The organism is Polaromonas sp. (genome assembly GCF_039930745.1).
In the GTDB taxonomy this organism is placed as follows: Bacteria; Pseudomonadota; Gammaproteobacteria; order Burkholderiales; family Burkholderiaceae_C; genus Polaromonas.
Genome location: NZ_JBDTTH010000017.1, coordinates 1 through 56,507 on the forward strand (window position 1 = coordinate 1; position 56,507 = coordinate 56,507).

Annotated in this window: 56 protein-coding genes (1 of these 56 running past the window's edge); 19 read left to right on the top strand and 37 right to left on the bottom strand. The window is 62.6% G+C overall.

The features are described 5' to 3' along the window. The 5 genes from ABI660_RS08035 to xylB form a co-directional block, all read left to right on the top strand. On the top strand, positions 1–466 hold a 466-nt coding region (locus ABI660_RS08035), incomplete at its 5' end, for a substrate-binding domain-containing protein (protein ID WP_348066681.1). Positions 467–722: 256 nt separating this feature from the next. Next, positions 723–1,910 (top strand): ABC transporter permease, encoded by a 1,188-nt coding sequence (locus ABI660_RS08040; RefSeq protein ID WP_348066790.1) that lies wholly within the window; start codon positions 723–725, stop codon positions 1,908–1,910. Position 1,911: 1 nt separating this feature from the next. After that, positions 1,912–2,691 carry an ATP-binding cassette domain-containing protein gene (locus tag ABI660_RS08045; protein WP_348066683.1) on the top strand — a complete coding sequence of 260 codons (780 nt, stop codon included), beginning with the start codon at positions 1,912–1,914 and terminating at the stop codon, positions 2,689–2,691. Between the two features lie 15 nt (positions 2,692–2,706). After that, entirely contained in the window at positions 2,707–3,864 is a 1,158-nt protein-coding gene (locus ABI660_RS08050) for an ROK family protein (protein ID WP_348066685.1), read from the top strand. A 22-nt stretch (positions 3,865–3,886) separates the two neighbouring features. Then, positions 3,887–5,359 carry a xylulokinase gene (xylB, locus tag ABI660_RS08055; RefSeq protein ID WP_348066687.1) on the top strand — a complete coding sequence of 491 codons (1,473 nt, stop codon included), beginning with the start codon at positions 3,887–3,889 and terminating at the stop codon, positions 5,357–5,359. A 27-nt stretch (positions 5,360–5,386) separates the two neighbouring features. Here the strand turns inward: xylB and ABI660_RS08060 are convergent, their stop codons facing one another. Next, a complete protein-coding gene (locus tag ABI660_RS08060) occupies positions 5,387–6,550 on the bottom strand; it encodes an acyl-CoA dehydrogenase family protein (RefSeq protein WP_348066689.1) in 1,164 nt (387 codons plus the stop codon). Between the two features lie 244 nt (positions 6,551–6,794). Between ABI660_RS08060 and ABI660_RS08065 the strand changes: the two genes are divergently transcribed. Then, positions 6,795–8,000: an acetyl-CoA C-acetyltransferase gene (locus ABI660_RS08065; protein ID WP_348066691.1), complete on the top strand. Its 1,206-nt coding sequence runs from the start codon at positions 6,795–6,797 to the stop codon at positions 7,998–8,000. After that, positions 8,000–10,159: a 3-hydroxyacyl-CoA dehydrogenase NAD-binding domain-containing protein gene (locus ABI660_RS08070; RefSeq protein ID WP_348066693.1), complete on the top strand. Its 2,160-nt coding sequence runs from the start codon at positions 8,000–8,002 to the stop codon at positions 10,157–10,159. Before ABI660_RS08065 ends, ABI660_RS08070 begins: the two co-directional genes overlap by 1 nt. On the opposite strand, the gene ABI660_RS08075 is transcribed toward ABI660_RS08070, so the two are convergent. From ABI660_RS08075 to ABI660_RS08095, 5 genes are read right to left on the bottom strand one after another with little or no spacing between them, the layout of a single operon-like run. Then, complete coding sequence (locus tag ABI660_RS08075) at positions 10,156–11,628, bottom strand: AMP-binding protein (protein ID WP_348066695.1); 1,473 nt, start codon at positions 11,626–11,628, stop codon at positions 10,156–10,158. The two genes, ABI660_RS08070 and ABI660_RS08075, sit on opposite strands and share 4 nt — an antisense overlap. Before the next feature lie 12 nt (positions 11,629–11,640). Continuing rightward, the gene (locus ABI660_RS08080) at positions 11,641–12,927 is read right to left on the bottom strand and encodes an acyl-CoA dehydrogenase family protein (protein ID WP_348066697.1); all 1,287 of its coding nucleotides are present in this window, start codon (positions 12,925–12,927) and stop codon (positions 11,641–11,643) included. A 15-nt stretch (positions 12,928–12,942) separates the two neighbouring features. Further along, the gene (locus tag ABI660_RS08085) at positions 12,943–13,725 is read right to left on the bottom strand and encodes an alpha/beta fold hydrolase (RefSeq protein ID WP_348066699.1); all 783 of its coding nucleotides are present in this window, start codon (positions 13,723–13,725) and stop codon (positions 12,943–12,945) included. 3 nt (positions 13,726–13,728) lie between these two features. Next, entirely contained in the window at positions 13,729–14,775 is a 1,047-nt protein-coding gene (locus ABI660_RS08090; RefSeq protein WP_348066701.1) for a peptidase M29, read from the bottom strand. Positions 14,776–14,792: 17 nt separating this feature from the next. Then, positions 14,793–15,326: a flavin reductase family protein gene (locus ABI660_RS08095; RefSeq protein ID WP_348066703.1), complete on the bottom strand. Its 534-nt coding sequence runs from the start codon at positions 15,324–15,326 to the stop codon at positions 14,793–14,795. A gap of 64 nt (positions 15,327–15,390) precedes the next feature. Between ABI660_RS08095 and ABI660_RS08100 the strand changes: the two genes are divergently transcribed. Genes ABI660_RS08100 through ABI660_RS08125 form a run of 6 tightly spaced genes read left to right on the top strand, consistent with a single transcriptional unit; the run spans position 15,391 to position 19,502 of the window. Next, a complete protein-coding gene (locus ABI660_RS08100; protein WP_348066705.1) occupies positions 15,391–15,858 on the top strand; it encodes a MarR family winged helix-turn-helix transcriptional regulator in 468 nt (155 codons plus the stop codon). Between the two features lie 52 nt (positions 15,859–15,910). Next, positions 15,911–16,858 carry a bifunctional helix-turn-helix transcriptional regulator/GNAT family N-acetyltransferase gene (locus ABI660_RS08105; protein ID WP_348066707.1) on the top strand — a complete coding sequence of 316 codons (948 nt, stop codon included), beginning with the start codon at positions 15,911–15,913 and terminating at the stop codon, positions 16,856–16,858. Beyond that, the gene (locus tag ABI660_RS08110) at positions 16,752–17,804 is read left to right on the top strand and encodes a DMT family transporter (protein ID WP_348066709.1); all 1,053 of its coding nucleotides are present in this window, start codon (positions 16,752–16,754) and stop codon (positions 17,802–17,804) included. Before ABI660_RS08105 ends, ABI660_RS08110 begins: the two co-directional genes overlap by 107 nt. Positions 17,805–17,842: 38 nt before the next feature. Then, positions 17,843–18,436 carry a chromate transporter gene (locus tag ABI660_RS08115; RefSeq protein ID WP_348066711.1) on the top strand — a complete coding sequence of 198 codons (594 nt, stop codon included), beginning with the start codon at positions 17,843–17,845 and terminating at the stop codon, positions 18,434–18,436. Beyond that, on the top strand, positions 18,433–19,005 hold the full coding sequence (locus ABI660_RS08120; protein ID WP_348066713.1) for a chromate transporter: 573 nt from the start codon (positions 18,433–18,435) through the stop codon (positions 19,003–19,005). Before ABI660_RS08115 ends, ABI660_RS08120 begins: the two co-directional genes overlap by 4 nt. A 29-nt stretch (positions 19,006–19,034) precedes the next feature. Continuing rightward, positions 19,035–19,502, top strand: coding sequence for a DUF3237 domain-containing protein (locus ABI660_RS08125; RefSeq protein ID WP_348066715.1), 468 nt, complete (start codon positions 19,035–19,037; stop codon positions 19,500–19,502). Positions 19,503–19,523: 21 nt separating this feature from the next. Here the strand turns inward: ABI660_RS08125 and rlmB are convergent, their stop codons facing one another. Next, positions 19,524–20,276, bottom strand: a complete 753-nt coding sequence (rlmB, locus tag ABI660_RS08130; RefSeq protein WP_348066717.1) for a 23S rRNA (guanosine(2251)-2'-O)-methyltransferase RlmB — start codon at positions 20,274–20,276, stop codon at positions 19,524–19,526. A 111-nt stretch (positions 20,277–20,387) separates the two neighbouring features. Between rlmB and ABI660_RS08135 the strand changes: the two genes are divergently transcribed. Together ABI660_RS08135 and ABI660_RS08140 are read left to right on the top strand one after the other, a co-directional pair. Further along, on the top strand, positions 20,388–21,266 hold the full coding sequence (locus tag ABI660_RS08135; RefSeq protein WP_348066719.1) for a DUF3365 domain-containing protein: 879 nt from the start codon (positions 20,388–20,390) through the stop codon (positions 21,264–21,266). A gap of 33 nt (positions 21,267–21,299) precedes the next feature. Continuing rightward, a complete protein-coding gene (locus ABI660_RS08140) occupies positions 21,300–23,435 on the top strand; it encodes a protein kinase (RefSeq protein WP_348066721.1) in 2,136 nt (711 codons plus the stop codon). Between the two features lie 77 nt (positions 23,436–23,512). Here ABI660_RS08140 and ABI660_RS08145 read toward each other — a convergent pair whose 3' ends face one another. Continuing rightward, positions 23,513–24,250: an ABC transporter ATP-binding protein gene (locus tag ABI660_RS08145; protein ID WP_348066723.1), complete on the bottom strand. Its 738-nt coding sequence runs from the start codon at positions 24,248–24,250 to the stop codon at positions 23,513–23,515. Positions 24,251–24,353: 103 nt separating this feature from the next. Here ABI660_RS08145 and ABI660_RS08150 point away from each other — a divergent pair, with 103 nt between their 5' ends. Continuing rightward, a complete protein-coding gene (locus tag ABI660_RS08150) occupies positions 24,354–24,962 on the top strand; it encodes an arylesterase (protein ID WP_348066792.1) in 609 nt (202 codons plus the stop codon). Then, entirely contained in the window at positions 24,959–26,014 is a 1,056-nt protein-coding gene (gene mnmH, locus ABI660_RS08155) for a tRNA 2-selenouridine(34) synthase MnmH (protein WP_348066725.1), read from the top strand. Before ABI660_RS08150 ends, mnmH begins: the two co-directional genes overlap by 4 nt. A gap of 152 nt (positions 26,015–26,166) precedes the next feature. Here mnmH and ABI660_RS08160 read toward each other — a convergent pair whose 3' ends face one another. From ABI660_RS08160 to ABI660_RS08270, 23 genes are all read right to left on the bottom strand, one after another. Continuing rightward, positions 26,167–26,337 (bottom strand): hypothetical protein, encoded by a 171-nt coding sequence (locus ABI660_RS08160; RefSeq protein WP_348066727.1) that lies wholly within the window; start codon positions 26,335–26,337, stop codon positions 26,167–26,169. Positions 26,338–26,365: 28 nt separating this feature from the next. After that, entirely contained in the window at positions 26,366–27,553 is a 1,188-nt protein-coding gene (locus tag ABI660_RS08165; protein WP_348066729.1) for a PLP-dependent transferase, read from the bottom strand. A gap of 44 nt (positions 27,554–27,597) precedes the next feature. Continuing rightward, the gene (locus tag ABI660_RS08170; RefSeq protein ID WP_348066731.1) at positions 27,598–28,608 is read right to left on the bottom strand and encodes a hypothetical protein; all 1,011 of its coding nucleotides are present in this window, start codon (positions 28,606–28,608) and stop codon (positions 27,598–27,600) included. 18 nt (positions 28,609–28,626) lie between these two features. Next, positions 28,627–29,151 carry a phosphoribosyltransferase gene (locus ABI660_RS08175; protein ID WP_348066733.1) on the bottom strand — a complete coding sequence of 175 codons (525 nt, stop codon included), beginning with the start codon at positions 29,149–29,151 and terminating at the stop codon, positions 28,627–28,629. 84 nt (positions 29,152–29,235) lie between these two features. After that, the gene (locus ABI660_RS08180) at positions 29,236–30,576 is read right to left on the bottom strand and encodes an adenylosuccinate synthase (RefSeq protein ID WP_348066735.1); all 1,341 of its coding nucleotides are present in this window, start codon (positions 30,574–30,576) and stop codon (positions 29,236–29,238) included. Positions 30,577–30,629: 53 nt separating this feature from the next. Beyond that, positions 30,630–31,844, bottom strand: coding sequence for an ATP phosphoribosyltransferase regulatory subunit (locus tag ABI660_RS08185; protein ID WP_348066737.1), 1,215 nt, complete (start codon positions 31,842–31,844; stop codon positions 30,630–30,632). A gap of 129 nt (positions 31,845–31,973) precedes the next feature. Beyond that, complete coding sequence (locus tag ABI660_RS08190) at positions 31,974–32,162, bottom strand: DUF2065 domain-containing protein (protein WP_348066739.1); 189 nt, start codon at positions 32,160–32,162, stop codon at positions 31,974–31,976. Positions 32,163–32,171: 9 nt separating this feature from the next. Then, on the bottom strand, positions 32,172–33,074 hold the full coding sequence (gene hflC / locus ABI660_RS08195; protein WP_348066741.1) for a protease modulator HflC: 903 nt from the start codon (positions 33,072–33,074) through the stop codon (positions 32,172–32,174). 9 nt (positions 33,075–33,083) lie between these two features. Continuing rightward, a complete protein-coding gene (gene hflK / locus ABI660_RS08200) occupies positions 33,084–34,505 on the bottom strand; it encodes an FtsH protease activity modulator HflK (RefSeq protein WP_348066743.1) in 1,422 nt (473 codons plus the stop codon). 42 nt (positions 34,506–34,547) lie between these two features. Beyond that, positions 34,548–35,729 carry a GTPase HflX gene (gene hflX, locus ABI660_RS08205; RefSeq protein ID WP_348066794.1) on the bottom strand — a complete coding sequence of 394 codons (1,182 nt, stop codon included), beginning with the start codon at positions 35,727–35,729 and terminating at the stop codon, positions 34,548–34,550. Then, positions 35,726–35,995, bottom strand: a complete 270-nt coding sequence (hfq, locus tag ABI660_RS08210) for an RNA chaperone Hfq (protein WP_348066745.1) — start codon at positions 35,993–35,995, stop codon at positions 35,726–35,728. Before hfq ends, hflX begins: the two co-directional genes overlap by 4 nt. A 50-nt stretch (positions 35,996–36,045) precedes the next feature. Beyond that, entirely contained in the window at positions 36,046–37,389 is a 1,344-nt protein-coding gene (gene der / locus ABI660_RS08215) for a ribosome biogenesis GTPase Der (protein WP_348066747.1), read from the bottom strand. A gap of 150 nt (positions 37,390–37,539) precedes the next feature. After that, positions 37,540–38,694: an outer membrane protein assembly factor BamB gene (gene bamB / locus ABI660_RS08220; RefSeq protein WP_348066749.1), complete on the bottom strand. Its 1,155-nt coding sequence runs from the start codon at positions 38,692–38,694 to the stop codon at positions 37,540–37,542. Further along, a complete protein-coding gene (locus tag ABI660_RS08225; RefSeq protein ID WP_348066751.1) occupies positions 38,691–39,401 on the bottom strand; it encodes a tetratricopeptide repeat protein in 711 nt (236 codons plus the stop codon). Before ABI660_RS08225 ends, bamB begins: the two co-directional genes overlap by 4 nt. 52 nt (positions 39,402–39,453) lie before the next feature. After that, positions 39,454–40,761: a histidine--tRNA ligase gene (gene hisS, locus ABI660_RS08230; RefSeq protein ID WP_348066752.1), complete on the bottom strand. Its 1,308-nt coding sequence runs from the start codon at positions 40,759–40,761 to the stop codon at positions 39,454–39,456. Between the two features lie 8 nt (positions 40,762–40,769). Then, the gene (gene ispG / locus ABI660_RS08235; protein WP_348066754.1) at positions 40,770–42,044 is read right to left on the bottom strand and encodes a flavodoxin-dependent (E)-4-hydroxy-3-methylbut-2-enyl-diphosphate synthase; all 1,275 of its coding nucleotides are present in this window, start codon (positions 42,042–42,044) and stop codon (positions 40,770–40,772) included. Then, the gene (locus ABI660_RS08240; protein WP_348066756.1) at positions 42,044–43,009 is read right to left on the bottom strand and encodes a RodZ domain-containing protein; all 966 of its coding nucleotides are present in this window, start codon (positions 43,007–43,009) and stop codon (positions 42,044–42,046) included. Before ABI660_RS08240 ends, ispG begins: the two co-directional genes overlap by 1 nt. Further along, complete coding sequence (gene pilW, locus ABI660_RS08245) at positions 43,002–43,814, bottom strand: type IV pilus biogenesis/stability protein PilW (RefSeq protein ID WP_348066758.1); 813 nt, start codon at positions 43,812–43,814, stop codon at positions 43,002–43,004. Before pilW ends, ABI660_RS08240 begins: the two co-directional genes overlap by 8 nt. Continuing rightward, positions 43,811–44,956, bottom strand: a complete 1,146-nt coding sequence (gene rlmN / locus ABI660_RS08250; protein ID WP_348066760.1) for a 23S rRNA (adenine(2503)-C(2))-methyltransferase RlmN — start codon at positions 44,954–44,956, stop codon at positions 43,811–43,813. Before rlmN ends, pilW begins: the two co-directional genes overlap by 4 nt. A gap of 90 nt (positions 44,957–45,046) precedes the next feature. Then, complete coding sequence (gene ndk, locus ABI660_RS08255) at positions 45,047–45,472, bottom strand: nucleoside-diphosphate kinase (protein WP_348066762.1); 426 nt, start codon at positions 45,470–45,472, stop codon at positions 45,047–45,049. Between the two features lie 111 nt (positions 45,473–45,583). Continuing rightward, the gene (locus tag ABI660_RS08260; protein WP_348066764.1) at positions 45,584–47,191 is read right to left on the bottom strand and encodes a pseudouridine synthase; all 1,608 of its coding nucleotides are present in this window, start codon (positions 47,189–47,191) and stop codon (positions 45,584–45,586) included. Between the two features lie 72 nt (positions 47,192–47,263). Then, positions 47,264–47,986: an SMC-Scp complex subunit ScpB gene (gene scpB, locus ABI660_RS08265; protein WP_348066766.1), complete on the bottom strand. Its 723-nt coding sequence runs from the start codon at positions 47,984–47,986 to the stop codon at positions 47,264–47,266. A gap of 105 nt (positions 47,987–48,091) precedes the next feature. Beyond that, on the bottom strand, positions 48,092–49,126 hold the full coding sequence (locus ABI660_RS08270; RefSeq protein ID WP_348066768.1) for an RluA family pseudouridine synthase: 1,035 nt from the start codon (positions 49,124–49,126) through the stop codon (positions 48,092–48,094). Between the two features lie 17 nt (positions 49,127–49,143). Between ABI660_RS08270 and ABI660_RS08275 the strand changes: the two genes are divergently transcribed. Continuing rightward, the gene (locus ABI660_RS08275; protein ID WP_348066770.1) at positions 49,144–49,965 is read left to right on the top strand and encodes an outer membrane protein assembly factor BamD; all 822 of its coding nucleotides are present in this window, start codon (positions 49,144–49,146) and stop codon (positions 49,963–49,965) included. Here the strand turns inward: ABI660_RS08275 and ABI660_RS08280 are convergent. Both ABI660_RS08280 and ABI660_RS08285 read right to left on the bottom strand, forming a co-directional pair. Next, positions 49,928–51,934: an ATP-dependent DNA helicase gene (locus ABI660_RS08280; RefSeq protein ID WP_348066772.1), complete on the bottom strand. Its 2,007-nt coding sequence runs from the start codon at positions 51,932–51,934 to the stop codon at positions 49,928–49,930. The genes ABI660_RS08275 and ABI660_RS08280 overlap by 38 nt on opposite strands. Further along, on the bottom strand, positions 51,934–52,137 hold the full coding sequence (locus ABI660_RS08285; protein WP_348066774.1) for a DUF465 domain-containing protein: 204 nt from the start codon (positions 52,135–52,137) through the stop codon (positions 51,934–51,936). Before ABI660_RS08285 ends, ABI660_RS08280 begins: the two co-directional genes overlap by 1 nt. An 83-nt stretch (positions 52,138–52,220) precedes the next feature. Here ABI660_RS08285 and ABI660_RS08290 point away from each other — a divergent pair, with 83 nt between their 5' ends. Beyond that, positions 52,221–52,979 carry a protein phosphatase 2C domain-containing protein gene (locus ABI660_RS08290; protein ID WP_348066796.1) on the top strand — a complete coding sequence of 253 codons (759 nt, stop codon included), beginning with the start codon at positions 52,221–52,223 and terminating at the stop codon, positions 52,977–52,979. A gap of 17 nt (positions 52,980–52,996) precedes the next feature. Here ABI660_RS08290 and ABI660_RS08295 read toward each other — a convergent pair whose 3' ends face one another. The 4 genes from ABI660_RS08295 to ABI660_RS08310 all read right to left on the bottom strand — a co-directional run. Further along, positions 52,997–53,536: a hypothetical protein gene (locus tag ABI660_RS08295; RefSeq protein WP_348066776.1), complete on the bottom strand. Its 540-nt coding sequence runs from the start codon at positions 53,534–53,536 to the stop codon at positions 52,997–52,999. Positions 53,537–53,637: 101 nt separating this feature from the next. After that, positions 53,638–54,750 (bottom strand): cell division protein ZapE, encoded by a 1,113-nt coding sequence (zapE, locus tag ABI660_RS08300; protein ID WP_348066778.1) that lies wholly within the window; start codon positions 54,748–54,750, stop codon positions 53,638–53,640. A gap of 85 nt (positions 54,751–54,835) precedes the next feature. Continuing rightward, complete coding sequence (gene lpdA / locus ABI660_RS08305) at positions 54,836–56,266, bottom strand: dihydrolipoyl dehydrogenase (protein WP_348066780.1); 1,431 nt, start codon at positions 56,264–56,266, stop codon at positions 54,836–54,838. A gap of 8 nt (positions 56,267–56,274) precedes the next feature. After that, positions 56,275–56,507, bottom strand: partial view of a hypothetical protein gene (locus ABI660_RS08310; protein WP_348066782.1) — the end only. Its footprint extends 268 nt past the window's final position; 233 of the gene's 501 nt are visible here — the last part of the coding sequence; the start codon falls outside the window, past its right edge; the stop codon is at positions 56,275–56,277.

Here is a 56,507-nt window from a genome sequence, read left to right on the forward strand (position 1 = left end):
TACAGATGGCTGGAAGCCTGAAGTCGCGCAGAAAAACATGGAACAGATCCTGACCCGGAATGGCGGCAAAGTCGATGCCGTGGTCGCTTCCAATGACGGGACTGCTGGTGGCGTTGTGGCCGCGCTGAGCTCCAAGGGCCTCAAAGGTGTGCCTGTGTCCGGCCAGGACGGCGACTTTGCTGCCCTGAACCGCGTAGCCCTGGGCACACAGACCGTGTCGGTATGGAAAGATGCCCGCGACCTCGGCAAACAGGCTGCCAGTGCCGCCGTCAGTCTGGGAGCAGGCAAAAAAGTCGATGGTGCGACGTCCTGGAATGGAGGCGAGAAAAAGATCGCTTTGCAGGCCCAGTTCCTCAAGCCCGTACCCATCACCAGCGACAACCTCGACGTGGTGGTGAAAGCCGGCTGGATCAAGAAAGAGGAACTCTGCAGGGGTGTCACCGGCAACGTCGCAGCCTGCAAGTAACACAGGCTTTTAACCACCCTGCTCCCGTTCTGCGCAAGCGGGCTAGTGTTCTGTCCCGTAAATAAGATGATGAAATGAAATTGTCCAGTCAGCCGTCAGGCAAGGCGCGAGGATGCGACATAGCCGTAGCTATGGCAACGACGAGCAACGCCGCATGCCGGTTGACTGGGCGATTTCATATCGCCTTTATTTGCGGAACAGGACACTAGGCAACCAGCCTGCCGGTTGCCTGCGGGAGCACTGCACCCTCATGACCATGCATTTTCCTGCCCGATTCTTGCGCAACGCTGCTGTTGACTGGCGGCTGGTATTCATGGGATGCGTCCTTGCCGTCCTGGCAGGCGTCTTCCATGTCCTTTCGGGTGGCATTTTCCTGTCGCCGGAAAACCTCTACAACATTGCCCAGCAAACCGCCGTGGTGGGTATCGTGTCCACCGTCATGGTGCTGATCATCGTGGCCCGGCACATCGATCTGTCGGTCGGCTCGGTGATCGGGTTTGTAGGCGTGCTCATTGCCTATCTGCAGTACACCCTGGGCTGGTCCTGGCCGGCGGCGTCTCTCGCCGGGCTGGCTGCGGCGGTGCTGGTGTCGATGTACCAGGGATGGCTCACCGCCATGCTTGGTGTGCCGTCTTTCGTGGTCACGCTGGGTGGCCTGATGTCCTTTCGCGGCGCGGCCTTCCTGGTAGCCGACGGCAAGACCCAGCCCGTCAGCGATGAGACCTTTTTGCAGCTGGGCGGTGGCTATGACGGCGGCATCGGGGTGACCGCCACCTGGGTCCTGACCGCCTGCGTGAGCCTGGTGCTGGTGGTCCGCATGGTGCTGCGCCGCCGCGCCTCCACGCACCATGAGATGTCCAACCATCCGCTGTGGGCAGACGTAGTGCTGGTGGCGGCACCTGTGGTCCTGCTGGCTGCATTTGCCGCAGTCATGAACAGCTACCAGGTTCCTAACAAGGATGCTCCTCAGGGCATCCCGGTGCCAGTGCTTATCTGGGCGGCCGTGGCGGTGACCATGTCATTCATCTCCCAACGCACCCGTTTTGGCCGCTACATCTATGCCATGGGCGGCAACCCTGACGCCGCGATACTCGTTGGCATACCGGTCAAACGGGTGACACTCATGCTGTTTGCCCTGCTCGGCGTGCTCGTCACCATCGCGGCCATCGTGTCGGTGGCCCGCCTGAACGCGGGAACCAACTCTTTGGGCACTGGCATGGAACTGTTTGTGATTGCCGCCGCCGTGATTGGCGGTACCGCACTGGCCGGAGGCAGCGGTACCATCATCGGTTCGGTGCTGGGTGCACTCATCATGCAGTCGCTCGACAGCGGCATGCTGCTGCTGGATGTGTCCATCGGAAAACGCATGATCATCATCGGGCAGGTGCTGATTGTCGCGGTGGTGTTTGACGTGCTTTATCGCAAGTGGGTGCAGGAAAGCTGATATGCAGGCGACAAGCGAACCCCTGGTCGAATTCAAGGACATCCGCAAGGCCTTCGGCGGTGTTCACGCAGTGGATGGCGTGAACCTGAACCTGTACGCGGGCGAAGTGGTGGCTGTGCTGGGCCACAACGGTGCGGGCAAATCAACCCTCATGAAAATGCTGGCCGGTGCTTTCCCCATCGATTCGGGCGAGATCCACGTGATGGGACAGAAAGTGAATCTGCGAACCCCGGCCGACGCGCAGCACCAGGGTATCGAGACCATCTACCAGACGCTGGCCCTGGCCGACAACCTGGACGCGGTGGCCAACCTGTTCCTGGGTCGGGAAAAAATGACGGCCTGGAACACGCTGGACGACTATTTCATGGAGGCGCAGGCACGCAAGGTGTTTGGCCGCCTGAATAAAAACTTCACTAACATCCACACGCCCGTGCGGCGGCTGTCGGGCGGGCAGCGGCAGGTGGTGGCCATCTCGCGCGCCATCTACTTCAACGCCCGCATCCTGATCATGGACGAACCCTGCGCCGCTCTGGGTCCAGAGGAGTCCGCCATGGTGGCCAATCTGGTGCTCCAGCTCAAGGCCGAAGGCGTTGGAATTTTTCTGATCACGCACGACATGCACGACGTTTTTTCACTCAGCGACCGTCTTTCCGTAATGAAGAACGGCCGCCTGGTGGGCACGTACCGCACGACCGACCTGGACGAAGACCAGATTCTCGGCATGATCATCGCCGGCAAGCAGCCGGAAGGGCGAACGCAAGCACCCCACCGTAACGCTTGAACCATGCCATCGGCCATGAAAACCACAGGCGACCAGCAGCTCGTCAAGCGCATCAATCGCAGCGTGCTGCTGCGCTTGCTGCGCAACCAGCCAGGTCGCTCGCGTGCCCAGCTGGCCAGCCACAGCGGACTGACCAAGTCGACGGTCAGCCTGCTGGTGCGTGAACTCATTGACGAAGGCTGGCTCAGCGAAACCAGCCTTGCCGCCGCCAGCGGTGTGGGGCGGCCCTCCACTCCCCTGCAAATCGACACCCGGTCCCGCGGCCTGATTGGTGTGGAAGTGGCAGTGGACACCTTGCGTGTCGTGAGCGTCTCCCTGCTGGGGCAGGTGCTGTGGTCAATGGAAGAACCCTTGCGTGGCACCCGGCCGCAAGACGTTTGCAGCCAGATCGCCGAGCTGACGGTGCAAGCCCACGCGCAGCTGGTGTCGCGCGGCATGCAGCTCTCGGGTGTGGGCGTGGGCGTGCCTGGCGCTTTTGACGAAGCCACCGGTGTGCTTCGTTTTGCCCCCAACCTGGGTTGGCGCAACGTGGATTTTGTGCCGCAGATCACCCGGGCGCTGGCTCATGCAGGGTTGCCCCCGGTACCCGTGCATGTACAAAACGAAGCTGACACCGCCGCACTGAGCGAATACGAATTTTCGGAAGGCGAAAACAGGGATTCACTGATTTTTGTTACCTGCGACGTGGGCGTGGGTGCGGGCATTGTGCTCAACGACCGGCTGTTCACAGGCATGCAGGGCATGGCCGGGGAAATCGGCCATAGCACTCTGCAAATCGATGGCCCCCAATGTTCCTGCGGACGGCGGGGCTGTGCAGAAACCTTCATCGGATCGGGTGCGTTAGGCCAGCTGGCGGATGCCCGCCGGGCGGGGCGCTACCTGGGCGTGCTGCTGCAAAACCTGTGGACCACCTTCGACCCCAGCGTGCTGGTGGTCGGCGGCGCGTCGTGCCACCGTTTTCCCGACATGGTGCAGGTTGCGCAGGAGACGCTGCAAACCTACGCCACCTATGCTGGCATGGCAACTCCCGTGGTACGCGTCGCCCGCTACGGCCTGCTGGCCTCCGCGGTCGGTGCTGCCGCCCTGGTGTTGCACCAATACTTGCGCCCCATGCACCCGCGCAGCCACCTCGCAGCCAATGGCGTCCCGGCGCGAGCCGAGGCCTTTTTGTAAGTTTTTTCCTTCAAGACCCACCATGTTTCTCGGCATCGACATTGGCACCTCGGAAGTCAAAGCCCTTTTGCTTGACACCAACCACAAGGTGGTGGGTTCGGCCGGTGCCGCGCTCACCGTGTCCCGCCCGCACTCCGGTCACAGCGAGCAGCAGCCCCAGGACTGGTGGACGGCGACACAGGCGGCACTGGCTCAATTGCGCCAAGCCCATCCTGAGGCCTACGCAGAAACCGGGGCGATTGGCCTGTCCGGGCAAATGCATGGCGCCGTGCTGCTGGACGCCCAGGACGAGGTGCTCCGGCCCGCCATCTTGTGGAACGACACCCGCTCGGCCGCCGAATGCCGCGAGATGATGGCCGAGCTGCCTGGCCTGCCTGCACTGGCGGGCAGCCTGGCGATGCCCGGATTTACCGCACCCAAGCTGCGCTGGGTGGCCCGCCACGAACCCGAGCTCTTCCGGAAAATTGCAAAAGTCCTGTTGCCCAAGGACTATGTACGCCTGATGCTGACCGGCGACTTCGTGACGGACATGTCAGATGCCAGCGGCACCTTGTGGCTGGACGTGCAGCGCCGCGCCTGGTCGGATGAGCTGCTGGCCCTCACCGGCCTGAGCCGTGCGCACATGCCGCGCCTGGTGGAAGGCAGTGAAGCGGGCGGCCAGCTCAGCGCCGGGGCGGCCCAGGCGCTGGGGCTGCGGGCCGGCACGCTGGTGGCGGGCGGTGCGGGCGACAACGCGGCTAGCGCGGTCGGCATGGGCGCAACCGAGGCGGGCCAAGGATTTTTGTCGCTGGGCACCAGCGGCGTGCTCTTCGTGGTGACCCCCAGCTATCAACCCAATGCGGCCAGTGCCACCCACGCCTTCTGCCATGCCCTTCCGAACCGCTGGCACCAGATGAGCGTAATGTTGTCGGCAGCCAGTTCCCTGCAGTGGGCCACCCGCCTGCTGGGCGCGCCATCCGAAGGCGCTTTGGCCACGCGAGCCAGTGCGCTAACCTTGGCCGAGCGTGCGGCAGCGCCCATTTTCCTGCCCTACCTGGATGGTGAAAGAACACCCCATAACGACGCCGACATTCGCGGCAGCTTTCACGGCCTGAGCTTTACGACCGACGCGGCGCGGCTGGCCTATGCGGTGATGGAAGGTGTGACCTTCGGCCTGCGCGACGGCCTGGCCGCCCTGACTGCAGCAGGTAGTTCGGTTCAACGACTCTCGTTGGTAGGCGGCGGCGCCCGCAGTGCCATGTGGGCCCAGCAACTGGCTTCAGGTTTGGATATCGAGATCCTGACCCACAGCGATTCGGTGGTCGGCGGGGCTCTGGGTGCTGCACGGTTGGCGTGGCTGTCCACCGGGGCCGCGCCGCAATCGGTGTGCAAACCACCTGCGGTGGAAGTGACTTATGCCCCCGACCCGGACGAGCAGGGAATGCTCTCCTCGCGTTATGCCCGCTTTCGGGCGCTCTACGCCCCGTCGCACGCCGCCAGCTCGAAAACCTCTTGAACGCCTCTATCCAGTCAGGCAGCGGAGTTATTTGCTCCCGAGGCCCATGGACCGCGAAATCACTTCCTTCATGATTTCGTTGGTGCCGCCATAGATGCGCTGCACCCGGGCATCGGCATAGGCGCGGGTGATGGGGTACTCCCACATATAGCCGTAGCCGCCAAAGAGCTGCACGCATTCGTCCATCACCTTGCCCTGCAGGTCCGAGCACCAGTACTTGGCCATACTGGCTGTGGCGGTGTCCAGCTTGTCACCAGCCAGCAGCTCGGTGCATTTGTCGACAAACACGCGTGCCACCTGCACCTCGGTCTGCAGCTCGGCCAGGGCGTAACGCGTGTTCTGGTAGCTGGCCACCGGCTGGCCGAAAACCTTGCGTTCCTTCACGTAGTCCAGCGTCCAGCCGATGGCGGCCTGGGCTGCCGCCACGGCACCGATGGCAATCTGCAGGCGCTCCCACGGCAACTGCTCCATCAGGCAAATGAAGCCGCGGTTTTCCTGCACTTCTCCGCCGAGCAGATTTTCAGCCGGCACATGCACGCCGTCAAAGAAAAGCTCAGAGGTGTCCTGTGCCTTCAGGCCCAGTTTTTTCAGGCGTTTGCCCACGGCGAAACCCGGCATGCCGCGTTCAACCAACAGCAGGCTGGTGCCCTTGGCGCCGGCTGCCGGGTTGGTCTTGGCGACAACGACGACCAAATCGGCGTGCCAGCCGTTGGTGATGAAAGTCTTGCTGCCGTTGAGAAGGTAGCTGCCGTCGGCCTGTTTGATCGCGGTGGATTTGACGCCTTGCAGGTCCGAGCCGGCCGCCGGCTCGCTCATGGCGATCGCGCCCACCATCTCGCCACTGGCAAGCTTCGACAAGTACTTCTTTTTTTGTTCTTCGGTACCGTAATGCAGAATGTAAGGCGCCACGATTTCGCTGTGCAGGCTGTAGCCGATGCCGCTAAAGCCTGCGGTGCTGAGCTCTTCCATCTGCACCACCGAGTACAGCTTGTCCGCGCCAGAGCCGCCATATTCCTCGGGCATGGTCATGCACAAAAAGCCGTTTTCTCCCGCCTTGTTCCAGACCGCACGGTCCACATAACCCTGCTCTTCCCATTGCGCGTGGAAAGGCGCAATTTCCTTGTCCATAAAACGGCGGAAACTGTCCCGAAAGGCTTCGTGGTCGGGGCTGAAAAGAGTTCGTTCGATCATGGTGTTACCTGCCAAGTTAAAAAGTGTGATGACAGAGGCCGCCGCGCAGGGCCGCCCCAAGCAAGGCCAGCCCCCTCGGGGGGCAGGGAAGTACACGAAGTGCTGAGCGTGGGGGTCATATTTATGCAAAGCGTTTGCTTGGTGAAATGAATATACTCTACCCAGTGTTTTCCTTCCTCCCGGGCCGGATCCGGGATTCATGTTTCGCGGAGCAAGCCCGCCGCGGCCACCACCGGAGTACCTCATGACAGAAGCATTCATTTACGACGCCATCCGCACCCCGCGCGGCAAAGGCAAGAAAGACGGCAGCCTGTACGAAGTCAAGCCAGTCAACCTGCTGGCCGGTGTACTGAGCGAGCTGCAACGGCGCAATGGCTTTGACACCGCCCAGGTGGACGACGTGGTGATGGGCGTGGTCTCACCGATTGGCGAGCAGGGCTCCGTTATCGCCAAGGTCGCCGCGCTGAAAGCCGGCTGGGACTTTCGCGCCTCTGGCGTGCAGGTCAATCGCTTTTGCGCCTCCGGCCTGGAAGCCGTCAATATGGCCGCGCAGAAAGTGCGCTCGGGATGGGAAGACCTGGTGGTGGCGGGTGGTGTCGAAAGCATGAGCCGCGTGCCGATCGGCTCTGACGGCGGCGCTTGGGCGCAGGACCCGGAGACCAACAGCGCCACTGGTTTTGTGCCACAAGGCGTTGGCGCCGACCTGATTGCCACGCTGGAAGGATTCACGCGCACCGATGTGGATGCCTTCGCCATGGAAAGCCAGAAGCGCGCAGCCAAAGCGCGTGAAGCCGGCTACTTCGACCGCTCGGTCGTTCCGGTCAAAGACTTTCTCGACCAGACCATCCTCGCGCAGGACGAGTTCATCAAGCCGCACACCACCCTGGAAGGCCTGGCCTCGCTCAAGCCTGCTTTTGAACAGATGAGCAGCATGGGTTTTGACCAGGTGGCGCTCACGCGTTATCCACAGGTTGAACGCATCCACCATGTGCACCACGCCGGCAACTCGTCAGGCATCGTGGACGGCGCAGCAGCTGTGCTGGTCGGTTCGGAAGCCGCGGGCAAGGCTCACAACCTTACGCCGCGCGCGCGCATCGTTGCGGCTGCACTCAGCGGCGCCGACCCGACCATCATGCTGACCGGCCCCATGCCGGCGGCCCGCAAGGCACTTGTCAAGGCTGGCCTGACGATCGATCAGATCGACCTGTTTGAGGTCAACGAGGCCTTTGCCGCAGTGGTGATGCGCTTCATGAAAGAGATGAATGTGCCGCACGACAAGGTCAACGTCAACGGCGGTGCGATTGCCATGGGGCACCCACTGGGCGCAACCGGCGCAATGATTTTGAGCACCCTGATTGACGAGCTGCACAGGCGCAAGCTGCGTTATGGCCTGGCTACTTTGTGCGTGGGCGGCGGCATGGGTATTGCAACGATTGTGGAAAGAATCTGATGAAGACAATCAAGTACGAGTTGACTGACGGCATTGCGACCCTCACCTTCAACGAGGAAGGTTCACCGGTCAACACCATGTGCGCCCAGTGGCAGAAAGACCTGACAGCGGCCACTGCGGAAGTCGTGAAAGACAGAGACGGGATCCGGGGCATCGTATTGGCATCGGCCAAGAGCACATTTTTTGCAGGCGCAGACCTCAAGGCCACGATGCGTCTAAAGGCATCAGACGCTGCCGAGGTGTTCCAGGAGATCGAGCAGACCAAGAAGAACTTTCGCACGCTGGAAACCCTGGGCAAACCGGTGGTGAGTTGCCTTAACGGCACGGCACTGGGTGGTGGTTGGGAGGTGGCCCTGGTCGGACACTACCGCATTGCGGTGGATGACAAAAAAATCCAGTTCGGTCTGCCCGAGATCACGTTGGGCCTGATTCCCGGTGCCAGCGGCATCACCAAGATGACACGCATGCTGGGCCTGATGGGGGCGCAGCCCTACATTCTTGAAAGCAAGCTGTTCAATCCGCATGAAGCGCTGGAATTGGGTTTGGTGCATGAGCTGGTACCTGATGCGGCAGCACTGCGACCTGCGGCATTGGCCTGGATCGCAACGCATGATGGCGCCGCCGCACCGGCGCATCACCCCTGGGACGACAAGAACTACAAGATGCCTGGCGGCACGCCTGCCAACCCGAAGATAGCCGGCATGCTGGCTGTGGCGCCAGCCGTGCTCAAGCAAAAGACGCGCGGCCTCTACCCTGCGCCCGAATATGCGCTGGCCGCCATGGTTGAAGGCGCACAGGTGGACTTCGACACGGCGTTGCGTATCGAGTCGCGCTACCTGGCCCGGTTGATCGTCAGCCCTGTGGCCAAGAACATGATCAATACCTTTTTCTTCAACATGAACGCGATCAAGTCGGGCCGGTCGCGGCCAAAAGACATCCCGCGTTACAAACCGCAAAAAGTCGGTTTGCTGGGCGCCGGCATGATGGGCGCGGGCATTGCCTTTGCCCAGGCCAGCCGCGGCATTGCCACGGTGCTCAAGGATGTGAGCCAGGACAAAGCCGATGCGGGCAAGGCCTACAGTGCCAAACTGACTCAGTCACGCGTGGACAAGGGCCGCATGAGCGCATCTGACCAGGCCGCCCTGCTCTCGCGCATCCAGGCCACTGATCAGGTGGCCAGCCTCACCGGCTGCGACCTGATCATCGAAGCCGTATTCGAACGCCGCGACCTGAAAGCCAAAGTCACGCAGGAAGCAGAGCCTCTGCTCGCGCCCGGTGGATTTTTCGCGTCCAACACCTCCACCCTGCCCATCAGCGGACTGGCCCTGGCAAGTGCGCATCCCGGCAAGTTCATAGGCATCCACTTCTTCAGCCCGGTGGACAAAATGAAGCTGGTCGAGATCATCCGTGGGAAGCAGACCGATGACGAAACCGTGGCGCGCGCTTTTGACTACGTGCAGGCTTTGGGCAAGATCCCGATTGTGGTGAACGATTCGCGCGGTTTTTACACCAGCCGCACCTTCGGTACCTTCGTCATGGAAGGCGCCGCCATGCTGGGCGAAGGCATTCCAGCAGCAGCGATTGAAAACGCCGGCATCCAGTGCGGCATGCCGGTGGGCCCGCTCGCCGTGCTGGACGAAACCGCGCTGTCACTGAGCGTGCATGTGCTGGACCAGACCCGCTCCGACTACGTGGCCGAGGGCAAGACCTATATCGCCACACCGGGCGAGCTGATCGTCGAGCGCATGGTCAAGGAGTTTGATCGCAATGGCCGCACCGCAGGCGCCGGCTTCTACGACTACCCCGAGGAAAAGGGCGCGAAGAAAACCCTGTGGCCTGAACTCAAAACCCTGTTCGAAAAACCCGATGCAGCCTGGAACATCACTGGTCTCAAGGACAGGCTGCTGTACCGGCAGGCCGTGGAGACCGCGCGTTGCCTGAGCGAAAACGTACTGACCAGCGTGCATGATGCCAACATCGGCTCTATCTTCGGCATCGGCTTTCCGGCCTGGACTGGCGGCGCCATGCAGTTCATCTACAGCATGGGTGTGGACGCCTTTGTGCAACGCGCCAGCGAATTGGCTGCAAAGTATGGACCGGGCTTCGCTCTCAGCGATGAGGTAAAGACCACGATCAAAAAGCACCAGCCGATTTACTAAACGGCCAGATGGGCCGCCAGCGCGTCCTTTTGCACCTTGCCCAGCGCAGTTTTAGGCAAGGACTCGCTGAACACAATACGCTTGGGATGTTTGAAGCGGGCGATCCGGCCTTCAAACAACTGCAAAACCTCGGATGCATCGATCTCTGCGCCAGGCTTGCGCACGACCACGGCAACCACTATCTCGCCCCAGCGCGAATCGGGTTGCCCCACCACCGCAGCTTCCAGAATATCCGGGCAATCAGCCAGCAGGTTTTCAATTTCGGCTGGATAGATGTTTTCCCCGCCCGAAATGATCATGTCTTTGGAGCGGCCCACCACTTCGTAAAACCCGGCGGCATCACAACGCGCCAGGTCGCCGGTATGAAACCAGCCGTCCGCAAAGGTCGGGTTGTCAGCGTCAGCCCAATAACCGCACATCACATTGGGCGCGCGCACCCAAATTTCGCCGACTTCGCCCGGCCCCACGGTTTCCCCCAGAGGGTTGACCAGCTTCACATCGACATGCAACCCTGGCTTGCCGGCGGCGCCGGCGTGTTGCATTGCATCAGCACGGCGCAGATAGATGGACACGGGCCCGGTTTCGGTGGCGCCATACACCTGGCCAAGCGGCACACCACGCGCGTGGATGGCCGCGATCATAGCCGCGGGAATGGTGGAAGAACCCGCTGCCAGAAACCTCAGCGACGAAAAATCGGTCGAAGCAAAATCGGCATGGTCCAGCACCGGGCGCAATGTCGCCGGCACCATCAGCGACAGCGTGGGACGACGCCTGGCCACATCGGCTAGCCAGTCCGCAGCATCAAAACGCGCGTGCAGGGTCACTGTTGCACCGGCGTGCAGGGCCGGCAGGGTCTGGATGCACAGGCCGCCGACATGAAACATCGGCAACGCACTCAGCACATGGTCGTTCTGCGTGAGCTCATGCGCATGGGCGGAAATCACGCAGTTCCAGATCAGGCTCGCTTGCGTATGCAAGGCGCCCTTGGGCCGGCCGGTGGTGCCCGAGGTGTAGACCAGCAACACAGGCGAGGCGGACTCGCCTGACAGCGGCCCGGTAATACCTCCGGCAGGCCCAGTTGCAAGTTCGGCGGCGGGCAGCAAGCGGCAGTCCTGCGAGGCCGCCAGCGCCGCAGCTGCATCCGCATGCCCGCTGTCGCTGACCAGCAGGCTCACACCCGCGTGTCCAAGAATCGCCGCGTGTTCGGGCGCGGCCAGACGGTGATTGAGCGGCAACAAAATCGCACCGATGCGAGACAGTGCAAACAGCAGTACCAGCATGGCCGGGTCGTTGAGTCCCAGCCATGCCACCCGGTCACCAGGCTGCACACCGGCCGCCAGCAACACTGCGGTCGCGCGTTCAATCCGCTGCCACAAAGCAGGGTAAGTGATGTCCTCGCCTGCTGCATGTATCGCCACCTGGAGCGGCGAAAACTGCGCGTGCCGCTCTATGATCTGCGCGAGATTCATGACCGACCCGTTTTACAGCACAGCCTGCTCATCCTGTTCACCGGCCTCGTACAGGCACTCGCGCCCTAGCCGGTCAATGCACAGCTCGGCCGTCCATGGCAGCATCAGCGAGCCGCAGCGCGAATCACGGTACATGCGTTCCAGTGGCAAGGTTTTAAGCATGGACTGGCCACCGCAGGTGCGCACGGCGAGGCGGCAGATCTCGTTGGCGTTTTCCATGATGGTGTAGTGCGCCGCGTAAAGCCCCAGGCGTATTTCCTTGGAAGGATCCACACGAGCCGCGCGAGCGTTCTGGAGGAAGATGGCGCGGGTTTGCTCCAGCCTGACCTTCATTTCCGCCACTGCAATCTGCTTGGTCGGGTACATGCGGCGCTTCACCGGTGGCGTGCCGGGCACTTCACCGCGCAGATACTGCACCGTGAAGTCGTAAGCGGCCTGCGCAATACCCATGTAGGTGGGCGACAAGGTGGCGAACATATGCGGCCAGCGCAGCGCGGCCTGGGCGTACACGCCCTCGGGTATCAGCCGCTCTACTTCTGGCACAAACACATCCTGGAACACCAAGGTGCGCGAAACCGTCCCGCGCATGCCCAGCGGGTCCCAGTCGCCGGTGACGCTGACACCAGCCAGGTTTTTATCGACTGCAAGATACAAGGAATCGCGCTGCGTGGCGCCCGGCTTGTCCAGCGTGCAAAGGATGCCGTAGTAGTCGGCGGCCCCGGCCAATGAGGCGAAAATTTTCTTGCCGTTGACGATGTAGCCCCCTTCGACCTTTCGCGCCAGCGTGCCAAAAGGGGCCTTGCCGGCCGCCGCAGCACCGCCTTCGGAGAAGGGCTGGGAATAAACCTTGCCCTGCCCCACCACGCGCTCGTAATGCACTTTGCGGTGAGCTTCATGGTTGGCGCGCTGCTCAGATGTCATGTCAAGATCGTCAGCAATGAAGCCAGTCCACATGGTGGAACTCACATGCATGTTCAGTGTCAGCGCGGTGGCGCCGCAATGCCGGCCAATTTCAGCGGCAGTCATCACATAGGTCGCAAAGTCGGCACCCCAGCCGCCGTGTTCTTCGGGCACGCAAATGCCGAGCAACCCGGCTTCGCGAAGATCGGCGTAATTCTCGAAGGGAAACACCGCATCGCGGTCGATCTGCTGGGCGCGTGGTGCGAACTTCTCGCGGCCCAGCCGGGCCGCAATGGTCAGCAGCTCTTTCTGCTTGGGCGTCAGTTCACTGTAGTCACCGGCGATCGAAGGTGGCTGGTAGCGCACGGTAGTGGGGGGAGAGACAGGCAATGCAGACATGGGAAGGTCCTCGGGTCAGATCGGGAAATGCTGTTTTAAAAACGTCAGGACGGTGCCGTTGAACGAATCGGGCTGTTCGATGTTGGCAATGTGGCCGACACCCGGCAGGCAGACATAGTCAGCGCCCGCAATGCGGCCGGCCATTTTTTTCACCACGGCGGGCGGTGCGTTCTGGTCGAGCTCACCCGCCAGGCACAGGGTCGGCACAGCAATGTCGGCCAGCGCGGCCAGGCGATTGAACGAAACGATGGTCGATAACGCAGCGCGGTAACTGTCTGCAGGCACACGGGCCATCAATGCGGCTGCTTCGGCAATACGCGCCGGCTCGGCATCTGGCGCGAACATGGTTGGCACCAGCTGGTGGGCGAGGCCCGCCATGCCCAAGCCCTGGTCCAGCGGCGCAAAGCGGCTTTGCAAAAACTGCTGCTGCCAGGCGCCATCGGCCTTGCCGAAAGCCGGCGAGGTGCTGTAGAGAACCAGGCCGTGCACCAGCGCGGGATGCAGGGCTGCCAGTTCCTGGGCAAGCATGCCGCCCATGCTGTGGCCCAGCAGCACGTTGCGTTTTGCGCCGACGTGCTCGATCAGGGTTTGGAGCGCTTCTGCCAGCGCGGCATTGCTGCAGGACGCCAGCGGCAGCGACGCACCGTAGCCCGGCATGTCCCAGGCAATCGTCCTGAAGCCCTGGCCCGCCAGCACCGGCTGGTTGCACGCCCAGGCCTCTTTGCCGCCGCCCACGCCGTGCAGCAGAAAAACGGTGGTATCGCCCTTCCCCTGCTCCAGATAGGCCGGCAGTGCCATGGCTCAGGCCAGTTCGCCGGTCAGGCGGCCGGCATCCACAATCATCTGACCGTCCAGATGCACGGTGCAATTCCTGAGCGGCAAATCGAAATGCCCCAGCGTGTGACGCCCGGCCACTTCGTTGGCGCCGGTGGAATACAGGAAGTTGCCGGCAAAGGCGCGCAGCTCGGTGCCGTTGAAGTCTTTCTTGTCATACATGGCCATGGCGTCCCAGCGCGCCTTGGGGTTCATGCCCCAACCCACATGCGAGACGGCATAGGCTTCGCGGTCGCCCCAGGCGGCCCAGTAGCTGCGCATCAGATCGGCGTCCACGTGCTGACCGGCGATGTCGGTCACGAAGTCGTCCTTGATCGTCAACACAACCGGGTTTTCAAGATAACGTTTGAAGGTCAGGTTGACATCACCCTGGTCCAGCACCAGCTCGCCGTTGACGCTGCCTTTGGCCGGAAAAGCCAGGCACAGGCCGCCCGGCCAATGCGAAATGGTGCCGGGCCTGGCTGTGTAACCCCAGCCGCCGCCGGCTTGCGCCCCGGCCAGCGAGATGGAAAGGTCGGTACCTGCCTCTGAGGTGATGCGCATGGCTTTGGCATTCCGGAGCAGCTTGATGCCGGCCTTGACCTTGGGCTCCAGGGCCGCGTCGGGCACACAGCGTTCCAGGATTTCAGGGTGCTCGTTGGACACCATGAGCACACGAGCGCCGCCTTTCAGAATATCCGGCAGCTCGGCCGCATGCAGCAGGCCTTCCACCGTCAGGTCGGCCACAAAGGTGCAAGCCGCCAGCGCCTGCACCACCGGGGCCAGCTGGCCAATCGCGTCGGACGCGCCGGTCGAGCGCACCGGCACCGGTGCGGTGAGCCGCGGCGTGTTCAGCACCAGGTGAAAAGCCCGCGCGCCCAGGCGTGCCAACGCAAGTTCGGCCAGCTGCACATTGACCGGACGCGACTGCGTCTCGGACAGGATGCCTGCCGTATCACCCGCCTTCACGCCGCACAGCGCAAAGGCCTCGGCAAAACAGTCAATCCAGCGGGCTTCGATTCGTTCCTGCAGCATGGGAAAAGCTTTCTTCTTTAAAGGCGCGAGCCGAGCGTGAAATACCCGCCCGCATGAAACAGCAGCGGCGCAGCATCCGACAGCGTGAAACGCTCGACTTCGGCAATGAACAGGCAATGGTCGCCGGCCATTTGCTGGGAGACCTTGCGGCACTCGAACCATGCAGCGGCGCCGTGCAGCAGCGGCAGGCCCCAGGCGTTTTCCGCGTGGGGCACACCGTCAAACTTGTCGGCCACAGGCAAGGCAAAGCGGCGCGAGACCTCCACCTGCGCTTCAGCCAGCACGTTGACGACAAAACGCTCTGCGCCTTCGAACACCGGCAGGCTGGGCGAGCTGACACGCAGCGACCAGAGGATCAGCGGCGGCTCCAGCGACAGCGCGGAAAACGAATTGACCGTGAGCCCGACAAACTGACCGCCGTCTGCCCGGGTGGTCACCACCGTGATGCCGGTCGCAAACTGGCCCAGCGCGGTGCGCAGGATGCGGCTGTCCAGCACGGGCGTTGGGTCAGGGGCAACAGGGTCTGGTGAAGCTTGCAAGGCGGCATTCATCTGCGCATAATATATGAATATTCATGCAATACGCAAGCACCCCCCTGCACCGTCGAGGCCTGCTGTGAGCCGCGCCAGAAAGCCGGCTTGCCCGGCCCCGGCCGCCCGCTTCATCGATGGCTACCTGTCCTATCTGCTCGCACGCGCCAGCCACGTGGTGTACAGCGAATTTCACGCCCAGGTCCAGGCCGCTGGTTTGAGCCAGCTGGAATGGCGCCTGCTGGCCACACTGTCGGATGGCGACGGTCTGACCATCGGCGAGCTGGCGCGCGAAATCCTGGCCCAGCAGCCGACACTGACCAAACTTGTGCAACGCATGGAAAAAGCCGGCTGGGTGCGGCGCGGCGAAGACCCGGCCGACGCGCGGCGTACCCTGGTTTTCGAAACGGCGCAGGGTCGTGCCACTGTCGCTGCCCTGCTGGCCCAGGCCAAGGCACATGAAAATTTGCTGCTGCAAGGTTTCAGCGAACGCGACGTGACCGCCTTGAAAAAAATCCTGCGCACCCTGATCAGCCGCGGCGATCAGGCGTGAGCCCGTGGGTCAACTACTTGACTAAGTCAAGTAGTTGACAGATGATCCTGGCATGGCATCCACACCTGAAACCCGGCACCACACCGTTCCCGCCGCCAACGTCAAGGCCCTGCGCGGCTTCAACCGCTTCTACACCCAGCGCATTGGTGTGCTCACGCCCTACCTGGGCAGCGAGCTGTCTCTCACCGATGTGCGTGTGCTTTATGAGCTGGCGCATCGCCAAGAACTCACCGCTACCGGGCTGGGGCGCGACCTCGGCCTGGACGCCGGTTATCTGAGCCGCATCCTGCGTCGCTTCGAAAGCCAGGGCTGGATAGCGCGCAAGCCGTCGCCGGCCGACGCCCGACAAAGCCTGCTGCAGCTGACCGAAGCCGGCTACCAAGCCTTTGCGCCGCTGCAGCAACGCTCGCGCGACGAGGCGGCGGCGCTGCTGGCGCCCTTGCCCGGCCCTGCGCAGCAGCAACTCACGCAGGCGCTGGCCACCGTGCAGCGCCTGCTCGACCCTGCCGCTGCCCCGCCCAAGCCGGCCGTCCTGCGCGACCCGCAGCCCGGCGACATGGGCTGGGTGGTGCAGCAGCATGGCGAAATTTACGCGCGCGAGTACGGCTGGGACAACACGTTCGAAGCCCTGGTCGCCAGCATCGTGGCCGGCTATGTGCGCGACTACCAGCCCGCGTGGGAACGTTGCTGGATTGCCGAACGGGACGGCGAACGCGTCGGCTCGGTGTTTGTCGTGCGCAAGTCGAAAACTGTGGCGCAGCTGCGCCTGCTGATCCTGACAGCGCAAGCGCGCGGCCTGGGCCTGGGGGCACGGTTGACCGATGAATGCATCACCTTTGCGCGCAGCAAGGGCTACAAAAAAATGGTGCTCTGGACCAACAGCTGCCTGGACAGTGCACGGGCTATTTACGCCAAGCGCGGTTTTCAGCTGGTCAAGAGCGAGCCCTACACCGGTTTCGGCAAAGATCTGGTGGGAGAAACCTGGGAGCTCAAGCTGTGACCCGGCGGATGTCCCTCTGAAACCCAAGCTGGCCCTGCTGGCGGCGGCCGCCACCGGCGTGCAGGTCGGTATGGCGATTGTGGCTTCGCGCTTTGTTGTGGGCGAGGTGCCGCCGCTGACCCTGGCCCTGCTGCGTTACGCCATCGGCCTGGTTTGCCTGCTTCCGTTCCTTTTAAAGCATTTTATGGTTCCAGCCCTTGATGGCCGTGCGTTGGCAGCTATGAAAGCAGTAGCAATTTCAGACTGGCTGGCAATGGCCGCTTTAGGCATCGGCCAGTTTGCGGTGCTGATTGTGCTGCTCAACTACGGGCTGCAACACATGGGCGCGGCCCAGGCGGCGTTGATTTTCAGCCTGTTCCCGCTGCTGACCCTGCTGCTCTCCGCTGCTCTTGGGCGTGAACACATCTCGGCGGCGCTGCTGGCAGGTGTGATGTTGTCCATCACCGGCGTGGCCCTGTCACTGTGGCCCAAGCTCGAGGCGCCTCACCCCGGCCACTGGTGGGGCGAAGCGGCCGTGCTGGCCAGCGCCTGTGTTGGCGCCTTGTGCAGCGTGCTCTACCGCCCTTACCTGCGGCGCTACCCGACGCTGGCGGTGTCCAGCTTTGCGATGCTGGTGTCGGTGTTGTTCCTGGGCCTGCTTGCGCTGCAGGAAAACTGGCCGGCGCGCGTGCTGGCGTTGAGCCTGCAAGCCTGGTCCGTCGTCGGGCTGATCGGAGTTTCCAGCGGCATCGGCTATGTCTGGTGGCTTTACGCACTCAAACACGAATCGCCGACCCGCGTCACGGTGTTCCTGGCGCTCAATCCGGCCACAGCCGCGCTGCTGGGCTGGGCACTACTGGGCGAAGCGCAGCACCCCACCGCCCTGGCGGCACTGGGCCTGATTGTCGCAGGCCTGTGGCTGGCCACGCGCACTGACACGCGGCCCGAAAAGTCAGACCAGCCTTGACAAATGCGGCGGCAGTCAGCGGGCGATAATTGCCAGCCATGACTCCTTCGCCAGCTTTGCCCACCGACGAAAAATCAGCGCGCCCGCAACCCGAGTCCCTCACCGACTTGTTTGTCTCTTTCACCTTGTTGGCGCTGCAGGGTTTCGGTGGCGTGCTGGCCGTCGTGCAGCGCGAACTTGTCGAGAGAAAGCGCTGGATGACGCGCGAAGAATTCGTCGAGGAGTGGGCGGTGGCGCAAATCATGCCGGGGCCCAACGTTGTCAACCTCTCGCTGATGATCGGTCACCGCTATTTCGGCCTGCCGGGTGCCATGGCCGCACTCGCCGGCATGCTGACCGTGCCGCTGGTGGTGGTGCTTTTGCTGGCGCTGGTGTACGCGCAGTTTGCCGGCCACCCCGGCGTGGCTGGTGCACTGCGCGGCATGGGCGCCGTGGCCGCCGGCCTGATTGCCGCCACCGGTCTGAAACTGGTGGGCGCGCTGAAAACCCATCCGCTGGGCCTGCCCACTTGCATCGCACTGGCGGTGCTGTGTTTTGTGGGCATCGCGCTGCTGCGCCTGCCGCTGGTCTATGTCCTGCTCGGCCTGGGCGTCGTGGCCTGCACGCTGACCTGGCGAAAGCTGCGCCCATGAACATCACGCTGCAATGGAGCGACTGGCTGGCCATGTTCGGCCACTTCATGATCCTGTCGCTGCTGTCGATAGGCGGCGCCATCACCACCGCACCCGACATGCACCGCTACCTGGTTGATGGCCAGCACTGGCTGAGCGACACGCAGTTCAATGCCTCGGTGGCGATTGCCCAGGCCGCGCCCGGACCCAACGTGCTGTTTGTCGCGCTGATGGGCTGGCACGTCGGGCTGAACGCGGGCGGGCCGCTGACCGGGTTGTTTGGCGTTTTCATCACCATGCTGGGCATTCTGCTGCCCAGCACCACCCTGACTTACCTGGCCGCCAGCTGGGGCCACCGCAACCGCCAGCTGCGCGGCGTGCGTGCCTTCAAGCAGGGCATGGCACCGATTGTCATTGCGCTGTTGGTGGCCACCGGCTGGATTCTCGCTAGCGCCAACGTCATCAGCCTGAAAGACTGGCCGGTGGGGTTGCTGACCGTGGTCACCGCGCTGATTGTCTGGCGTACCCGCCTGCATCTGTTGTGGCTGCTGGGTGCCGGGGCGCTGCTGGGTGCCATGGGCTGGATCTAGGCTGCATCTCCACGCGCACGCTGAACCCCATGAACAGCCTGGCCGCTCCGCCCCTGATTTTTTTTGCTGACCTGTCGGTCGACGTGAACAAGCCGCAGGAAGTGGGTGACAGTGGCGAGGGTTTGCGCCGCCTGGTGCCCATCACCGGCGGGCAGGCCAAAGGACAAGACTGGCAAGCCCGCGTTTTGCCGGGGGGCACCGATTTTCAGTTGATCACGGCCGCAGGCACCGCCAGGCTGGACGCCCGTTACCTGCTGGAAACCGATGCGGGGGAGCTGATTTACGTGCAAAACCACGCCATTCGCAGCGGCCCGCCAGAGCTTATGGCCCGGCTGCTGCGCGGCGAGCCGGTGGACCCGGCACTGGTTTATTTCCGCTGCAGCCCGCGCTTTGAGACGACCGCGCCGGCGCTGCGCTGGGTCAACGAGCGGCTGTTCGTAGGCACCGGCGCACGCTTGCCCGATCAGGTGCAGATGCGCTTTTATGAAGTCGGCTGAGCCCGGTTCGAGCCCGAAAACTCAGCCTGTCCGCTGGCGCAACGCCTCGTACAGGCAGACACCACTGGCCACCGACACGTTGAGGCTTTCCACTGCCCCGCGCATCGGGATGCGGACCAGCTCATCGCAGGTCTTGCGCGTGAGCTGGCGCATGCCCTCGCCTTCGGCGCCCAGCACCAGCGCCACCGGGCCCTTCAAGTCCACGTCGTAAATGGTTTTTTCGGCGTCGTCGCTGGTGCCTATGCACCAGATATTGCGTTCCTTGAGCTCACCCAGGGTACGCGCCAGATTGGTCACCATGAAATAAGGCATGGTTTCGGCGGCGCCGCTGGCCACCTTGGCGACCGTGGCGTTGATGCCGGCCGCATGGTCCTTGGGTGCAATCACTGCATGCGCACCCGCGCCGTCGGCCACGCGCAGGCAGGCGCCGAGGTTGTGCGGGTCGGTCACGCCGTCGAGAACCAGCAGCAGCGGGGCCTCTTCTCCCGCGGCCTCAAGCTGTTCGAGCAATTCGTCCAGCGACTTGACCTGCGGCACGGCATCGACCCGCGCCACCACGCCCTGGTGGCCATGGCTGCCGCACATCTTGGCCAGCCGCAGGCCGTCTGACTCGATCAGGCGGATACCGGCCTCCCGGGCGCGGTCCACAAACTGGCGCATGCGCGCGTCGCGGCGCGAAACGTCGAAAAATACCTCAAAAACAGACTGCGGTGCGGTTTTAATACGCACTCCGACCGCGTGGAAGCCGAACAGGACTTTGGGTGAAGATGACATCACGCGATTATCACTGCACCGCCCCGCCTGACAGCAGGGAGCGCGCAGAGGATGGGCGGTCCGGCGCAAGGCCTAAAATAGTAACGAGACGTTTTTCTCAATGGGGACGGTATGGGTTTACGCCTTAAATTCAATCTGGTGCTGGTGATCGTTTTCCTGGCCGGCTTCGCTGCTGCCGGCCTGGTTTCGCGCCAGCTGCTGCAGGACAACGCCCGCGAAGAGGTGTTGCGTAATGCCCGCCTGATGATGGATACAGCGCTGTCCGTGCGGGCCTACACCGTCGATCAGGTCAAGCCGCATCTGGACAAGCAGCTCGAAGAAGTCTTCCTGCCGCAAACCGTGCCGGCCTACGCGGCCACCGAAACCCTGAACCTCATCCAGAAAAAATACCGCGATTACGGCTACAAGGAGGCCACGCTCAACCCGACCAATCCGCGGGATCGCGCCACCGACTGGGAAGCCGACATCGTCCAGCAGTTCCGAAAAAATGCCGACTCGAAAGAACTGGTGTCCGAGCGCACCGGTGGTACCGGCCGCACCCTGTACATCGCCAAACCGATCCAGATCAGCAATCCGGCCTGCCTGCAGTGCCACAGCGTGCCCGCCGCTGCGCCGGCCAGCATGATCAAGGTCTACGGCGAGGCCAATGGTTTCGGCTGGAAACACAACGAAATCATCGGTGCGCAGGTGGTGACCGTGCCCATGGATATCCCCATCCTGAATGCCGAACGCGCCTTCAAGACTTTCATGGCTTCGCTGGCCGCCGTGTTTGCCGTCGTTTTCATCGCACTGAACGTGATGCTGAGCTGGCTGATCGTGCGCCCCATCCGGCGCATGTCGCAGGCGGCCGACAAGGTCAGCACCGGCGACTTCGATGTGCCAGAGTTTTCCGATGCGGGGCGCGATGAAGTGGCCGTGCTCGGCAGTTCCTTTAACCGCATGCGCCGCAGCCTCGAAAAAGCTATGCAGATGATTGAACGGGGAAGCTGAACCCATGAACCCCATCGAAATCAAGGGCGCTGCTTGAGCGGCTTGCCCCCACCAGGTGCCAGGCCACCCGCGGCGGGTGTGGACGCGGCCGCCCTGCCCAACGGCCACACGGTGTTCGAGTACCGCATTGAAAAAATGCTGGGCGGCGGCGGCTTCGGCATCACCTACCTGGCGCGTGACATCAATCTCGAGCTGCCGGTCGCCATCAAGGAGTATTTTCCGGGCGACCTGACAACGCGCGCGGCCGACCTGTCGGTGCGCGTGCGGGTGCCCGAGGGCGAGCAGCAGTTCCAGTGGGGCCTGGAGCGCTTTCTGGACGAAGCCCGGGCGCTGGCCGCCTTTCGCCACCCCAACATTGCACGCGTGCTGCGCTATTTCCGGGAAAACGGCACGGCCTACATCGTCATGGAGTACGAGTCCGGCGACCCGCTCAAACGCTGGCTGGCGCGCCAGCCAGCGCTGGACCAGGCCGGCCTGCTCAAGGTGATTTACCCGCTGATGGACGGCCTGGAGGCCGTGCACAAGCTGGACTTCCTGCACCGCGACATCAAGCCCGACAACATCTACATTCGCGCCGACGGCACACCAGTGCTGCTGGACTTCGGCGCGGCGCGCCGCTACACCGGCGGGCGCGACCTGACCAACATCGTCAGCCCCGGTTTTGCCCCGTTTGAGCAGTACCACAGCAAGGGCAACCAGGGCCCGTGGACCGACATCTACTCGCTGGGCGCGGTGATGTACTGGATGACCACCGGGCAAAAACCGCTGGAATCGGCTGCGCGCGTGCAGGACGACGCCATGCCCAGGGCGGTAGACATCGGCAATGCCGCCGTGTTCGGCAACGCCCTGCTGCGCGCCATCGATTGGGCGCTGAGCCCCAACGAAGCGCGCCGGCCGCAGAACGTTGCCGAACTGCGGGCCGCGCTGGTGGGAGCGCCGGCGGTGCAGACCGCACCCTCCTCGGCGGCAAGCAGGGTTTCGCCCGACACCCGGAGCGGCCCCGACAGCGACGTGCTGGCCTTCGCCGCCAGTGCACGTTCCTTCCCCGGCAGCAGCGCCGAAAACCTGCGCAAGAACGTGCTGGGCACGGTGATGTTCCTGGACCTGGTGGCCTATTCGAAACATTCGATCGACCAGCAGGTGGCGCTCAAGGAACGTTTCAACGAGCTGATCACCAAGGCGCTCAAGGGCGTGGCCGAGGCCTCGCGCATCGTCATCGACACCGGCGACGGCGCGGCCATCTGCTTTCTCGGCGACCCGGAGGAAGCGCTGCAGTCGGCACTGCTGCTGCGCGGGCTGCTGCTGCAGAAGTACGGCCAGATGTTGTCGGTGCGCATCGGCCTGCACCTGGGGCCCATCCGCATGGTGTTTGACATCAACCAGCGCGTCAACGTGGTCGGAGACGGCATCAACGTGGCGCAGCGCATCATGGATTTCGCCCAGCCCAACCAGATCGTGGTCTCACGGGCTTATCACGACGTGATCGCCTGTATCACCGACAACGCCGCCACCCTGTTCAGCCCAATGGGGCCGCATCTGGACAAACACCTGCGCTCGCACGAGATCTATGCCGTGCTGGACCCGAAAGCGCGGCCGGTTCTCGCTCCGGCGCGCAGCAGCGAATTCGAAAACACGGCCTCTTTTGCGGCACTGGCCACACTGACACCGGAAGTTGCGGCCGAAATCGAAAGCGAACTCGCCCGCAGCATCGGGCCGCTGGCCAGGGTGCTGGTGCAGAAAGCGCTGCCACGCAGCGTCAGCGCCCAAGGCTTGCGCCAACTGCTGGCGGTGTCGATCCCCGACCCGACGGCGCGTGAACTGTTTGTCAAACCGAGAAGCCATAAAACCCAGCCCGCCCCCCCCGATTTCGGCGCGCGCAGCGACTGGGGCGCCTTGAACCCTTTCAGCCGTCCGCGTGCCGACGTCAGCCGGCCCGTCAGCTCACGCTCGGGCCCGACCTCGACCCTTTCCTCGCCCTATTTCAGCGATGCGCAGTTGGCGCAGATCGACAAGGCCCTGAGCCAGTTCATCGGGCCTTTGGCCAAAATGATCATCAAAAGAGAAATTACCCGGCATACCTCGTTGGAAACGCTGCTGAAAACGCTTGCCCTTCAGGTGGACCGCCCGGCGGACCGCGCGAAATTCCTGGCCGTGACGCAAAAACTCTAAACGCACCCAGAGGCGATACGCTCCTGTATTGATAGCAGCTCGCGACCGCCCATAAAGGGCTAAACGCTTATTTCACCTCAAGCAGCGACCACCTGGCCGGCTTCGATGGTGATGCGCCGCTCGCAGCGGGAGGCAATACCGGGGTCATGCGTCACCAGCACCAGCGTGGTGCCCAGCTCCTGGTTGAGTTCGAACATCAGCGCCATGACTTTTTCGCCGGTAGCAAAGTCCAGGCTGCCGGTGGGTTCGTCGGCCAGCAACACGGCCGGCTGCACCACAAAGGCCCGGGCCAGCGCCACGCGCTGCTGTTCACCGCCCGACAGTACCTTCGGGTAGTGCCCCAGGCGCTCGCCCAGGCCGACACGTTTGAGCATCTCGGTCGCCTGCGCCCGCGCGTTCCTTGCGCCGGACAGCTCCAGCGGCAACATGACGTTTTCCAGGGCGTTGAGATTGCCCATGAGCTGGAAGCTCTGGAATACAAAGCCGATTTTCTGCGCGCGAAGTGCGGCGCGGTCGTCTTCGCTGAGTGCAAACAGGTCCTGACCGGCCAGCTGCACCGTGCCCTGGGTGGGCGTGTCCAGCCCGGCAATGATGGACAGCAGCGTGCTTTTGCCCGAGCCGGAAGCGCCGACAATGGCGGCAGTCTCCCTGGCCGCCAGTGCGAAATCAATATCGCGCAAAATGGTCAGGGTACCGGTCGAGTCGCTCACGCTCTTGAAAACATGCTCGACGGAAATAATTGCAGAAGAACGGTCTTCCGCCGACGCCAATGAGGCCGGCTGCGCCGGGGAAACAGGAACAACAGGTTCAAACATGCCAGCCTTATCGGATATTTCGGGACTCCACCGCCCAGACTTTAACAAGCCCGGCCTGCGCGCGGGCCTGCTGGGCCTGATGCTCTGTATTTTCATGCTGGTAATGCCGCAGAGCGGCCTGGCCCAGACAGCCGCCAAACCCGGCGCCGGCGACGGCCCGGTCATCCTGGTGGTGGGCGATTCGCTGAGTGCGGAGTACGGCCTCAAACGCGGCAGCGGCTGGGTCAGCCTGATGGCGCAGCGCCTGGCGGCCGAAAAAATTCCGGCCAAGGTGGTCAACGCCAGCATCAGCGGCGACACCACCTCGGGCGGCCGCTCGCGCCTGGGCGCCCTGCTCACCCAGCACAAGCCCGGCGTGGTCATCATCGAGCTGGGCGGCAACGATGCCTTGCGCGGCCTGCCGCTGGACATGACCGAAGGCAACCTGCGCGCCATGACGCAGGCTGCGCAAAAGGCCGGCGCCAAGGTGCTGCTGGTGGGCATGCAGGTGCCCCCCAATTACGGCAGCGATTACGCAGCGAAATTCTCCGGGCTGTTTGCGAAGGTGGCGAAAGACAGCAAGGCCGGCCTGGTGCCCTTTCTGCTCAAGGGCGTGGCGGACACCGGCGACGCAACCGGCATGTTCCAGGCAGACCGTATCCACCCGACCGAACAGGCGCACTCCCTGATGCTGGCCAATGTCTGGCCCGAGCTGAGAAAACTCGCCAAGTGAGCGTCGACCGCATCTCTGCCGAAGAGGCACTGGGCCGGCTGACAGATTTCTCCACCGTTATCGATGCCCGCAGCGAAGGCGAATACGCCGAGGACCACCTGCCTGGTGCCGTCAACTGGCCCAGCCTGCATGACGAGGAGCGCAAGATCGTCGGCACGAAATACAAACAGATCAGCCAGTTCGAAGCCAAGAAACTGGGGGCAGCGCTGGTGGCCCAGAACATCGCGGCCCACATCCAGCGCGAGGTGCTGGACAAACCGCGGGAATGGCAGCCGCTGGTGTATTGCTGGCGCGGTGGCAAGCGCAGCGGCTCGCTGGCCCTGATCCTGGACCAGATCGGCTTCAGGGTAACCCTCGTGGACGGCGGTTACAAGGCCTTCCGTGCGGCACTGGTGGCCGATCTGCCCTCACTGGCGGCACGCCACCAGTTCCGCGTCGTGTGTGGCCCCACCGGTGCCGGCAAGACCCGCCTGCTGCAGGCCCTGGCGCAGCAAGGCGCGCAGGTGCTGGACCTGGAGGCGTTGGCAAACCACCGCAGCTCGGTGCTGGGCCTGATCCCCGGCGTGGCGCAACCGAGCCAGAAGGCCTTTGACAGCCTGATCTGGGCCGCCCTGCACGGCTTTGATGCCACGCGCCCGGTCTACATCGAAAGCGAAAGCAAGAAGGTCGGCAACGTCGCCGTGCCTGAGGGCCTGATTGCCGCCATGCGGGCCAGCCCCTGCCTGCGGCTGGACCTGCCCGAAGCCGAACGGGTGGCACTGCTGCTGGAGGATTACGACTTTTTTGTGAAGGACATCGGCTTCTTCTGCGAGCGCCTGGCGGCCCTGACCGAAGCGCGCGGCAAGCTCACCGTGCAGGACTGGCAGACGCGTGCGCGCAGCGGCGACCTCGCTTCGGTGGTGCAGGAGCTGCTGGTCCAGCATTACGACCCGGCCTATCTTCAGTCGATACAGCGAAACTTCAGCCAGTACGACACAGCCCGCGTGCTGGTACCGCGCGACCACACGGCGGCCGCCATGCACGCGCTGGCGCAAGACCTTCTGGCCGCCTGAAGCGCCGGCTCCAACGACAAGGCCCCGGAAGAACAGTTGCCTGTCCTTCCGGGGCCTGGTGTTGAATTTGCTATAAAAAAGAGAGCTACCTGCACCCGTCCATCAAGGGCCAAAGCCCGATTTGATTCAAATCTCCAAGGGCCGACGGCGCGTCAGGGTGCGGGGTCTGCCGGCGGCGCGGTGCCGCCCTCTTCACCCTCTGGCGTGTCGTCATCCGGCAGGTCCGGTTTGCCCTCGGCCTTGCGTTTGAGTTTTTCCTCTTTTTTCTTCTTTTTGGCCAGCTCTTTCTGGCGCTTTTCGTAGGAATAATTGGGAGTTGCCACGGCGTGCTTTCTTCAGGGGGAATATGCCCTAACTGTACTGCATCAGGGCCAGCGAGTTCGCCAGGTCGGCCTGCAGGTCGGCGACGGCTTCCAGGCCTACCGAAAACCGCACCAGCCCGCCTTTGAAGGGCCAGGGCGTGGTCCGGATGACTGGCACGTCATAGGGTGCACACAGGCTCATGGGGCCGGCCCAGCTGTAGCCGAGCTGAAACAGTTGCAGCCTGTCGCAGAAGCCGTCAACTTCCGCCTGTGCAAACCCCGCCTTGAACACAATGCTCAGCAGGCAGGCGGCAGCCGTGCAATCGCGCTGCCAGAACGCATGCCCGGGCGAGCCTTCCAGCGCCGGGTGCAGCACCGCTTCAACCTGCGGCTGCTGCTGCAGCCAGGCCGCCAGCACGCGGGTCGAGGCGTCCTGCGCGGCATAACGCAAAGCCAGGCTGCCCAGGCCGCGCAGCACCAGCTCCACGTCATTGCCGCCCACACCGTAACCCACGCGCATATGGCAAAAATGCACCAACTGGTGCAAGGCCTCGTCGCGCGTGACCACCGAGCCCATCAGCACGTCGGCACCGCCACTGGGGTACTTGGTCAGGGCCTGGACGGAGATGTCGGCGCCCAACGCAAAGGCATTGAAGGCAATGCCGGCTCCCCAGGTGTTATCCAGCACCGTGACGATGCCTTGCGGATGCACATCGCCATGCGCCTTGACGGCGGCCACCAGCGCCGGCAGGTCTGGAAACTCCAGCGTGATTGAGCCCGGCGCCTCGAGCCAGACCAGGCGTGTTTTCTTGCTCAACTTCGCTGCCAGGTCGGCGGGTTGCATAGGGTCGTAATAGCGAAAGCTGACGCCCCAGGCGGTGAGTTCGTGCTGCGCAAAAGTTTTGTTGGGCCCGTACGCGTTGTCGGGAATCAGCATCTCGTCACCGGCCTTGAGTAGCGCCATGTCCACCAGCACCACCGCCGCCAGCCCGCTGGGAACCAGGGTACAGAAACTGCCATCTTCCAGCGTGGCAATGCGCTCTTCCAGCGTGAAGGTGGTTGGCGTGCCATGCAGGCCGTAGGTGTAGCCCGTCTTGTGTTTCCAGTCGCGCTGGCGCAGCGCCGCAACGCTTGGGAAGATGATGGTCGAAGCCTTGTGGACGCCGGGCTGGACGGAGTCAAAGCCGGCGGGCGGCTTGTAGGCGTGGTGGATCAGTTGGGTGGAGATATCGCTCATCCAGCCATGTTAACGGCAGGCGGCGATTTGCACCGGAGCCGACATCAAGGCCGCTGCCACCCCTGGCTCAGATATTTCTTCAGGAATGCGGTCCAGACCGGCACGGCCACAAACTGATTGTCCGTATGGCCGCCGTGGTAGCCATGTGTCGTGCAGTTCGCCATCACGGCAGCGATGTCACCGGCAGTGAACCCTGTCTTCTCGTCAACCACCGAGCCTCCGCGCTGCACGAGGATGTCACAGTTGGCGGTATTGGGATGGCGCGGCGCAAAGGCTCGCTTGTGGTTGAAATCGAAATTGTGCCCCTGCCCTGGAAGTATCAGATTTTCAGCCTTGCCGCCACGCTCGTTCACCCACGCGGCATAACGCTGGCAAAGTGCTGCGGGAGCAGCATCGTCCTGATCGCCGGTGACAATCAGCATTGGCGAGTCGAAGTACCGGTCCCGCACTTCATCGCGTACGCCGCAGAAAGGGTAAAGCCCCACAATCACGTCCATGGGTTTGGCGTTGAACAATTTGCGATAAGTGCCACGCACCTTCGACTCGACGATGTCGTGCGTCCACTTCCTGTTAACCGACAGGCCAGCACCTGCTCCGTAGCTCTCACCCAGGTAGCCCACGCGCCTGAAACCCTGTGTGCGGCGTAACCAGTCGGCGGCAGTCAGGCTATCCATGTTCATGTTCAGGACGTTGGCGCCCTTCGCATGGCCCGCTGCGAGGTCGTCGGCCACCCGGTGGATGCCGCGGGGTGTGTAGTGGTCCATCACCAGCGAGGCGATACCCAACTCATTCAATGCATCAACGTAGTGAAAAACATTGCGGTCAAGGCCTTGCGCACCATGCGAGACAAGCACGACGGCGGTGGCACCAGCAGGGTTGAACAGGTAGCCGATGCCATCTATCGCACCGCAGTCCAGCGGTGCGCCTGTGCAGCGCAGGGTTTGCCAGCTCACCTTCTCGCCCGCTGCAGCGTTTGCGGTCTGGGCTGCCGCGTCCCCGCTAACGCACAGCAGCGCGAGATTGATCACGCGCAGGGCAAATGCTCTTCTGAACATGACGCCTGGCTTCCTCAGCTAGACCTTCCACTTCTCCAGCAACTTCTCCGGGCCCATGCTGTCGTAACCTTCGAAGGGCTGGTGAATCCACGGATTGGTGGGCAAGAACTCGACCGAGTAATCGGGCTGGAAAGTGGACACGCCCTTGGTCCAGATCACGGCGCTGCGCAGCTCGCTGATGGGCTTGTAGTTGTTGCGCAGCTGATGGATCACTGCGTTGAGCGTGTGGCCGGTGTCGGCCAGGTCGTCCACCAGCAGCACCTTGCCGGCGATTTCGCCCTTGGGTGTGGTGATGAAGCGTGCAATGTCGAGGTTGCCTTGTGTCATGCCCGCGTCGGCGCGATAGGAGCTGGTGGACATGATGGCCAGTGGCTTGTCGAAAATACGCGAGAGGATGTCGCCGGGCCGCATGCCGCCGCGCGCCAAGCAGAGGATGGTGTCGAACTGCCAGCCGGACTGGTGCACCTTGATCGCCAGTTTTTCAATTAGGTTGTGGTATTCGTCATAACTGACATAGAGATGTTTGCCGTCTTCCGTCAACATGAAAATGCTCCTGATTCAATAGCTGGTTGCGCCCGCCCTGATTGGGCTGGAGCGCGATTTGACTGAAAATTCTCGCGAAACCGTTCAGGTTGCAAAGGGGTTGCGCAGCAGGATGGTGTGGTCGCGGTCGGGGCTGGTCGAGATCATGTGGATGGGCACGCCGGTAACTTCCTCGATGCGATGCAGGTAACGCTGGGCCGTGGCCGGCAGCTTGTCGTAGTCGGTCACGCCCACCGTGCTCTGGGTCCAGCCCGGCAGGGTCTCGTAAATCGGTTTGCAGCGCGCAATGTCTTCGGCACCCATGGGCAGGATGTCGACGATGTGGCCGTCGAGTTCGTAACCGGTACAAAGCTCGAGGTTTTCAATGCCGTCGAGCACATCAAGCTTGGTGATGCACAGGCCAGACAAGCCGTTGACTTGCGCCGAGCGCTTGAGCAGCGCGGCGTCGAACCAGCCGCAGCGACGGCTGCGACCGGTGGTCACGCCTTTTTCTGCGCCGACGGTGCTCATGTGGTAACCCGGCGTGCCGGGCTTTTCCCAGTCCAGCTCGGTCGGGAACGGACCACCGCCCACACGCGTGCAATAGGCCTTGGTGATGCCCAGGATGTAGTGCAGCATGCCCGGGCCAACACCCGCGCCAGCGGCGGCATTCCCCGCCACGCAGTTGCTGGAAGTCACAAAGGGATAGGTGCCATGATCGACGTCGAGCAGCGTGCCCTGCGCGCCTTCGAAGAGCAGGTTCGCGCCTTCGGCGTTGGCGTCGTTGAGTTCACGCGAAACGTCGGCCATCATGGGTTTGAGCAGTTCGGCATGGCGCATGGCTTCGTCGTACACCGGCTGGAACTCGACGGCCGGCGCGTTCAGGTAACCGGTCAGCACGAAGTTGTGCAGGTCCAGCAGCTCGCGCAGCTTGGCGGCAAAACGCTCAGGGTATTTGAGGTCCTGCACACGCAGCGCGCGGCGGGCGATCTTGTCTTCGTAGGCCGGGCCGATGCCGCGGCCGGTGGTGCCGATCTTGACGGTGCCACCGGTTTCACGGCGGGTTTCGCGCGCCACGTCGAGCGCCACATGGAAAGGGAGGATCAGCGGGCAGGCTTCGCTGATGCGCAGGCGCGAGCGCACCTCGACACCGGCTTTTTCCAGGCCTTCGATTTCTTCAAACAATTTGGCGGCCGAGAGCACCACGCCATTGCCGATGTAACACTTCACGCCGGGGCGCATGATCCCGCTGGGAATCAGGTGCAAGGCTGTCTTGATGCCGTTGATAACCAGCGTGTGGCCGGCATTGTGGCCGCCCTGGAAACGAACCACTCCCTGGGAGCTTTCGGTCAGCCAGTCCACCAGCTTGCCCTTGCCTTCATCACCCCATTGGGTGCCCACGACCACCACGTTGCGGCCGGCGGTTGCGGCAGTTGTCTTTGTCATCTTCAGTTCACTCTTTAAGGATTGTTGGGGATGCGGGATATTCGCGGCAGCGTTCAGGCCGGCGTTTTACCCAGCGGCTGGACCTGCCACTGGCCGGCAACATTGGCCAGCTCGCGGTCGCAGTCAAATTCATCGACTTCGTGTTCATGGCCGGGCAAGACACAGGCCACGGTTTCACCGCCGGCGCGCAATCTGGCGATGGCCGCGCGCAGGCCGACCTCTTCACCCCAGGGCGCGCGTATGGCAGGCCGCAGCGGTTTGGGGGTTAGCACACTGACCAGTTCCTTGAGATCCAGGCTGAAACCGGCTGCGGGCCGGTTGCGCCCGAACACGGCGCCGACCTCGTCATAACGGCCGCCTCGCACCAGCTCGGCACCCTGGGCACCGTCGCGCTGGCCTTGACCGTAGATGGCAAAACGGGTACCGCTGTAGTAGGCATAACCGCGCAGGTCGGCCAGGTCAAACGCGATGCGCACCGGACCGGCCAACGCCCGCACATGGGTCGCCAGCCACTTCAGGTTCTGCAGGGCCGTGAGTGCGTCGGGGACCGCCTTGAAAGCCTTCTCAGCCTCGGCCAGCACCTTGTCGTCGCCATACATCTGCAGCAGCGCCAGCAGGCCTTCACGCGCCGCCGCAGGCAGCTCGCCGTTGAGGCTGGACATCAGGCTGGACAGCTCGCTGGCATCCTTGACCGCCAATGCGGCGTGTATGCGCGCCAGCATGGAAGGGCTGACCTTCGCGCCGGCCAGCAGACTGCTGACGATGCGCACATCGGCCATGTCCACCGACAGTTGCGTGACGCCGGCGGCGTTCAGGCCCTCCAGCGCGAGCAACTGGGCTTCGAGGTCGGCCTCGAGCCCGGCGTGGCCGTAAATTTCGGCGCCAAACTGCAGCGGCTCGCGCGTGGCGTGCGGCCGGTCGGCGCGGGTGTGCAGCACTGGGCCGCAGTAACACAGGCGGGCCACGCCCTGGCGGTTCAGCAGATGGGCGTCGATGCGCGCTACCTGCGGCGTGGTGTCGGCGCGCAGGCCCAGCGTGCGGCCGGAGAGCTGGTCCACCAGCTTGAAGGTCTGCAGGTCGAGCGCCTCACCGGTGCCGGTGAGCAGGGATTCGAGATGTTCGAGCAGCGGCGGCATGACCAGCTCGTAGCCGTAGCTGCGCGCCGTGTCCAGAAACAAACGGCGCAGTTCCTCGATGTGGCGCGCCTCGGAGGGCAGGACATCGGCAATTTGATCCGGCAATTGCCATGATGACGACCAGGCGGGCATGTATTTATCGTGGGCTGTTAAAAACAGGATTTTACCGGGCTTGAGGCCCGGTTTCCGGCCAAGAGACCGCCGGATACAGCCACAGGGCAGGAAAAATCCAGGGAGCGGACGTCTGCCGGGAAGCAGCCCTCAGATGAGAAAGGCGATCCAGGCCAAGCCGGCAGCGATGCTGCACAGGCCAAAAAAACGGATCTGGCCGTTACTGAGCTTGAGGATCTGCTCGAACATGCCGCGCCAGCCGCGCGGCGAGAACAAAGGCAGCAGACCCTCAATCACCAGCATCAAGGCCAGTGCCTGCCAGATCGTGCTGCTGTCCAAGCCGCGCCGTTATTTTCTGGCGGCAGGTGCCGAAACGCCGCCGGAGCTGCGCATGGCCTTGAAGAAGTCAGAGGACGGATCAATCACCATCACGTCTCCCTTTTTGTCGAAGCTGGCCTTGTAGGCGTCCAGGCTGCGATAGAACTGGGCAAACTGCGGGTCGCGGCCGAAGGCATCGTTGTAGGCGGCAGCGGCCTGCGCGTCGCCTTCACCCTTGATCTTCTGGGCTTCACGGTAGGCATTGGCAATGGTGACCTCGCGTTGCCGGTCGGCATCGGCGCGAATTTTCTCGCCCTCGGCGGCACCGGTGGAACGCAATTCGTTGGCAACCCGCTTGCGCTCGGCCTCCATGCGGCGGTACACCGATTCCGTGATGGCCTCCACGTAGTCCACGCGCGTGATGCGCACGTCGATCACATCAATGCCCCAAGGCTTGGCACCGCGCACGACCTCAAGCACCTCGGCCTTCACGTCAGCCATCAGAGCCTCGCGCTTGAGCGACAGCAGATCCTTGACGGTGCGCCTATTGATGGCTTCCTGGAAAGCGTTGCGCACCACGCGGTTGAGCTGGTTGGCCCCGGCGCGTTCGTCAAGACCAACGTTACGGATGTACTCCGACGGCTGGATGATGCGCCATTTGACAAACCAGTCGATCACCACGCGCTGCTTCTCGGCAGTCAGCATAGGTTCCGCGTCAGTGCTGTCCAGTGTCAGCAGCCGCCTGTCGATGTACGACACGTTCTGGAAAGGCGGCGGCAACTTGAAATTGAGACCAGGCTCCAGGATGACCTCCTTGATCTGGCCCAGCGCGTACACCACACCAAACTGGCGCTGATCCACCACAAACAGCATGGAGCTGAGCAGGGCCAGCGCGACCAGCAGGGAAGAAGCAATAAATCCAACTCTGTTCACGATGGTTCCTTAGCGGGTTTCGCGTTCGCGGGTGCGGGAAGTGTCGCGGGCTCGCGAATCCAGGGGCGCTGTGGACGACGGCACCGGAAGCGGCGCGACTGCAGCGCTTGACTCCACACCGGTTGCAGCAGAACCGCCCTGCCCGGTTGCCTGCATGAGCTTGTCAAGCGGAAGGTACAGCAGGTTGGACCCTTGGCGCGACTCGACCAGCACCTTGGTGACATTGCTGTAGACCTGCTGCATGGCGTCAAGGTACATGCGGTCGCGCGTGACCTGGGGCGCCTTCTGGTATTCCGCCAGCACGGAGCGAAAACGCTGGGCATCACCTTGCGCCTGCGCCACCACTCTGGCTTTGTAGGCTTCCGACTCTTCCTTGAGGCGCGACGCCGAACCCACCGCGCGCGGAATCACGTCATTGGCGTAGGCCTGGGCCTCGTTCTTGGCGCGCTCACGCTCCTGGCCGGCTTTCAGGACATCGTCAAAGGCGGCCTGGACCTGCTCGGGTGGACGCACACCGCTCTGCTGGAGATTGACGGCGACCACTTCCACGCCCACCTTGTAGCGGTCAAGGATGACCTGTGTCAGCGCACGCACACGCGGCGCAATCTGATCGCGCTCTTCGGCAAGCGCGGAGTCCATCTTCATCTTGCCGACGACCTCGCGCACCGCGGTTTCAGCGGCCTGCACCACCGTGGCGGCCGGATCCCGCGTCTCGAAAAGATAGGCGCGCGCATCGTTCAGGCGGTACTGGACGGCGAACTTGATCTCGACAATGTTCTCGTCTTCGGTGAGCATGGCGGATTCGCGCAGGCCGGTTGCCTTGATGATATTGTCACGCCCCACATCGACCGAGCGGATCTGCGTTGCCACCACGATTTCATGGCGCTGCACCGGATACGGCAGGCGCCAGTTGAAACCTGCACCCACGGTGGAGTTGTACTTGCCGAACTGGGTGATGACCGCCTGCTGGCCCTCTTGCACGATGAAAAAGCCAGTACCCAGCCAGATCAGCACAGCCACGCCGGCAATCAGGCCGACGCCGATGCCTGCACTTTTCATGTCAGGCTGGAAGCCGCCGGGGCCGCCGTTGCCGCCTCCGCCGCCAAATCCCCCATTGCCGCGGCCACGCTGGCCGGCATTTTTTCCGCCGAACAGGCCACCGAGCTTGCGGTTGAAGTCACGCCACAACTCGTCAAGATCGGGAGGGCCCTGGTTGGGGCCCTGCCCCTGGCCTTGCGGCCGGTTCGGTGCGGGTGGCCGCACAGGCGGAACATCGTCGCGGCCGGCTTCAGGCTTGGAATCGTCGGGCGGGGTTTTGTTGTCGTCGTCACGGCCCCAGCGCGGATCGTTCAAATTGAACACTCCTCGGGCGCGTTGCCTCAGCCGTCCTGGCAGGGTCGTCAGCGTCTGTAGCACAGGGTTCAGGTTCATGGAATCGAGCTCACTTTTTTATTACTCCGACATTGTGCCTAATCACGCGACGGTCTCACTGATTCGGGGGCTATCTTCGACGGGTGTGTGCGACGCGTACCGCGCCAGCAACTCACGCAACAAAGGTAGGCCCTCGCCCGTCTGTGCGCTGACAAAAACCCGCTCGACACGCCGGCCCGTGTCCGAAAAAGCGTCATTGATCTCGAAACTGTCACTTAGCTGCAGGGGGCGGCGCGATTTTTCAAGGGCATCGAGCTTGTTGAACACCAGAATCTGCGGCACATCAGCCGCGCCGATCTCGGCCAGCACGCGCTGGACCTGCTCAATCTGCTCGAGATGATCGGGATTCGCACCATCGACCACATGCATTAGCAGGTCGGCATCTGCGGCTTCCTGCAAGGTGGCGGCAAACGCATCAACCAGGCCATGCGGCAGGTCGCGGATGAAGCCCACCGTGTCGGACAGCGACACCGAGCGGGCGGCGTCGCCCAGGTAGAGCTGCCGCGTTGTGGTGTCCAGCGTGGCAAACAGCTGGTCGGCGGCGTAAGCGCGCGCCTTGACGAGGGCATTGAACAGGGTCGATTTCCCGGCATTGGTGTAGCCAACCAGGGAAATCGTGAAGGAGTTTCGCCGCTCGCGCTGGCGTCGCTGGGTCTGGCGCTGCTTCTTGACCTTGGTCAGCCGCTCCTTGGTCCGCTTGATGGATTCGCCGATCATGCGTTTGTCCAGCTCTATCTGCTTTTCACCCGGACCGCCGCGCACGCCGGCACCGCCGGTTTGGCGCTCCAGGTGCGACCAGCGCCGGACCAGCCGGGTCGAGAGGTATTGCAGGCGCGCCAGCTCAACTTGCAACTTGCCTTCGTGGCTGCGCGCGCGCTGGGCAAAAATCTCGAGGATCAGCAAGGTGCGGTCATTGACCGGCAAGCCGAGTACCCGCTCAAGATTGCGCTGCTGGGCCGGGCTCAGGGACTGGTCGAAGAGGATTTCGCTGGCACCCGTTTCCAGGGCCAGCATCTTGATCTCGTCGGCTTTTCCGCTGCCGATGAACAAGGCCGCGTCCGGCGCCCTGCGTTTGCAGACCACCCGGGCAACAGGCTGCAGTCCGGCCGTCTGGGCCAGCAGGCCCAGCTCGTCCAGGCCAGCGTCGAAATTGGGGAGGCCCAGATCGACCCCGACCAGAATGGCCAGCGGCGTGACCGCCGGGGAGAGGTCCTGCGAACTCAGCTGGTTGGGCTTTCTTGGGATTCTGCCGCGGCAAAATTGACTGCACGGCCTGGAACGATGGTCGAAATGGCGTGTTTGTAGACCATTTGAGTGACGGTATTGCGCAGCAGGACCACATACTGATCGAAAGATTCGATCTGGCCCTGAAGCTTAATGCCGTTGACGAGGTAAATCGACACCGGTACATGCTCACGGCGCAAAGTATTGAGGAAGGGGTCCTGCAAAAGCTGGCCTTTGTTGTTGCTCACGATATTTTCCGTGTTCAAGAGTTGATAGGACTTCACCTTACCACAGCCAATTGGCAGCGGTTGTCATCCTAGGCCGTATCTTTGTCCGCGTAGGGGTTGCTGGATGACTTCATCTGGATGCGCAGCGGGGTGCCCACCAGATCGAACTCCTTGCGGAAGCGCCCTTCCAGAAAACGCTTGTAGGCGTCGGTGACATGTTCCAGGGAATTGCCGTGAACGATGATGATGGGCGGGTTCATGCCCCCCTGGTGTGCATAACGCAATTTGGGGCGGAACATGCCGGCCCGCTGCGGACTCTGGAACTGCACCGCTTCGAGCAGCAGGCGGGTCAGCACCGGCGTGGACATCTTGCGGTTGGCCGAAGCGTGGGCCTGGACGATGGATTTCCAGACCGGACCCAGGCCCTGGCGCTTGATCGCCGAGATGTTGTGGATGGTGGCGAACTTCAGGAAGGACAACCGGGTCTCGATGGAGCGCTCCAGAGTTTCCTTCTGATAGCTGTCCACGGCATCCCATTTGTTGACCGCCAGAACAACAGCTCGCCCGCTTTCCAGGATGTAGCCCGCAATATGCGCGTCCTGGTCGGTCACGCCCTGGGTCGCGTCGAGCAGCAAAAGCACTACATTGGCGCTTTCGATGGCTTGCAGGGTTTTGACCACCGAGAACTTCTCAATGGCCTCGAAGACCTTGCCCTTACGGCGCAAACCGGCGGTATCGATCAGCTCAAACTTCTGCCCGGCACGCTCAAAGGGCACCGAAATCGCGTCGCGCGTGGTGCCGGGCTGGTCAAACGCTACCAGGCGCTCTTCGCCCAGCCAGGTGTTGATCAGCGTCGATTTCCCCACATTGGGGCGTCCGGCAACCGCCAGCTTGATCACCGACGGATCGCCTTGCTGGTCGTCTTCGTCAGGATCGGGCAGTTTCAGGGGCTCCAGCGCCTGCTCGACCAGAGTGCGCATGCCCTGCCCGTGCGAAGCGGACACCGGCAACACCTCGCCCAGGCCAAGCTCGAAAAACTCGGAGAGCTGCACGCCCTCGGTCATACCCTCGGCCTTGTTGGCGGTCAACACCGTCGGCTTGCCCAGCTTGCGCAGGTATTTGGCGATCTCGTGGTCTTGGGCATTCACCCCGGCACGCGCATCAACGACAAACACCACCACGTCAGCCTCGGCCACGGCTTGCCGGGTCTGCTTGGCCATTTCCTTGTAGATGCCATCAACCGCCTTGGGCTCGAAACCACCGGTGTCGATAACGATGAACTCCTGCGCGCCGAGCCGGCCATTGCCATAGTGGCGATCCCGCGTCAGGCCGGCATAGTCGGCCACGATCGCTTCGCGCGACTTGGTCAGGCGGTTAAAAATGGTCGATTTGCCCACATTGGGGCGACCGACCAAGGCAATAACAGGTTTCAAAGTGAGCGTTCGGTAGGAAGAGGAATGACAAGCATGGGCGCCTCATCCCCCATCAAGCAGGGGCCGCGGGTCCGGCTCTGCCGGCCCGCAGGCGCAGCGGCCCCCTCGGGGGGCAGCGAAGTACACGAAGTGACGAGCGTGGGGGCCACTCTATTCAGGCGCGAAGCCGAAAACTGCGCCGGAACGCGTGACCACAATCAGGACGTTGCCGGCCAGCACCGGAGAGGCAGCCACGGGCGAACCGTCCGTCGCGAGTCGATTCAACATGGAACCGTCTTCGCGTGACAACAGGTGCACAAAGCCGGCAGAGTCCCCGATGGCAATCGAACGCCCCACCACCAGCGGCGCGCTCAGGCTGCGATAGCGCAAGCGGTCGGTGTTCCAGGCGTTTTCACCGTCGGTGCGGCGCCAGGCCAGCACCTTGCCGTCGGCTTCGGTACCAAACACCAGGCGGTCGTCGCCGTCGATGCCCTGCGCGCCATTGGCCGGTTTGGTCCACAGCAAAGTGCCACGCTGGGCATCGACACAGCCGACGCTGGCCTGGAAGGCCCGGGCACAGACCGTGTTGCCGTTGCGGCTGACCGTACCAACCAGATCCACCAGGCGCTCCACATCGTTGATGCCGCGCGGCGAGGCAATCGGGGCTTCCCAGCGAATGCTGCCGTTGAGCGGATTCAGTCCGGTCAGACGGCCTGCCAGTCCGGCCACCAATGTGTCGCCAACGGCGAGCATGACGCCCGACTGGCGCAACACAAGCGGTTCGCTGGGGCGTTGCTGCGACCAGAGCTTGCGCCCGGTCTGGCCGTCGAAGGCATTGACCGAGCGATCAGCAGCGAGAACAAACACGCGGCCACCCGCCACAAAGGGCGAGGTGAAAGCCTGGGCGGCGAGCTTCTGGCGCCAGATTTCCTTGCCACCCGCCAGCGCCACCACTTCGTTGGTACGCGTGACCACGGCGGTAACTTTTCCGTCGCTGCCCACGCCGGCGGCTATTGGTGCGCCGACATTCGTGCGCCACAGGTCGCGGCCGCTGCGTGCATCCAATGCAGCCACGGTGCCATCGGTGGCGGCGACCACAACGGTATCGCCAGAGACGTTCGCTTGTAGCGGGAAGGAGACCTCGCCGATGCGCGCCGTCCAGACCTGTTTGGCCGGCACCAGTGCCACCACCGGCTGCAGTTCGGCCGGCTGCGGCTTTTTGGTCGAGCTGCCAAAAAGCGAGCAACCACCCAGAAATGCTATTAAAACAATAGCTGTCGACGCTTTGAGGGTAAGGGCCAGAGGCCGAAAAGGCTTGAAAATCACGGCTTGACCTCCGGGGCGGACGCGGGAGAAGCTGCAGCGGCAGCTGCAGGGCTGGCCAATGCAGCGGAGGGGTTCAACCCGAGCGCATTGAGTTTGACTTCGACCAGGCGCCGGTACTCGGTGCGCTCGTCCATGCCCTTGTAGGCTTTTTCGTATTCCGCCCGTGCTTCGGCTTTCTTGCCCTGGGCTGTAAGGATGTCACCGCGGCGGTCAGCCGCCAGCGCCGCGAAGTCCTTGGGGAAAGCGCCCGAAAGCAGTTGCAGCGCTTCGTCGTAAGCCTTGGACTCCAGCAGCAGGCCCGCCAGACGCAGCTTCGCGATGGCCTGGTAACCCTCGTCGGCACTTTTGCCAGCCACCCAGTTGAGGGAAGTCTTGGCGGCATCGAGGTTGCCCTTGTCGTAATAGGTTTTGGCCGCCATCAGCCCGGCTTGCTGGGCGAAGGCCGTGCCTGCAAACCGCTCCTTCATGTCAGCGAATGCACGGTCCAGCCGGCTGGTATCGCCCGACTGGGCGGCGCGTTCGACCTCGTCGTACATGACGGCGGCCTTGGCCGCCTGATCGCGCTGCCAGTAGTTATAGCCGTTCCAGGCCGCAAAAGCGCCAAAAATGGCAATCAGGCTCCAGGTGATCAGGTCGCCGTACTGCTTCCAGAAGTGTTTCAGCTCGTCAAGCTGCTCCTGTTCTTCCAAATCGAGATGTTTTGCCATATAGCTCTTCTAGTTCTGCCCAGTGATGTGTGTTGATTGTAGGGGGCTGCCGTCAGCGGTCCGCGCGCAGTCCCGGCGCCCAGGACGCCATATCGTCCAGCGGCTGCAGCGTCTGGACCTGCGCGGCGTCGGTCTTTTCCCCGCGCAGAGGTTTGACCGCCACGCGGCCCTCGGCCAGTTCGGCTTCGCCAAAAATCAGCGCGAAGCGCGCGCCGCTGCCATCGGCTTTCTTGAACTGCGACTTCATGCTGCCCATGCCCTCGGCGCTGCTGGCATGCATCTGGACATTGACGCCAGCGGTACGCAGGGCTTCGCAGGTCACCATCACCGTTGGCATGGCCTGTGCCGATGGCACGATGGCGTAAACGTCGGGCGCGCTCTCGGGCGGCAGCACGCCAACCGCTTCGAGTAGCAGCAGCATGCGCTCTACGCCCATGCCCCAACCCACCGCAGGCGTGGGTTTGCCGCCAAGCTGCTCGAACAGGCCGTCGTAGCGGCCGCCGCCGCAAACCGTGCCCTGCGAGCCGAGCTTGTCGGTGATCCATTCGAACACGGTGAGGTTGTAGTAGTCCATGCCGCGCACCAGGCGCGGGTTGATGCGGTAGGCTACTCCCGCTGCGTCAAGCATCGCCCGAACCGAATTCAGGTGTGCCAGCGAAGCCTCACCCAGAAAGCCCATGAGCTGTGGAGCCGCTTCGACGACCGCTTGCAGCGCGGGATTTTTCGTGTCAAGGATACGCAGCGGGTTGCTGTGCAAGCGGCGCTTCGCGTCTTCGTCCAGCACATCGGTATGCGCTTCGAAGTGCGCGATCAGCGCCGCGCGATGCGCCATGCGCTCGTCAGGCTGGCCCAGACTGTTCAGCTCGAGCCGCACATGCTCCATCGGAATGCCAAGATCGCGCAGCAACGCGCGGCACATCAGGATCTGCTCGGCGTCCACATCGGGCCCGGCAAAGCCTAGCGCTTCGACGTCGATCTGGTGGAACTGGCGGTAGCGCCCTTTCTGCGGCCGCTCGTGACGAAACAGCGATACGGCCGACCAGACCCGCACCGGCCCGTTGTACAGCGCGTTGTGCTCAATCATTGCGCGGACGATGCCGGCGGTGGCCTCGGGGCGCAGCGTCAGCCTGTCGCCGTTCATCGAGTCGACGAAGGAGTACATCTCCTTTTCGACGATATCGGTCACTTCGCCAAGGCCACGGACAAACAGCGCTGTCGGCTCAACGATCGGTGTACGCATGTTGGCATAGGCATAACGCGCCATCAGCGCACGCACCTTGGCCTCAAACCACTCCCAGCGCGCCGAATCGGGCGGCAATATGTCGTTCATGCCTTTGACGGCAGTAATTTTTTCAGCCATGAGGGGGTTCAGGCAACCTGGGCAACGGCTTGCGTGCCAAAGCGCTTTTCAATGTAGTTTTCGACAATCACGCGGAACTCCTGGGCGATCTGGTCGCCGCGCAGGGTCACGCTTTTTTCACCATCGATATAGACCGGCGCGGCCGGTGCTTCGCCGGAGCCAGGCAGGCTGATGCCGATATCTGCATGTTTGCTCTCGCCAGGGCCATTGACGATGCAGCCCATCACGGCAACCTTGAGTTTTTCAACCCCGGGGTACTGCGCACGCCAGACCGGCATCTGGGCACGCAGGAAGTCGTCTATTTCCTTGGTGAGTTCCTGGAAAGTGGTGCTGGTCGTGCGGCCGCAGCCAGGACAGGCCGTGACGCTGGGCACAAAACTGCGCAGTCCCAGCGCCTGCAGGATTTCGGATGCGATCAGCACTTCCTGGGTACGCGCCTCGCCGGGTTGCGGCGTCAACGAAACGCGAATCGTGTCGCCTATGCCTTCCTGCAGCAAGACGGCCAGGGCGGCGCTGGACGCCACCGTGCCTTTGGTGCCCATACCGGCTTCGGTCAGGCCCAGATGCAGGGCATAACGCGAACGCCTGGACAACTCCCGGTACACGGAAATCAGGTCCTGCACACCGCTGACCTTGCAAGACAGGATGATCTGGTTTTTGTCCATGCCCATTTGTTCGGCCAGCGCGGCGGAATCAATCGCCGAGGTAATCAGCGCTTCGTACATCACCTGTTTGGCGTCCCAAGGTTCGGCACGGCGGCTGTTTTCGTCCATCAGACCGACCAGCAGCTCTTGGTCCAGGCTGCCCCAATTGACCCCGATGCGAACCGGCTTGTTCCAGCGCATGGCGGCTTCGATCATCTGGCCGAACTGCCTGTCGTGTTTGTCGCCCTTGCCCACATTGCCGGGGTTGATGCGGTACTTGGACAGCGCTTCGGCACAGGCCGGATAGTCGGTCAGCAGCCGATGGCCGTTGTAATGGAAGTCGCCGATCAGCGGCACGTCGATACCCATGCGGTCCAGTTGCTCGCGAATGTAGGGCACCTGAGCCGCAGCCTCCGGCGTATTGACGGTGATGCGGACCATCTCCGAGCCGGCGATGGCCAGTTCCTTGACCTGGATAGCCGTTCCGATCGCGTCCACGGTGTCAGTGTTGGTCATGGACTGCACGCGCACCGGTGCATCGCCGCCCACCGTGACCACGCGCGAGCCCCAGACCACGCGGGCCTGTGACGAAACGCGCGCCTTGGGCGCCGCCGATTCAACAGGAAAGCATGACGCCACTATTTCACCTCAAAACGTGCAACGTTATCTTTGCGTACTGGATTCAAATCAAAAACCTTGCCGCGCACCTCAACGATTGTGGCGTCAGCCCGGCCGACAACAGCTGACAGCGGCAAAACGCCAGACGCGCCTACCTGCTCTCCGGCTGCCAGGGTGCGGCGAACCACAACGGTACCCCGGGCATCGGTGACTTCGACCCAGGATTCGCCCTTGGCCCTGAACACGATGATGCCGGTCGGCGCGGGCTGGGCAGGTTCTGCAAGAACCGCCGGCGCCGCCGGTTCAGGCACTGGCAGGGAAAGTGCTGGCGCGGCGGACAGCTGGGGCGCCAGCGCCGGCGCTGCCTGCATTCCAGCATCGGGACCGGAAGGCTCGGCGGGCTTGTCATTACCGGTTGGTTCGGTTCTTGCCACAACCACCCCGGACGGCCCGCCCTGCGGTGTTGCCGGCGCGCTGACGGCAGTGGCCGGCTCGCCGGGGCCTGACTGCTGGACGGCAGGCAGGAAAATAAGAACCAACGCAGCCAGTACCAGCAGCAGGCCCGCCAGAACCGCCGGTCTGGAGACCTGCGCCAACAGCGACGGACCGGGTCCATCACCGGGAGAGCGAAAAGGAGCATTGATGGGCGTGTGCTGCTGCCCAAGGCTGGGCTTGCCGGTTTGCGGCAACAGCGCCAGCACCTGCCCCGCATCGATCTTCAACGTGCGGCACACACTTGCCGCCAGCGCACGGACAAACACCGCGTCGGGCAGCAGATCAAGCCGGTCGGCTTCGAGCGCTTCGAGTTTTCTGACGGGTACCTTCAAGGCCACCGCGAGCGCCGCAATGTGCAGGCCCGCCGCTTCACGCGCTTGCCGGATCAGCGAGCCGGCGCTGGCAACCGAGCCTTCGGCAAACTGACCGCCGGCGCCCGGTCGCAGCGCTTCGTCCTGCGACATCGCAGGGCTGCCTTCGAACTCACTCATTGAAAGCACCTCTGTCATACGCTGCGGCCTCACGCGACTGTCCAAAACGCTTTCTCAGCTGATCGCCCAGTTGCACCATCGCTTCGCGATTGCCCAGGCTGCGCTCCACCTTGATGCCCAGCCAAAGGGTTTCAGCGTTGGCCAGGTTGCTGTTGTTTAGACGGCGAATATAAAACTGTGCACGCGTGTACTCTCCGCGCTGGAAAAGCAGGTTCGACAGGTTGTAACCCGTGACCGGATGGCCGGCGTCCAGTTCATAAGACTGCGTCAGACTGCGCTCCCCCTCCGCCGTCTGTCCCGCTTGCACCTGGCAAAGGCCCTGGGTCATCAGTGTTTTGGCCTGGCCGCCATACGAGGGCTGTGCAATCGCTCGCGCGAACAGGGCAATCGATTCTGCATATCGTTTTTGCTGGCACAACAGCCAGCCGTAGTTGTGCAGGATGTCCCCGTCACGCGGGTTAAGCGCCATCGCGCGGCGAAAACTGTCTTCAGCGAGCGCGTTGTCACCCATGCGCATATAGACCAGTCCACGCAGGTTGTGGGCGTCGGGATAGGACGGGTCCGCGGCCAGGGCCTGCTTGAGTTCATCGAGGGCGACATTGGTCTGACCCTGCTGGAAATAATTGGCAGCGAGCTCGAGCCGGAGACGCGCGCGCTTGCGTCCGTCCGTTTCATCCGATTCTGTCATGACCTCCGGGCGGCCGCTACTGGCGCCGGGCGCGGCACCCGGCGTGCCGGCGCAGCCGGCAAGCAGCACAGCCACCCAGCAGGCAGAAAGCCAGACGGCATTGCGGACGAGATTCATACACCGACCCCCTTGGTTACAACCTTGATTCCCTTGAGCATACCTTGCCGCTGTGTCGCCATGCGCTGCTCGACGCCGGTACGGTCCTGCACATCGCCGGCCAGTTGCCCGCACGCCGCATCGATGTCGTCGCCGCGTGTTTTCCGGACAGTGGTCACGATACCGGCATCCAGCAGAATTTTCGCAAAAGCCATGACCTGCGGCATGCCGGAACGCTTGAGGCCGGAGGCGGGAAAGGGATTGAAGGGAATCAGGTTGAACTTGCAGGCCAGCCCCTGCACAGCATGGTCACGCATCAGGGCCAGAAGCTGGTGTGCATGCTCAGGCTGGTCATTGACGCCGTCGAGCATGCAATATTCAAAGGTAATGAAATCCCGCGGCGCCGCCACCTGGTAGCGGCTGCAGGCCTGCAACAGCTCGGCAATCGGATATTTTTTGTTGAGCGGCACCAGGTTGCTGCGCAGTTCGTCTTCCGGCGCATGCAGCGATACCGCCAGCGCCACCGGACAGTCCTGGGCCAGGCGATCCATCATGGGTACCACCCCCGAGGTGGACACGGTGACGCGCCGGCGCGAGAGCCCGTAGGCATGGTCGTCCAGCATCACACGCAGGGCCGGCAGCAACTGGGAGTAATTCTGCAGCGGCTCACCCATGCCCATCATCACCACGTTGGAAACAATCCGCTCCTCCTTGCCAAGATGTTGGCGCAGGAAGTGCTCGGCGTACCAGAGCTGGCCAATGATCTCGGCCGTCGTCAGGTTGCGGCTGAAGCCCTGATGACCGGTAGAGCAGAAGCGGCAACCCACAGCGCAGCCAGCTTGCGAGGAAATGCAAAGCGTTCCGCGGTCGGATTCGGGAATAAAGACGGTTTCGATAACGTCGCCGGCGCCAACATCGAACAGCCATTTGATGGTGCCATCGGCAGAATCATGGCGGGACACCACCTTGGGGCCTTCAATGTGAGCAGAGGCGGGAAGTTTTTCGCGAAGGGATTTCGCCAGATCGGTCATCTGGTCGAAGCTAGTCGCACCTTTCTGGTGAACCCATCGGAACAGCTGGGTGGCCCGGAAGCGTTTTTCTCCCAGCCCCTCGCAAAACGCAGCCAGACCTTCCAGATCGTAATCAAGCAGGTTGGCTATCATTGCGTCGGAAATTCGCGCTCGCGCAGCGAAGGGCCGCCCCAAGCAAGCGACGACCCCCTCGGGGGGCAGCGAAGCATGGGGGCAAACATCTCAGCGCGAATAGGTGTTCATGCCCGCGAAGAAGAAGCTGATCTCCACCTGGGCGGTTTCGGTGGCGTCAGAGCCATGCACGGCATTGGCATCAATGCTGTCGGCAAAATCGGCGCGGATGGTCCCGGCGGCGGCTTTTTTCGGATCAGTGGCGCCCATCAGGTCGCGATGTTTCAGGATCGCGTTTTCACCTTCAAGCGCGGAAATCATGACCGGGCCGGAAATCATGAACGCCACCAGATCCTTGAAGAAAGGACGCTCTTTATGCACGGCATAAAAGGCTTCTGCTTCGCCGCGCGACAGGTGCGCCATCCGGGCTGCAACCACTTTCAGGCCGGCAGCCTCGAAGCGGGCGTAAATTTGCCCGATAACATTTTTGGCCACTGCATCGGGTTTGATGATGGAGAGAGTGCGTTCGATCGCCATGAGATTTCCTTAACCTTGATTTTCTGAGCTTTATTCGAATCGAATAAAGCCTCTGATTTTAACCCGGGGCCAATGGCCCTGGTTAAAAAGTGCGCGGGCTTGCGCGTGATGTCAGCGGTTTCCGCCTCGGTTGCCACCACCGCTGCGATTGCCGCCACGGTTTCCACCACCGCCCCCACCGCCGCGCCGCTGGCCGGTACCTCCGCCGCCTCCACCAGTGCCGCTGCCACCGCGGCGTTGGCTCTGGCCAGGCGCCTGACGCTGGCGGGTAAAGGTTTCCGCACCAATGTAGCCGAATGACGTTTTCATGGGGTCGGGCTGCGCCCCGCCCGGGCTCTTGTCGCCCCGGTCTCCGCGATCACCCCCACGGTCATCGCGGCGTTTCGGGCCCTGTCCACCAGCATTGCCCCCAAACTTGCCCGACGGACCGGACCGGGGTCCAGCGCCATTGCCCCCGTTGCCACGGCCGCCCTTGGCGCCGCGGCGCCGGTTGCCGTCGCGCGGCGCTTCATTCCGGTTCATCGGCGGTTGCAGGTCGAGCGGGTCTTGTCCCGCTTCGTCGTCCTGGTCACCCGATTCACTTGCTCTGTTGTTTTCAGGCATGGCCTGCGCATCCACGGGCCTGGCAGCTCCGTTGTCCGGCCGCCCGCGGCCGCCGCGCGGACGGTCCGCGCGGCGCGGTCCACGCCCTGGACGGCCTTCGCTGGGTCCGGTCTCGCCAGCCTCTCCGGCATTCCTCTGCGCGCCCCGTGGATCGGCGCGGGCTTCCGAACGCCCGACAGCGCTGGTCAATGCTGCAATGTCGCGTTCATCGAGTTCGACAAAGGCCCCGCGTTTGAGGCCGCGCGGCAGAACCACCGCGCCGTAACGGATGCGAATCAAGCGGCTGACGGCGTGCCCCACCGCTTCGAACATGCGGCGCACCTCGCGGTTGCGACCTTCTGAAATCGTCACGCGGTACCAGCAGTTGGCCCCCTCGCCGCCGCCGGCTTCAATCGTGCTGAACTGAGCCAAGCCGTCGTCAAGCTGCACGCCGTCGAGCAGGCGCTTTTTCTCCTCGTTGTTCAAGGCACCCAGCACACGCACCGCATATTCGCGCTCCAGGCCAAAGCGCGGATGCATCAGCTTGTTGGCCAGCTCGCCTGAGCTGGTCAGCAGCAGCAGGCCCTCGGTGTTCAGGTCGAGCCGACCGACCGATTGCCATTTGCCCTGAAAAAGCTTGGGCAGGCGGCGAAACACGGTAGGCCGGTTTTGTGGGTCGTCATGCGAAACCACTTCGCCGGAGGGCTTGTGGTAGGCAATCACCCGCGGCGGCGGCGGATCGATGCGCACCCGGATAGGTTTACCGTTGACTTTGACGGTGTCGCCAAACTGGATGCGCTGGCCGATATGGGCCGGCTCGGCGTTGACAGAAATCCGTCCTTCCAGAATCAGTTGTTCCATTTCCAGCCGCGATCCCAAACCCGCCTGCGCCAGCACCTTGTGCAACTTGGGCGTTTCCGGTTGGGGCAACAGGACGCGCTTGAGCGGCTCGAGTGCCACATCGTCTTCATCCGCGTCGAACTTGCCGGTGATCACATCTTCAAAGCGTGCCAGCGCCGGCGGAACGACGGCCTGCTCGGATCTGCCCTGCCCTACCCTGCCTGCGCTGTCCGCAGAAGCATCCGGAACTACCAAATTGATAGCAGCCTGCGCTTGTGAATCAAGGGCGGGAGTCATTTTTGACTCATCAGCCTGGGGTGCTGCAGTAGTGGCCGGAGCCGGATTGTCGTTTTGATTCATGCGATGCGTTCAGGCGTTGGGATCGATGGCCGTGGGGCTGCTCAAGGAAGCGTCCTGTTGTGTATGCGCGGAGTCGTCCGCGGCGGAAATATCTGCAAGCGCCAGGCCAGCGTCCAGCTCGTCCGCCAGTTCGGGAACAACCGCGGAAGCAAGCGTGTCATCCACGGCCGTGGGGACAGACATGCCGAATTCGATCTGTTCCAGCATGGAAGCCTGACCCGCTGCGTTGTCCATCGCCGGCAACTGATCCAGTGACTCCAACCCCAGGTCATCGAGAAACTGCCGTGTGGTTGCATACAGGCCCGGCCGTCCGACAGTTTCGCGGTGGCCAATCACCTCGACCCAGCCACGGTCCTCAAGCTGCTTGAGAATCATGCTGTTGATGGTCACGCCGCGTATGTCTTCCATGTCGCCGCGGGTGACCGGCTGGCGGTAGGCGATGATCGCCAGCGTTTCCAGGGTGGCGCGGGTATAACGCGGTGGTTTTTCAGGATGCAGGCGATCGAGGTATTCGCGCATCTGCGGACGGCTCTGGAAGCGCCAGCCGGTCGCGACATGCACAAGCTCCACGCCTCGCCCGTACCAGTCGTTTTGCAGATCCTCCAGCAGGAGCTTGAGGGTGTCGGCCGTGAGTGCCCCGTTGAACAAAACACCCATCTCACGCAAAGGCAGCGGCTGCTGCGCGCAAATAAGTGCCGTTTCGAGGACGCGCTTGGCATCCGTCGTATTCATGGTCTTGGTTCCGAAATGATTCGAGATAAAGGCGCCAGGCGGCGCAGTTCACATTCATGCGCAACCACAAACATCTGGGCGCGCCATGCGGCGGGTAGCAGAAAACTACTGGATTTGATTGTATCCCAGCCCCAGCCGGGTCAGAGCCGCAGCCAGATCTTCCGGCAATGGCGCCCTGAACTCCAGGGCTTCGCGGGTGACCGGGTGGGTGAACGCCAGCCGGCAGGCATGCAGCGCTTGGCGGCCCAGACCTGCAGCAGGCTTGCCGCCATATATCTCATCCGATACCAGCGGATGGCCGATGGAGGCCATGTGGACCCGGATCTGGTGGGTCCGCCCCGTATGCAACCTGCAGCGCACCAGGCAGAATGCGCCCTCGCCCTGCAGCAGGTAAAGATCGGTCGAAGCGGTCTTGCCTGCATTTTTTTCCAGATCCACCACCGCCATGCGCAAACGGTTGCGCGGATCGCGGCCCATGGGCGCATCCACCCGGCGGCCCTTGGGGCCTTGCCAGGCGCCATGCGCTAGCGCCAGGTATTCACGGCTGACACTCCGCTCGGCGATCATGGCCACCAGCTGGTCCATGACCTGGCGCCGGCGCGCCACGACCATCAGGCCACTGGTGTCCTTGTCCAGCCGGTGCACAATGCCGGCGCGCGGCAAGCCGCCCGCCTGCACGTCGCGCGCCAGCAGTCCGTTGAGCAGGGTGCCACTCCAGTTGCCGGGCGCCGGGTGCACCACCAGGCCGGCGGGCTTGTTGATGACCAGCAGATGTTCATCCTCAAAAACGATCTCCAGCGCCATCGCCTCCGGCTTGAAAGCCTGGCTCTGCGGCGTGGGCTTGAGTTCGATCACAAGCTTGTCACCAGCCTTGACCCGGGCGGAAGCCTTGGTCGCCGTGACGCCGTTCAGCTGCACAGCAGCCGCTTCAATGAGCTGCTGGAGATAACTGCGCGAGAACTCAGGCACCATGCCCGCCAGTGCACGGTCCAGACGCGTCCCATGGCTTTCCACGGGAACACTCACCTCGCGCAACTCGGCATCAGCGGCGGTTTCGCCCTCCCCCAGAATCTCGTCCACCAGACTGTCCGCGGTGATGGCGCTCGATATAATCAGTTTGCTTTGTACAGAATCAGTCATTAACAGGATCAATAGCGATGTTTTCCACCAAATTATCGGTTGTTCCAGCCACACGCCCTGCGGTCGCCGCGATACTCGCCTGTGCATTCGTTCTTTCGGCATGTTCCTCCACCGTCAAGGACCCTACCGCCGCCTGGAGCCCGAACAAGATTTACGCAGAAGCCAAGGACGAAGCCAACTCCGGCGCTTACGACAAGGCCGTTCCCCTGTTTGAAAAGCTCGAAGGCCGCGCCGCCGGCACACCGCTGGCGCAGCAGGCCCAGTTAGAGAAAGCCTATGCCCAGTTCAAGGGCGGCGAGCAGGCCCAAGCGCTGGCCACACTGGACCGCTTCATGAAGCTGCACCCGGCCAGCCCGGCGATCGACTACGCCCTTTACCTCAAAGGCCTGGTCAACTTCAATGAGAATCTGGGTTTGTTCAGCTTCCTGTACAAGCAGGACCTGTCAGAGCGCGACCAGAAAGCTGCCAAGGAGTCGTTCGAAACCTTCAAGGAACTGGTCACCCGGTTTCCCGAATCCAAATATTCGGCAGACGCACGCCTGCGTATGACCTACATTGTCAATTCGCTGGCCCAGTATGAAATTCACGTGGCCCGCTACTATTACTCTCGCGGCGCCTACATTTCGGCGATCAACCGCGCACAAACCGCGATCGCAGATTACCGGGATGTGCCGGCGCTCGAAGAAGCCCTGTTCATCCTGTACCGGTCTTACGACGCCCTCAAGATGACCCAACTGCGCGACGATACCAGGCGCGTGATGGAAAAAAACTACCCCCAGAGCGAGTACCTGTCCAAAGGTTTCAAGTCAGTGGATAGCCCTTGGTACAAATTCTGGTAAGCAACTCCAGCCTGTCGTTCAACTCCTCTTCCGACGCCAGGCGCTGCATCGCAGGCAGTGCGCGTAGCAGCCGCTTGCCATACCCCATCAAGGCCAGCCGGCTGTCGCAGACCACCAGCACCCCCTGATCGGTTTCGCGGCGTATCAGCCGACCGGCGCCCTGCTTGAGCGCCACGGCCGCTTCCGGCAGGAAATAGTCGTTAAAAGCGCTTTTACCCTCCGACTCCAGCAGCCGGGAGCGGGCCTCCACCATGGGGTCGTTCGGCGGTGGAAAAGGCAGCTTGTCGATGATCACCAGTTGCAGGGCTTCACCGGGCACATCGATACCCTCCCAGAACGAAGCGGATGCCACCAGGATGCAACCGCGGCCACCCTGCCCGTCGGCCTGCCGGAAACGCTCGATCAAGGCCCGCTTGGGCATCGCGCCCTGCACCAGCACTTCGATATCGGCCGAACCTTCAAACGCCGCTTGCAAGGCCTCGCCAATGGTGCGCAAGGCACGCAGGGTGGTGGTCAGCACCATGGTGCGGCCACCCAGCCGACGTGCCCAGTCCGCCGCAGAACTTGCGACCGCGGCTGTGTGTGCGGGATCGCCCGGTTTGGGGAAATTGCGTGGCACGTAAAGCGCGGCCTGGCGCGCATAGTCAAAAGGGCTGCCTACCTGCAAGACTTCGGCACCGGACAATCCGCACGGCTGCGTGAACCAGCTCAATTGCGCGTCATCACCGAGGGTGGCCGAGGTAAACACCCATGATTTGGCTGCGGCTCTGTCGTCCGTAAAAACTTTGGCCTGGATGGCCTGGGCAATGTCCAGCGGGGACTCCACCAGGCGTAGCTGGGTGCCCACGTCCAGCCAACGGACACCGCCCGGTTCCGCAGCGAGGGTAAAACAACGGGCGCGCTCTTCCAGCTCCGCGGCGCGTTCATGCAGCCGCACAAAATCGGGCGCTATCTCGCTGACCGTGTCCAGAGCCGCGCAAGCCCTGGCCAAAGAGGTGCAAACCGCGGCCAGCGCCTCAGTCCACCCATGGGCGTCCGGTCCTTCAGGTGTCGCATCGTTCCAACGCAGCTTGCTGCCCGGATAGGCTTTACCCACGCACAAACGCAGCTCGCGCGCGGCATGTTCGGCGGCCCCCGCCAACATCTGCCAGTCCTGCAGGCCGCGCGCGAACTGCAAGCCGGTGCCCAGCATGTCGCGCGAAAAATCGAGCAGTTGGCCCGTGGAGAGGTGTTTTCCCAGGAACTGCACGCCGGTTTCGTTGAGTTGGTGCGCCTCGTCAAAAATCGCAATCCTGACCGTCGGCAGCAACTCGGCAACGCCCGATTCGCGTACTGCCAGATCGGCAAAAAACAGGTGATGGTTAATGACCACCACGTCCGCAGCCAGCGCTTCGCGGCGCGCATGGTTGACATGGCAGGCGCGAAAGCGCGGACACTGGGCACCCAGGCAGTTTTCACGGGTGGAGGTGACCCAGGGAATGACTGGCGAACGTTCGTCCAGACCCGGGAGTTCAGCCAGGTCGCCAGTCTCGGTCACGCGCGCCCACTCTTCCACCTTGGCCAGCGCACGAAGCGAGCTGCGTTCCGGAAAGCTCGCATCGTGGCGCGCCATCTCCATCCGGTGCAAACACAGGTAGCTGCCGCGCCCCTTGAGCAATGCAGTGCTGACCGGCACACCCAGGGCTTTGACGAGGGTTGGCAAGTCGCGCCCGAACAACTGGTCCTGCAAGGCCTTGGTAGCGGTGGAGAGCAGGACCCGCTCGCCGCTGAGCAAGGCGGGCACCAGGTAGGAAAAGGTTTTTCCGACCCCTGTGCTGGCCTCCACCACCAGCGGGTAGGCCCCCTCAATGGCGCGCGCCACGGCCAGCGCCATATCGGTTTGCCCGCTGCGTGGGATAAAGTGTTCGGTCGCGCGCGACAACACGCCGTCGGGGGCAAAAGCCTCCAGGACTTGGGCTTCCAGGTTCATCAGGCGGGCTCAGGCGGGTCGAGAGACAGCTCAAGCTGGGAAATCTGGTCGCGCAGGAGAAGGCGGCGTTTTTTGAGGCGCCTGAGCATCAACTCGTCAATCGGCACGGCATGCGATGTGAGGTCCACCAGGGCATTGAGGTCGGCATGTTCGATTTTGAGGTCTATCAGGCGGCGCTCCGGGGAGTGCAGGTTGGAGTCCAAGTTTTTTATCCGGGCAGGCAGCTTCATCTGATAATACGTCGATTACGGAGATAAATCGAGTCCACATGACTCGGCCATTCAATATGTCCAAAGGTTATCGAATCACAGCTTCCACGGGTATCCACAAAGGAGACCGCGACTATCAGCAGGACCAGGTGGCTCTGCTGAGCCATCCGCGCATCGCCGGCTGCATGCTCGGCATCATCGCCGATGGTATGGGCGGGCGAAGCGGCGGCCGCAAGGCTTCCGATCAGGTCATGATGACTGCCAAACAACTGTTCGAACGGTATGCCCCCGACACGGACGACGCCGTTGCAATGCTCCGACAGCTGGTGGAAGAGGCTCATACCGTGATCAAGCTCACCGCCATTTCAGCCGAACAGGAACCGCACAGCACGCTGGCGGCGTTTTTGATCAACCCCGGAGGCGACTGCCATTGGACGCACGCTGGTGATTCGCGCATTTATCACTTCCACGGCGCCAAACTGGTCAAGCGTACGACGGACCACTCCTATGTCCAGACGCTTGTGGATAAAGGCGAACTCACCGAGGAAGAAGCCAACGTGCATCCCCAGTCCAACATCCTCATGGGTTGCCTGGGTACCGAAGAAGCGCCGCCGGTCAGCCTGCATTTCATCCCGCAGCTGCGTCCCGGCGATTCACTGATCGCCTGCAGCGACGGCATTTGGCACTATTTCAGTCCGAGCGAGATAGGCTCGGCGCTGTCGATGTTGTCCCCGCGCGAGGCGACAGAGTTTTTGATTCAGAAAGCCAGGTCACGTGCCCACGGCGGTGGCGACAACCTGTCCCTGGTGATTGTCAAGCTGGAAGCGCTGGCCTGAGCGCCTGCGGCAGGAAACTAGTTTGGCGTTGGTAGAGGGGCTGCCGGCGGCTTGGTGTGCTCGCGCTGCCTTTTCTCGCGGCTGGCCTTTCTTTCAAGCACTTCCTGCTGCTTGTCATTGTATTTTCGCACCTCGTCGGCAATCTCTGCCTGCCTCTGCGCACGAGCCTGTGCCCTTTCTTTGGAGCCTTTGAGTTTGCTGGCGGTATCGGCTGAATTCGAAGCTTCCCCCTTTTGCAGATTGACGCGTTCATCGGCTTTTTTGCGCGAACGTTCGTCCCTTGCCGCCGTGTCTTCCAGCGCTTTGGCACGGCGCTCGGCCGCCTGCTCCAGCACTTCAGGCGCAGATTTCTCTTCTGTTTTGCGGATCTGGTCGGCGGCCTTCTCGCGACGCTTCTGGTCGTTCAAGGCCACTTCTCGTTGCTTGAGCCCGGTCATCGCTTCGCGCCGCCTGAGTTTGATGGCATTCAGGCAGTTATTGACAGCAAACTTTTTGTAACAGGTAGCGTCCTCCGCGTCGAACTTCGCTTCCAGCGCTGCACGTTCGGCATTGATCATTTCGCGCTCGCGGTCAGCCGCGGCGGAGGCCGGGTCATTCGTCCCCTGCCCGCTGGCGGCCGCGCCGAACAGGGAAAGCAGCAACCAAATAAATAAATTTTTCATGTCAGGGTGGTGTCGACATTTCTGCGCTCAAGCGCCAAAAACTCGGAAGACTGCATTTCATTGAGCCTTGAAACCGTCCGGGGAAACTCGTGCGCCAGGGGGCCTTCGGTATACAACGCCTCCGGGGCCACTTCCGCCGACATGATGAGCTTGACACGGCGGTCATACAACACATCGACCAGCCACGTAAAGCGCCGCGCCTCGGACGCCATGCGAACGGGCATGTGGGGTACATCGCTGAGCAATACGGTATGGAACTGGGTGGCAATTTCCAGGTAGTCATTTTGCGAACGCGGCCCGCCGCACAGGGTCTTGAAATCGAACCAGACGACGCCGCCGGCTTTGCGCCTGGCCTGGATTTTCCGCGATTCAATGTGCAATACAGGCGATTCTTCGTGCGACTCTGCAAGACGCTCAAAAGTTTCCCTCATTTCGGCATCTGCCTGCGGGCCCAGCGGCGTGTGATACAGCCTGACCTGCTCCAGCGTACGCCGGCGGTAGTCGGTGCCGTTATCGACGTTGATCACTTCGAGGTTCTGCTTGAGCAGCGCAATCGCCGGGAAAATGCGGTCCCGGTGCAAGCCGTTCGGATAGAGATCGTCAGGACGGAAATTGGAGGTGGTGACAAAACCCACGCCGTTGTCAAACAGCGCTGCCAGCAGGCGGTGCAGAATCATCGCGTCGGTGATGTCGGAGACATGAAACTCATCGAAGCAGATGAGCCGGTAACGTTTGGCAATACGTTTACCCAATTCATCGAGCGGATTAACCGTCCCCTGGAGATCACGCAACTCGCGGTGGACTTCACGCATGAACTCGTGAAAATGCAGCCGTGTTTTGCGGTTGAGAGGGGCCGCGTTGTAAAAGCAGTCCATCAGGAAGCTTTTGCCCCGCCCCACCCCGCCGTGCATGTAGACACCGCGCGGGATGTCTGGCCGGTTGATGAGTTTTTTCAGCGGGTTCGAGCGCTTCTCCTTGAATGCTGCCCACTCGCTGGCGCAGCGCTCCAAGACTTCCACAGCGCGCAACTGGGCCGGGTCAGAGGTATAAGCCCGTGTCTTCAGCGCAGCCTCATACTCCGAACGCACGGGTCCCTGAGGAGTGCTCATCAACCGCCGCCGGGCCGCCCCAAGGCGCGTGGGTGCCAGAGGGCAAAGACCCACACGCAAGGGGTGAACATGAGGGCAGACATCCTCAGAAGTTCAGCGTCCGCTTGTCAACGGCCAGCGCCGCTTCCTTGGTAGCCTCGCTGAGCGAAGGATGCGCATGGCAAATCCGGGCAATGTCTTCGGAGCTGGCGCGGAACTCCATCGCCACAACGCACTCTGCGATCAGTTCACTCGCCATGGGCCCGACGATATGCACACCAAGGATTTCGTCGGTAGCGGCATCGGCCAGCATCTTGACCATGCCGGTGGTGTCGCCCAGCGCTCGCGCCCGGCCATTGGCCATGAAGGGGAAAGTGCCAGCCTTGTAGGCTCGTCCGGCGGCCTTGAGCTGCTCTTCGGTCTGGCCCACCCATGCGATCTCGGGGTTGGTGTAAATCACCCAGGGGATGGTGTTGAAGTTGACATGGCCGTGCTGACCGGCAATACGCTCGGCTACCGCCACCCCTTCTTCTTCGGCCTTGTGCGCCAGCATGGGGCCGCGCACCACGTCACCAATGGCCCAGACATTGGGCAGGCTGGTTTTGCACTCATCGTCCACCACCACCGCGCCGCGTTCGTCGAGCTTCAGGCCAACGGCGTCATGATTGAGGCCCTGGGTGTTGGCGACCCGACCGATCGAAATGATCAGTTTGTCCACGTCCAGCGTCTGGGCTTCACCTTTGGCATCGGTGTAGGCCACACTGACACCCTTCTTGCTGCTCTTGACCTCGCCGACTTTCACGCCGAGCGTGATTTTCAGGCCCTGCTTGTCGAATGCCTTCTTGGCTTCTTTGGCGATCTGCTGATCGACTGCGCCCAGAAAAGTCGGAAGGCCTTCGAGCACGGTGACTTCGGCACCCAGACGGCGCCAGACCGAACCCATTTCCAGACCGATCACGCCGGAGCCGATCAAGCCCAACTTTTTGGGCACGGCGCCTATGCGCAGGGCGCCGTCGTTCGACAGGATCATTTCCTCATCGAAGGGTGCCCCGGGCAAGGCGCGCGCGCTGGAGCCGGTGGCCACAACTACGTGTTTGCCTGAAATGGTTTCGTCGGTCGCGCCGGTCACCTTGACCTCGTAGAGGCCGTCTTTGGCAGCGACAAAAGAACCACGGCCATGAAAAAAGGTGACCTTGTTCTTCTTGAACAGGTAAACGATGCCGTCGTTGTTCTGCTTGACGACCGTGTCCTTGCGGGCCAGCATCTTCGCGACGTCCAGGCCCAGGCCCTTGACCTCAATGCCGTGCTCGGCAAAGTGGTGGCTGGCATGGTCAAAATGTTCGGATGATTGCAGCAACGCCTTAGACGGAATGCAACCGACATTGGTGCAGGTACCACCCAAAGCCGGGCCGCCCTTGGCATTTTTCCACTCGTCGATACAGGCGACGTTGAAACCCAGCTGGGCGGCACGGATGGCGGCAATGTAGCCGCCGGGGCCGCCGCCGATGACGATGACGTCGAATTGTTTGGTACTCATCAATATTCTCACTTCACTTTACGAAATGCCGGGCTATGTATGCCGGCAGGTGAACCAAAAGCCAACAGATATCCTGTTTCGCTAACCGCCGGCGACCATGAAGAGTCATTCTCCCGGAACGAAAGCGCTACCTTGGTGGGCACACGGCAAAACATCGGCATGGGCCAGCCTTGACGGATACACCGGATCGAATTAACGGGCATGCCGTCACTGAACAAGTGCCGCACATCGTCACGACTCA

Bases quoted from the DNA above. Each gene is read 5' to 3' on its own strand.
- ABI660_RS08040 (WP_348066790.1), top strand. From the start codon at position 723: ATGCATTTTCCTGCCCGATTCTTGCGCAACGCTGCTGTTGACTGGCGG.
- ABI660_RS08045 (WP_348066683.1), top strand. From the start codon at position 1,912: ATGCAGGCGACAAGCGAACCCCTGGTCGAATTCAAGGACATCCGCAAG.
- ABI660_RS08050 (WP_348066685.1), top strand. From the start codon at position 2,707: ATGAAAACCACAGGCGACCAGCAGCTCGTCAAGCGCATCAATCGCAGC.
- xylB (WP_348066687.1), top strand. From the start codon at position 3,887: ATGTTTCTCGGCATCGACATTGGCACCTCGGAAGTCAAAGCCCTTTTG.
- ABI660_RS08060 (WP_348066689.1), bottom strand. From the start codon at position 6,550: ATGATCGAACGAACTCTTTTCAGCCCCGACCACGAAGCCTTTCGGGAC.
- ABI660_RS08065 (WP_348066691.1), top strand. From the start codon at position 6,795: ATGACAGAAGCATTCATTTACGACGCCATCCGCACCCCGCGCGGCAAA.
- ABI660_RS08070 (WP_348066693.1), top strand. From the start codon at position 8,000: ATGAAGACAATCAAGTACGAGTTGACTGACGGCATTGCGACCCTCACC.
- ABI660_RS08075 (WP_348066695.1), bottom strand. From the start codon at position 11,628: ATGAATCTCGCGCAGATCATAGAGCGGCACGCGCAGTTTTCGCCGCTC.
- ABI660_RS08080 (WP_348066697.1), bottom strand. From the start codon at position 12,927: ATGTCTGCATTGCCTGTCTCTCCCCCCACTACCGTGCGCTACCAGCCA.
- ABI660_RS08085 (WP_348066699.1), bottom strand. From the start codon at position 13,725: ATGGCACTGCCGGCCTATCTGGAGCAGGGGAAGGGCGATACCACCGTT.
- ABI660_RS08090 (WP_348066701.1), bottom strand. From the start codon at position 14,775: ATGCTGCAGGAACGAATCGAAGCCCGCTGGATTGACTGTTTTGCCGAG.
- ABI660_RS08095 (WP_348066703.1), bottom strand. From the start codon at position 15,326: ATGAATGCCGCCTTGCAAGCTTCACCAGACCCTGTTGCCCCTGACCCA.
- ABI660_RS08105 (WP_348066707.1), top strand. From the start codon at position 15,911: ATGGCATCCACACCTGAAACCCGGCACCACACCGTTCCCGCCGCCAAC.
- ABI660_RS08115 (WP_348066711.1), top strand. From the start codon at position 17,843: ATGACTCCTTCGCCAGCTTTGCCCACCGACGAAAAATCAGCGCGCCCG.
- ABI660_RS08120 (WP_348066713.1), top strand. From the start codon at position 18,433: ATGAACATCACGCTGCAATGGAGCGACTGGCTGGCCATGTTCGGCCAC.
- ABI660_RS08125 (WP_348066715.1), top strand. From the start codon at position 19,035: ATGAACAGCCTGGCCGCTCCGCCCCTGATTTTTTTTGCTGACCTGTCG.
- rlmB (WP_348066717.1), bottom strand. From the start codon at position 20,276: ATGTCATCTTCACCCAAAGTCCTGTTCGGCTTCCACGCGGTCGGAGTG.
- ABI660_RS08135 (WP_348066719.1), top strand. From the start codon at position 20,388: ATGGGTTTACGCCTTAAATTCAATCTGGTGCTGGTGATCGTTTTCCTG.
- ABI660_RS08145 (WP_348066723.1), bottom strand. From the start codon at position 24,250: ATGTTTGAACCTGTTGTTCCTGTTTCCCCGGCGCAGCCGGCCTCATTG.
- ABI660_RS08150 (WP_348066792.1), top strand. From the start codon at position 24,354: ATGCCGCAGAGCGGCCTGGCCCAGACAGCCGCCAAACCCGGCGCCGGC.
- ABI660_RS08165 (WP_348066729.1), bottom strand. From the start codon at position 27,553: ATGAGCGATATCTCCACCCAACTGATCCACCACGCCTACAAGCCGCCC.
- ABI660_RS08170 (WP_348066731.1), bottom strand. From the start codon at position 28,608: ATGTTCAGAAGAGCATTTGCCCTGCGCGTGATCAATCTCGCGCTGCTG.
- ABI660_RS08175 (WP_348066733.1), bottom strand. From the start codon at position 29,151: ATGTTGACGGAAGACGGCAAACATCTCTATGTCAGTTATGACGAATAC.
- ABI660_RS08180 (WP_348066735.1), bottom strand. From the start codon at position 30,576: ATGACAAAGACAACTGCCGCAACCGCCGGCCGCAACGTGGTGGTCGTG.
- ABI660_RS08185 (WP_348066737.1), bottom strand. From the start codon at position 31,844: ATGCCCGCCTGGTCGTCATCATGGCAATTGCCGGATCAAATTGCCGAT.
- hflK (WP_348066743.1), bottom strand. From the start codon at position 34,505: ATGAACCTGAACCCTGTGCTACAGACGCTGACGACCCTGCCAGGACGG.
- ABI660_RS08225 (WP_348066751.1), bottom strand. From the start codon at position 39,401: ATGGCAAAACATCTCGATTTGGAAGAACAGGAGCAGCTTGACGAGCTG.
- hisS (WP_348066752.1), bottom strand. From the start codon at position 40,761: ATGGCTGAAAAAATTACTGCCGTCAAAGGCATGAACGACATATTGCCG.
- ABI660_RS08240 (WP_348066756.1), bottom strand. From the start codon at position 43,009: ATGAGTGAGTTCGAAGGCAGCCCTGCGATGTCGCAGGACGAAGCGCTG.
- pilW (WP_348066758.1), bottom strand. From the start codon at position 43,814: ATGAATCTCGTCCGCAATGCCGTCTGGCTTTCTGCCTGCTGGGTGGCT.
- rlmN (WP_348066760.1), bottom strand. From the start codon at position 44,956: ATGATAGCCAACCTGCTTGATTACGATCTGGAAGGTCTGGCTGCGTTT.
- ndk (WP_348066762.1), bottom strand. From the start codon at position 45,472: ATGGCGATCGAACGCACTCTCTCCATCATCAAACCCGATGCAGTGGCC.
- ABI660_RS08260 (WP_348066764.1), bottom strand. From the start codon at position 47,191: ATGACTCCCGCCCTTGATTCACAAGCGCAGGCTGCTATCAATTTGGTA.
- scpB (WP_348066766.1), bottom strand. From the start codon at position 47,986: ATGAATACGACGGATGCCAAGCGCGTCCTCGAAACGGCACTTATTTGC.
- ABI660_RS08270 (WP_348066768.1), bottom strand. From the start codon at position 49,126: ATGACTGATTCTGTACAAAGCAAACTGATTATATCGAGCGCCATCACC.
- ABI660_RS08275 (WP_348066770.1), top strand. From the start codon at position 49,144: ATGTTTTCCACCAAATTATCGGTTGTTCCAGCCACACGCCCTGCGGTC.
- ABI660_RS08280 (WP_348066772.1), bottom strand. From the start codon at position 51,934: ATGAACCTGGAAGCCCAAGTCCTGGAGGCTTTTGCCCCCGACGGCGTG.
- ABI660_RS08290 (WP_348066796.1), top strand. From the start codon at position 52,221: ATGTCCAAAGGTTATCGAATCACAGCTTCCACGGGTATCCACAAAGGA.
- ABI660_RS08295 (WP_348066776.1), bottom strand. From the start codon at position 53,536: ATGATCAATGCCGAACGTGCAGCGCTGGAAGCGAAGTTCGACGCGGAG.
- zapE (WP_348066778.1), bottom strand. From the start codon at position 54,750: ATGAGCACTCCTCAGGGACCCGTGCGTTCGGAGTATGAGGCTGCGCTG.
- lpdA (WP_348066780.1), bottom strand. From the start codon at position 56,266: ATGAGTACCAAACAATTCGACGTCATCGTCATCGGCGGCGGCCCCGGC.